A 57,671-nucleotide genomic window follows, 5' to 3' on the forward strand; every position below is an offset into this window, starting at 1 on the left:
GGGCAGGGGCGAGGGCGCGCGAGGCCTATTCGAAGAGCGTCGCGAGCTGACCGGCCTGCGGCAGGTCACGGTTGGCGATCGCCTCGCCGTTCACCGCGATCGTCGGCGTGCCGACGCCTCCGGCTCCCGGCTGCACGGGCGTGTTCTCGGTCATCTCGGCGACGTAGCCCGCGTAGTAGCCGTCGTTGACGCACGAATCGATCCCGGTCACCCCGGCGATCTCGGCGATCTCGAGAAGCTCCGCGTCGGTGAGGCCTGTCGAGCCCTCGGCCGGCTGGTTCGCGAAGAGGGCGTTCATGAAGGGAACCGCGGCGTCGGCATCCGCCACCGCGACGCAGTACATCGCGTTCGCTGCCCGCGTCGAGTACTCGGTGCCCTGGGAGTAGCGATCGAGGATCGAGATCGGGTGGATGCCGTGGGTGATGGCGCCGTCGTCGACGAGGCCCTGGATCTCTTCGCCGTAGACCTGCTCGAACTGGTTGCAGACCGGGCACATGAAGTCGATGAACGTGTCGAGTCGGTCCTCGCCGTCGCCGACGATGATCGCGCCGGTATCGGCCTCGATGTTCGACGCCTCGGGGGTCTCGGACGGCGCCGGGGTCGACCCGGTGTTGTTCAGTGAGACCACGAACACCGCGACGAGGACGAGCACCACGACGACCGCGACGCTCACCCAGATCGCGAACCAGTTGACCTTGCGTGCACCCTCAGCCATGACGGCTCCTCCTGTTGCGAACCTGCGAAACCTGTGCGGAAACCTGTCGGCGCCTAGGCGATCGGGCGCGGCGCGATGCCGAACGGCGCGAGACCGGCGGCTCCGCCATCGGCAGCCGTCAGCACCCAGATGCCGTCCTGGTGCACCGCGACGCTGTGCTCCCAGTGCGATCCCGCCGTGCCGTCGAGGGTCGAGACGGTCCAGCCGTCTTCCTCGACGAACGTCTCCTGGTCGCCGATGACGACCATCGGCTCGATGGCGAGCACGAGTCCGGGCTTGACTTCCGGTCCCGGATCCGAGACGCGGTAGTTGAACACCGACGGCGACTCGTGCATCTTGCGCCCGATGCCATGGCCGACGTACTCGCGCAGGATTCCGTAGCCGGGCTCGGCGGCATTGGCCTCGATGTAGCCCTGGATCGCGGTGCCGATCTCGCCGAGGTGCTTGGCCGTCGCGAGCGCGGCGATGCCCGCCCACAGCGACCCCTCGGTCACATCCGACAAGCGCTGGCGCGCCGACACCACATCGGGGCGCGTCGGGTCGGGCAGCACGAGCGAGAACGCGGAGTCGCCGTTCCAGCCCTGGTACTCGGCGCCGGCGTCGACCGACACGATGTCACCGGGCGCGAGCACCCGGTCGCCCGGGATGCCGTGGACGACCTGCTCGTTCACCGACGTGCAGATCGTGTGGCGGTAGCCGCGCACCATCTGGAAGTTCGACTTCGCACCGCGCCCGGTGATGACCGCGGATGCTGCGGCATCGAGCTCGGCCGTCGTCACGCCCGGGGCGATGAGCCCCCGCACCGCGTCGAGCGCGGCCGCCGTGATGAGCCCGGGCTCCACCATCGCCCGCAGCTGGGCGGGCGACTTGTAGATCGAGCGTCGCAGCGACACGGGATCAGGCCGCGGCAGAGCGGGAGAGCCCGCGCGCCTCGAGCGCCGCGATGATGCGGTGGGTGATCTCGTCGAGCGAGCCCACGCCGTCGATCTCGTCGACGATGCCGCGGGTGCGGTAGACGCCGAGGATCGGCGCCGTCTCGCGCTCGTAGATCGCGAGACGGTTGGCGATGACCGCTTCGGTGTCGTCGGTGCGGCCCTGCTCCTGCGCACGCAGCGAGATCCGCGCGATGCTCTCGTCGCGGGGGACGCTGAGCTCGATGACGGCGTCGAGGCCCTCACCGCGCCCCTCGAGGAATTCGTCGAGGTGCATGACCTGGCTGACATTGCGCGGGTAGCCGTCGAGCAGGAATCCGCCCTCGGCGTCGGCGTGCGACAGCCGATCCCGCACGACCGCGCTCGTCAGCTCGTCCGACACCAGGTCACCGGCCTCGATGATCGCCTTGACCTGCTGGCCGAGGTCGGATCCGGCGGCGACGGCGGCGCGGAAGACATCGCCCGTCGAGACGGCGGGGATGCCGAACGCCTCGGCGATGCGGATGCCCTGAGTGCCCTTGCCCGAGCCCTGGGGCCCCACGATGAGAAGGCGCACGCCATCGGTCTGACCCAGGGTCATCGAAGAAGCCCCTCGTAGTGGCGCTGCTGCAGCTGTGCGTCGATCTGCTTCACCGTCTCGAGGCCGACGCCGACGATGATGAGGATCGATGCGCCGCCGAACGGGAAGTTCTGGTTGGCACCGACCGTCGCCAGCGCGATGAGCGGCAGGAGGGCGATGAGACCGAGGTAGAGCGAGCCCGGCAGCGTGATGCGGGTGAGCACGTAGTCGAGGTACTCGGCGGTGGGACGACCGGCACGGATGCCGGGGATGAACCCGCCGTACTTCTTCATGTTGTCGGCGACCTCGACCGGGTTGAACGTGATCGCGACGTAGAAGTAGGTGAACCCGACGATGAGCAGGAAGTACACCAGCATGTAGATCGGGTGATCGCCGTTGGTGAAGTACTGCTGGATCCATGCCACCCAGCCCGCGACGCTGCCGTCTTCTGCCGGCTGCATGTTGAACTGCGCGATGAGTGCGGGGATGTACAGCAGCGACGACGCGAAGATGACGGGCACGACGCCGGCCATGTTCACCTTGATCGGGATGTAGGTGTTCGTTCCGCCGTACGTGCGGCGGCCCACCATGCGCTTGGCGTACTGCACCGGGATGCGCCGCTGAGACTGTTCGACGAACACCACGAGGGCGACGACGACGATGCCGACGGCGAGGACGAGGAGGAAGACCTCGAAGCCGCGCGCGATCCAGATCGATCCGAGGGCGGCCGGGAAGGTCGCCGCGATCGAGGTGAAGATCAGCAGCGACATGCCGTTGCCGATGCCGCGCTCGGTGACGAGCTCGGCGAACCACATGATGAGGCCGGTGCCGGCGGTCATCGTGATGATCATGAGGAGCTGCGCCCACCACACGTCGTTGGTCAGGAGCTGCTCGCACTCGGGAACACCGGTGATCCCGAAGAGCTGACCGCTGCGGGCCACCGTCACGAGCGTGGTCGACTGCAGCAGCGCCAGCGCGATCGTGAGGTAACGCGTGTACTGCGTCAGACGCGCCTGACCCGACTGGCCCTCCTTGTAGAGGGTCTCGAAGTGCGGGATGACCACACGCAGCAGCTGCACGATGATCGTCGCGGTGATGTACGGCATGACGCCGAGCGCGAAGATCGACAGCTGCAGCAGCGCACCGCCGGAGAACAGGTTCACCAGCGAGAGGAGTCCGTCAGTGGACCCGCTCTGGGCGAGACAGGACTGGACGTTCGGGAAGTTGACGAACGGCGTGGGAACGTGCGCGCCGAAGCGGTACAGCACGATGATGCCCAGGGTGAATGCGATCTTCCGACGAAGGTCGGGGGTACGGAAGACCCGCGCGATGGCGCTGAACAAGAGGATGCCTCCAGAAGGGATGCCGATGTGCCCGCGGCACACCGACCTCCAGGGTAACCCAGTGGGGGCCGGAGCAAAGCTCCGGCCCCCACTGTGCGGTACTACTTGACGGTTCCGCCCGCGGCGACGATCTTCTGCTCGGCAGAACCCGAGACCTTGTCGACCGAAACGGTGAGCTTCACCGAGATGTCGCCGGTGCCGAGCACCTTGACCTTCTCGTTCTTGCGGACGGCGCCCTTGGCGACCAGGTCGCCGACGGTGACGTCGCCGCCCTGGGGGTAGAGCTCCGAGAGCTTGTCCAGGTTCACGACCTGGTACTCGACGCGGAACGGGTTCTTGAACCCGCGCAGCTTCGGGGTGCGCATGTGCAGCGGCATCTGCCCACCCTCGAAGCCCGCCTTGACCTGGTAGCGGGCCTTCTGGCCCTTGGTGCCACGGCCGGCGGTCTTGCCCTTCGAGCCCTCACCACGACCCACACGGGTCTTGGCGGTGTTCGAGCCCGGGACCGGACGCAGGTGGTGGACCTTGAGCACTCCGGGACGCGATGCCGGGGCATCCGCCTTCGGAGCAGCCTTCGGGGCCGCCTTCTTGGCGGGGGCCTTCTTGGCGGGCGCCTTGTCGGCCTTCTCCGCAACCTCGGCCTTGTCGGCCTTGGCTGCGGCAGCCTTCGCGGGTGCCTTCTTCGCAGCAACCGGCTTGTCAGCGGCAGCCTTGGGCGCAGCCTTCTTAGCCGGGGCAGCGTTGTCGGATGCCTTCTTGGGGGCAACCGCCTTCTTAGCCTCGGCCTCGACGGCCTCGTTCTTCTCGGCCTTCTCAGCCATCAGTCGATCTCCTCAACCTTCACGAGGTGCGCGACGGTCTTGACGTAACCGCGCGTCTGCGCGTCGTCCGGACGGACGACCGAGTCGCCGATCCGCTTCAGACCGAGCGAACGCAGCGTGTCACGCTGGTTCTGCTTCTCGCTCACCTTGGACTTGACCTGGGTAACCTTCAGGCGCGCAGCCATCAGACACCTGCCTTCGCAGCGGCCGCGGCGTCAGCCTCGGCACGGACGAGACGGGCGGGCGCCACCTGGTCGAACTCGAGACCGCGACGTGCGGCGACCGCACGGGGCTCCTCGAGCTGCTTCAGGGCCGCCACCGTCGCGTGGACGATGTTGATCGTGTTCGACGAACCGAGCGACTTCGACAGGACATCGTGGATGCCGGCGCACTCGAGCACGGCGCGAACCGGACCACCGGCGATGACACCGGTACCGGCGCCTGCGGGACGCAGGAGCACCACACCGGCAGCCGCCTCACCCTGCACGGGGTGCGGGATCGTGGAGCCGGCGCGCGGAACGCGGAAGAAGTTGCGCTTGGCCTCTTCGACACCCTTCGAGATGGCGAGGGGCACTTCACGGGCCTTGCCGTAGCCGACACCGACCACGCCGTTGCCGTCTCCGACGACCACGAGTGCGGTGAAGCTGAACCGGCGACCACCCTTGACGACCTTCGAGACGCGGTTGATGGTGACGACGCGCTCCAGGAACTGGCTCTTGTCGGCATCACGCGAACCGCGGTCACGCTGGTTCTGGTTGCGCTCGCGGCCACCGCGACGCGGCTCGCGCTCGCGCTCGGCGGGCGCCTCGGTCGTGGCGGCAGCAGCCGGCTCGGTCACTTCGGTCTCCACGTTGTTGTTGTTCACTGTCTCGCTCACAGGTTCAGACCCCCTTCGCGGGCGCCGTCGGCGATCGCTGCGACACGGCCGGCGTAGCGGTTGCCACCACGGTCGAACACGGCGTCAGAGACACCGGCGGCCTTGGCACGCTCGGCGAGAAGCTCGCCGACCTTGCGGGCCTTGGCGGTCTTGTCCGCGTCCGAGGTGCGCAGGTCGGTCTCGAGCGTCGACGCCGAGGCCACGGTGTGGCCCTTGCTGTCGTCGACGAGCTGCACGAACACGTGACGCGACGAGCGCGAGACGACCAGGCGCGGACGCTCGGGCGTGCCGACGACCTTCTTGCGAAGGCGGGCGTGACGACGCGCGCGGGCGTCGGTCTTCGACTTCACAGCCATGGTTACTTACCAGCCTTTCCGGCCTTGCGCCGAACGACCTCGCCGGCGTAGCGCACACCCTTGCCCTTGTACGGCTCGGGCTTGCGGATCTTGCGGATGTTGGCAGCCGCCTCGCCGACGGCCTGCTTGTCGATGCCGCTCACGGTGAGCTTGTTGTTGCCCTCGACTGTGAAGGTGATCCCGGCGGGCGGGTCGACGAGGACGGGGTGCGAGAAGCCGAGTGCGAACTCGACCGCGCTGCCCTTCTGCGCGACGCGGTAACCCGTGCCGACGACCTCGAGGCCCTTGGTGTAGCCCTGGGTGACACCGATGATGTTGTTGTTGATGAGCGTGCGGGTGAGACCGTGGAGCGAGCGCGAGGAGCGCTCGTCGTCGGGACGGGTCACGACGACCTGGCCCTCTTCGATCTTGACCTCGATGGGGCGTGCCACGGTGAGCGCGAGCTCGCCCTTGGGGCCCTTGACCGCAACATCCTGGCCGTCGACCGTGATGGTCACGCCGGCGGGGATGTCGATCGGGAGACGTCCGATTCGCGACATGTCAGATCACCACACGTAGGCGAGGACTTCCCCACCCACGCCCTTCTGCTCAGCCTGGCGGTCGGTGAGAAGACCGGAGGAGGTGGACAGGATGGCAACGCCGAGGCCACCGAGGACGGTGGGGATCTCGGTCGACTTCGCGTAGACGCGGAGGCCGGGCTTGGACACGCGCTTGATGCCGGCGATCGACCGCTCGCGGTTCGGGCCGTACTTCAGCGTCAGCGTGAGGGTCTGGCCGACGCGGGCGTCGCTGACCTCCCATGCGGCGATGTAGCCCTCCTGCTGGAGGATCTCGGCGATGTGGGTCTTGAGCTTGGAGCTCGGCAGCGACACGGAGTCGTGGTGTGCCGAGTTCGCGTTGCGCAGACGGGTCAGCATATCTGCGACCGGGTCTGTCATCGTCATGTGTTGTTTCCTTTGTTCATTCGGTTTCGACTGCCGTTACACGACAGGCGACCTTCTATGAGAGCGGTGTTCAGTTGTGGGAGGAGAGATGCCCCGGCGCGAAGCCGGGGCAACGCCTCACGCCTGAGCGTCCTCGCCGCGGAACGGGAAGCCGAGGTGGCGCAGAAGCGCGCGGCCTTCGGCATCCGTCTTCGCCGACGTCACGACCGTGATGTCGAACCCGCGGACGCGGTCGATCTTGTCCTGATCGATCTCGTGGAACACGGACTGCTCCTGGAGACCGAACGTGTAGTTGCCGTTGCCGTCGAACTGCTTCGGCGACAGACCGCGGAAGTCGCGGATGCGGGGCAGCGCGAGGTTCACGAGACGGTCCACGAACTCCCACGCGCGGTCGCCACGGAGGGTGACGTGCGCGCCGATGGCCTGGCCCTCACGCAGCTTGAACTGCGCGATGGACTTCCGAGCCTTCGTGACGACCGGCTTCTGACCGGTGATCTTGGTGAGGTCGTCGACCGCGCCATCGATCACCTTGCTGTCGCGAGCTGCCTCGCCGACACCGGTGTTCACCACGACCTTGACCAGGCCGGGGATCTGCATGACATTCTCGTAGCCGAACTCTTCCTGCAGCTTCTGCTGGATCTCGGCCCGATACTTCTGCTTCAGGCGGGGCTGGATCTTGCCAGTCTCCGCGGCAGTGGCGGTGCTCATCAGAGGTCCTTACCTGACTTCTTCGCGTAGCGCACGCGGACGGTGCGCTTCACGCCGTCCTTCGTCTGCTCCTCGACCCGGCGGCCGACACGGGTCGGCTTCTTGGTCGAGGGGTCGACGAGGGCGACGTTGGAAATGTGGATGGAGGCTTCGAACGTCTCGATGCCACCGGTCTTGGTGCCGCGCTGGGTCTGGCCGACGCGGTTGTGCTTCGTGACGTAGTTCACGCCTTCGACGATGATGCGGTTCTGCTCGACGAGGACCTCGAGGACCTTGCCCTGCTTACCGCGGTCGCCGCCGCGCTCGGGCTTGGCGCCCGTGATGACCTGAACGAGGTCACCCTTCTTGATCTTGGCCATGAGGTCAGATCACCTCCGGTGCGAGCGAGACGATCTTCATGAACTTCTTGTCGCGAAGCTCACGACCGACCGGTCCGAAGATGCGGGTGCCGCGGGGCTCCCCGTCGTTCTTCAGGATGACGGCGGCGTTCTCGTCGAACTTGATGTACGAGCCGTCGGGACGGCGGGTCGACTTGACGGTGCGGACGACGACCGCCTTGACGACATCGCCCTTCTTGACGTTGCCACCGGGGATCGCGTCCTTGACGGTCGCCACGATGATGTCGCCGAGGCCCGCGTACCGGCGGTGCGAGCCGCCGAGCACACGGATGGTGAGCAGCTCCTTGGCGCCGGTGTTGTCGGCGACCTTGATGCGGGATTCCTGCTGAATCACTTGGCCTTCTCCAGAATCTCCACCAGACGCCAGCGCTTGGTGGCGCTGAGCGGGCGGGTCTCGTTGATCAGGACGAGATCGCCGATGCCGGCGGTGTTGCCCTCATCGTGCGCCTTGACCTTGGAGGTCCGACGGATGACCTTGCCGTAGAGGGGGTGCTTGACGCGGTCCTCGACCTCAACGACGATCGTCTTGTCCATCTTGTCGCTCACGACGTAGCCGCGACGCGACTTGCGGTAGCCACGGGCGTCGGCGTCGCGCACATCGTGCGCAGACGACTCGTGGCCGGCAGCCTGCTCGACGACCTCGGCCTTGGGGGCCGCGGCCTTCTTCGCAGGAGCCTTCTTCTCGGTGGTCTCAGCCATCACTCGGCCTCTTCCTTCGTGGCCTCGTCAGCGGCATCCGCCTTCTTGGCCTTCGTCTTCTTCGCCTTCGTCGCGGTCTCCAGCGGCGCGGGAGTGGCACGGATGCCGAGCTCGCGCTCACGGATCACGGTGTAGAGCCGCGCGATGTCGCGCTTGACCGCACGGATGCGGCCGTGGCTCTCGAGCTGGCCGGTGGCCGACTGGAAGCGCAGGTTGAACAGCTCTTCCTTGGCCTTGCGCAGCTCCTCGACGAGGCGCTGGTCTTCGAACGTGTCGAGCTCGCTCGGGGCGAGCTGCTTGGTACCGATCGCCATTATGCGTCGCCCTCCTCGCGCTTGATGATGCGTGCCTTCAGGGGCAGCTTGTGGATTGCACGGGTCAGGGCCTCGCGAGCGAGTTCCTCGTTGACGCCGGCGACCTCGAAGAGGACGCGACCCGGCTTGACGTTCGCGACCCACCACTCCGGCGAACCCTTACCGGAACCCATGCGGGTTTCGGCCGGCTTCTTGGTGAGCGGACGGTCGGGGTAGATGTTGATCCACACCTTGCCGCCACGCTTGATGTGACGGGTCATCGCGATACGAGCGGACTCGATCTGACGGTTCGTCACGTAAGCGGGCGTCAGGGCCTGGATGCCGAACTCGCCGAACGACACCTTGGTGCCGCCGGTGGCCTGGCCCGAGCGACCCGGGTGGTGCTGCTTGCGGTACTTGACCTTGCGGGGAATAAGCATCAGGCAGACGCTCCTTCTGCGACGGGGGCGTCGTTGCGGGGCGCACGGCGACGGTCGCCACCACGGTCGTCACGACCACGGGGTGCCTTCGGTGCGTTCGCCTGCTCGCGAGCCAGCTCCTTGTTGGTGAGGTCGCCCTTGTAGATCCAGACCTTCACGCCGATGCGGCCGAAGGTGGTCTTCGCCTCGTAGAAGCCGTAGTCGATGTTCGCGCGGAGCGTGTGCAGGGGCACACGGCCTTCGCGGTAGAACTCCGAGCGGCTCATCTCGGCGCCGCCGAGGCGGCCGGAGACCTGGATGCGGATGCCCTTGGCACCGGCACGCTGGGCGCCCTGCAGACCCTTGCGCATCGCGCGGCGGAAGGCCACACGTGCGGAGAGCTGCTCGGCGATGCCCTGCGCGACCAGCTGAGCGTCAGCCTCGGGGTTCTTGACCTCGAGGATGTTCAGCTGGATCTGCTTGCCGGTGAGCTTCTCGAGGTCGGCGCGGATGCGCTCGGCCTCGGCGCCGCGGCGGCCGATCACGATGCCCGGGCGGGCGGTGTGGATGTCGACGCGGACGCGGTCACGCGTGCGCTCGATCTCGATGTTGCTGACACCGGCGCGGTCGAGCGACGTGGTCAGCAGGCGACGGATCTTGATGTCCTCGGCCACGTAGTCCGCGTAACGCTGTCCGGGCTTCGTCGAGTCCGAGAACCAGCGCGACACGTGGTCGGTGGTGATGCCGAGGCGGAAGCCGTACGGGTTTACCTTCTGGCCCATTACTTGCTCGCCTTCTTGGTCTTGGCAGCCGGCGCCTTCTCGTCGACCGCGGGGGTCGAGAGCACGACGGTGATGTGGCTGGTGCGCTTCTTGATCTGGAACGCGCGGCCCTGGGCGCGGGGCTGGAAACGCTTGAGCGTCGTCCCCTCGTCCACGTACGCGTTGGCCACGTACAGGTCCTGCTCGTCCAGGAACTCGCCGTCCTTGTCAGCCTTCACGCGAGCATTCGCGATTCCGGCGGCGACGAGCTTGTAGATCGGCTCGCTCGCGCTCTGCGGCGCGAACTTGAGGATGGCCAGGGCCTCCTCAGCCTGCTTGCCCTTGATGAGGGCCACGACACGACGAGCCTTCTGAGGGGTCACGCGGATGTGTCGCACACGTGCGATGGACTCCACCATTTCTCTCTCCTCTTGCGTCCCCGCGTCAGCGGCGACGGCCCTTCTTGTCGTCCTTCTCGTGGCCGCGGAAGGTGCGGGTGGGCGCGAACTCGCCCAGCTTGTGGCCGACCATGGTCTCGGTCACGAACACAGGGATGTGCTTGCGACCGTCGTGCACGGCGATGGTGTGTCCCAGCATGGCGGGGATGATCATCGAACGGCGCGACCAGGTCTTGATGACGTTCTTCGTGCCCGCTTCGTTCTGGACGACGACCTTGCGAAGCAGGTGCTCGTCGACGAAGGGGCCCTTCTTGAGACTCCGTGGCATCTTCTTCTACTCCTACTTGCGCTTCTTGCCGGCGTTGCGACGGCGAACGATGTACTTGTCGCTTTCCTTGTTCGCGTGACGGGTGCGTCCTTCGGACTGGCCCCACGGCGAAACAGGGTGACGACCACCGGAGGTCTTGCCCTCGCCACCACCGTGCGGGTGGTCGACGGGGTTCATCGCGACACCGCGGACGGTCGGGCGGATGCCCTTCCAGCGGTTGCGACCGGCCTTGCCCCAGTTGATGTTGGACTGCTCGGCGTTGCCGACCTCGCCGATGGTGGCGCGGCAGCGCGCGTCGACGTTGCGGATCTCGCCCGAGGGGAGACGCAGCTGGGCGTAGGGGCCGTCCTTCGCCACGAGGCGAACCGACACGCCGGCCGAACGAGCCAGCTTCGCGCCGCCGCCGGGGCGGAGCTCGATCGCGTGAATCACGGTACCGGTGGGGATGTTGCGCAGCGGCAGGTTGTTGCCCGGCTTGATGTCAGCGCTCGGACCCGACTCGACGATGTCGCCCTGCGACAGCTTGTTCGGCGCGATGATGTAGCGCTTTTCGCCGTCGAAGTAGTGCAGGAGCGCGATGCGCGCGGTGCGGTTGGGGTCGTACTCGATGTGAGCGACCTTGGCGTTGACGCCGTCCTTGTCATTGCGACGGAAGTCGATGACGCGGTACTGACGCTTGTGGCCACCGCCGATGTGGCGGGTGGTGATGCGGCCCTGGTTGTTGCGACCACCGGTTTTGCTGAGCGGGCGGAGGAGCGACTTCTCGGGCGTCGATCGGGTGATCTCGGCGAAGTCGGCCACCGACGAGCCGCGGCGACCCGGGGTCGTGGGCTTGTACTTGCGAATAGCCATGTTGTTCTAGTCCTCTGTCCCGACCGTCAGCCGACTGCCGTGAAGATGTCGATGGTGCCCGACTTCAGCGTGACGATGGCGCGCTTGGTGTCCTTGCGCTTGCCGGTGCCGAAGCGGGTGCGGCGGGCCTTGCCCGGGCGGTTGAGCGTGTTGACCGCTGCAACCTTGACGCCGAAGATCTTCTCGATGGCGAGCTTGATCTCGGTCTTCGACGCGCGCGGGTCCACGAGGAACGTGTACTTGCCCTCGTCGATGAGCCCGTAGCTCTTCTCGGAGACGACCGGCTTCAGGATGATGTCGCGCGGGTCCTTGTTGACGGCGGTCATGCCGAGACCTCCTCGGTGGCGCCGGCCTTCGACGAGACGAACGCGTCGTAGGCGGCCTTGGTGAAGACGATGTCGTCCGAGACGAGCACGTCGTAGGCGTTGAGCTGGTCGGAGTACAGCACGTGGACGTACGCGAGGTTGCGCACGCTCAGGATGCTGATCTCGTCGTCACGCGTGATGACGACCAGCACGTTCTTGGTCGGGGCGAGCGCGGCGAGGACGGCCGAGGCTGCCTTCGTCGACGGAGCACCCTCGATGCCGAACGAGTCGACGATGTGCAGACGGCCACCACGAGCACGGTCGCTGAGCGAGCCCAGGAGGGCCGCCGCGATCATCTTCTTGGGGGTGCGCTGCGAGTAGTCGCGCGGCTTCGGACCGTGGACGATGCCACCGCCGGTCATGTGCGGCGCGCGGATCGAGCCCTGACGGGCGTTACCGGTGCCCTTCTGCTTGAAGGGCTTGCGGCCGGCGCCGGAGACCTCACCGCGACGCTTGGTCGAGTGCGTTCCCTGGCGAGCCGCCGCGCGCTGCGCGACGACGACCTGGTGGATGAGCGGGATGTTCGTCTTGACGTCGAAGATCGCGGCGGGCAGCTCGACAGAGCCTGCCTTCTTGCCGTCGGCCTTGAGGACGTCGAGCGCGAGAGTCGAGTCAGCCATGTGCTCAGGCCCCCTTCACTGCGTTGCGGACGTAGACGATGCGGCCACGAGCACCGGGGACGGCGCCCTTGACGAGCAGCAGACCCTTCTCGGCGTCGACGGCGTGCACCTTGAGGTTGAGGACGGTCACGCGCTCGCCACCCATACGGCCGGCCATGCGCATGCCCTTGAAGACGCGGCTCGGGGTCGACGATGCGCCGATCGAGCCGGGCTTGCGGTGGTTGCGGTGCGCACCGTGCGAAGCGGAGACACCCTTGAAGTTGTGACGCTTCATGACACCGGCGAAGCCCTTGCCCTTGCTGGTGCCGACGACGTCGACCAGCTGGCCGGCCTCGAACGTGGCGTCCACCGTGAGCTCCTGACCGAGTGCGTAGTCAGCAGCATCGGCCGTGCGGATCTCGGTGAGGTGACGACGCGGGGTCACGCCGGCGGCCTCGAAGTGGGCCGTCTGGGGCTTGTTGACCTTGCGGGGGTCGATCTGGCCGTAGGCGATCTGGACGGCCTTGTAGCCGTCCTTCTCGGGGGTGCGAACCTGGGTGACCACGTTCGGCGCGACCTCGATGACGGTGACGGGAACGAGCTTGCCGTTCTCGTCCCAGACCTGGGTCATGCCGAGCTTCGTGCCCAGCAGGCCCTTGGAAACCTTGTTGTTGATATCAGCCATGTCGACCTCAGAGCTTGATCTCGATGTTGACGTCGGCCGGGAGGTCGAGACGCATCAGCGAGTCGACGGCCTTGGGCGTCGGGTCGATGATGTCGATGAGGCGCTTGTGGGTGCGCATCTCGAAGTGCTCGCGGCTGTCCTTGTACTTGTGGGGCGACCGGATGACGCACACGACGTTCTTCTCGGTCGGAAGGGGCACGGGGCCCACGACGGTCGCGCCAGCACGGGTCACGGTGTCGACGATCTTGCGGGCCGACGAGTCGAGGCCGGCGTGATCGTACGACTTCAGGCGAATGCGGATCTTCTGTCCCGCCATTGTCTGCTCACTCTCTTTCTCGCGTCATACCGTCTCGAGCTCCTCGAGGGCATTGGACGCACGGTGGCGCTCTCGCGCCATGGCACTTCTGCACTGCTGCGCAGTGCGTTGCTGCACCGCTGTTCTGATGTCAATCCGGATTCCGCGCCGAAACGCTGTCCCCGGCATCCGTCCACCCGCTCGCGCACAGGAGCAGAGCTCCCGATTTGGAGGGGGTTTGAGATGTGTGGTTCTGCTGCCCGCGGCCTAGGACCCTGCACCGGTAACCGGCGCCGCCTATGCACTGCCCTGGCAGTGATCCGGTGCACGCCAAAAGGGGCGCCGGAATGTGGAACCTCACTAGTCTACGTGCCGCCCGGGCGTGTCGCAAACTCGGGCGTGTCGCGCGCCGGGTATCCTCGGCCGCTTCACAGCGGGAGGGATGCTGCGCAGACGCCGAAGGCGGTCGTGCGCGTGCGCACGACCGCCTTCGCTGTCATCGGAGTGGCCGGGTTATGCGGCATCCTGACGTCGTCGGTACGCCACGATCGCCAGCGCGGCCAGACCCATGAGGAGCGCGGCTCCACCGATCACCGGGATGAGCGGGCTCACGCCCCCACCGGTGACCGCCAGGGCGGGTGCGTGGTCGTTCGCGGTGTCGGTGGCCGGGTCCTCGGTGCCCGAGTCCTCGGAGCCCGGGATCTCAGAGCCCGGTTCCTCGGAGCCAGGTTCCTCGTCGCCCGGGCCGCCGATGGGCGGGTTGGCGCAGAGCGCCGTCGCCTCGGGGTACTCGACCACGGTCTCGTAGGTCGGGTTCACGTCGAAGCGAACGGTGACGCCGGCACGGGTCCACGCGAAGTTGCCTTCGGTCTCGACGTACTCGCCGTCCTCGAGCGCCCAGCCCGGCCACATCTTCGGCGCGGTCGCCGAAGCGCCGGGCCAGAGAAGCGTGCCCGACAGGGGCTGGCCGGCGACGACGTAGTCTTCGCCGTCCGGGTTGACGAACGTGATCGTGACGGGAGTGGTGCTCGACGGCGTGTAGCCCTCGGGCAGTGTCACGCCGTAGGCGAGGTACGGAACGTCGCTCACACAGGACGACACGATCTCGCCGGGGAGCAGCGGGCACTCCCCGATCTCGGACTGCGTCAGCGCGCGCGTGCGCGTCTCGAAGGTGGACGAAGACGACGGGGTCGGGGTTCCGGCCTGGTCGTAGTCGAAGACGGTCGTGACGACCTCACGGGTCTGGGTCACCTCGGTCGCGCCGCAGTCCCACTCGCCGTCTTCCCACGCGTCGTACTCGACCTTGGTGTCCGGCAGCGGGCAGTCCATCGTCTCTTCAGGCGTCATGTCGCGCGTGGCCGTCGTCGTGACATCGGACGACTCGCCCGGCATCCACGACTTGTCCTGCCACACATACGGGGTCGTCGTCGTCACCGTCGTCGTGATCACCGAGGCGCTGCCGCAGTCATAGTCGTACGAGACGATCGCGGTCTCCGCTGCGGGGGGCTGGTCAGGTCGGCACCGCTCCAGGTCCGCGGCGAGCTGGCTCAGGTCGGGAATGGTCCACTCGGTCCGCACGTCCTTCGCGAAGGGCCGGCCGTCGAGGGGAGACGCCGTCCACGTGGTGGTGCCGTCGTCGTTGAGCTTCGAGGTCCACCGGGCGTTCTCGCTCTGGGTGAGCGTTCCGGGCGCGTCGCAGTCGGGCACGGTGAAGTCGAGCGTGGGGGTGACCACCTCGGGCTCTTCGGGCACCTCGGGCAGTTCGCCCTTGCAGACGATCCAGTGCGACACCTTCGCCTGCTGCCCGCCGTTGTTGAGGGGGGACGCATACGCGACACCGGCGACGGGCTGCTCGGTCACGTAGTTCGAGGTGCCGCCCTTGACGACGAGCACGACCCAGCCGTTCCCGTGCCACGCGTCGTCGAAGGCGTTCAGCGTGACCGTGTAGCCGCCGTCGGTGATCTTGCCGTGCTCCGAGTCACCATTGTGCGAGTAGCATTCCGCGTCGAACTCCGCGTAGCGGTCCTGCCAATACTTCTCGCCGTTCGCCTCCGGCGTCGCATCCTCCAGCTGTCCTGCAATGCCGACGATATCGACCGCGGCTGCGGAGGTGGCCACAAGCGGAGCGACGACCAGCGACGCGGCCAGAGCCGCACCTGCCAGTGCTCTCCAGGTCTTCTTCATGCGCAACGAATTCACGCTCATCCTTCCCCAAGAGGTGGTGCGCGGGCGCACCGGTGATGGCGTCGTCGGACGACGCCGCGCTTCGCTCGACGAATCGAGCAGAAGAGCCCCAGTAGATGTCCACGCGCAGTTTCGGGTCGCGCACGGACCGGCGGTCTCCCGCCGTCCATGCAGGCTATCCGGTAGACAGGCGAGATCGGAAATCGACAGGCGGAACACCGAAGCCCCTCCCCCGATGACGGGTGAGGGGCTTCGGTGTTCAGGTCACAGCAGGCGGGGGAAGACGGACCTTGGGGGCAGTCCGCCCTCCCTCGCGGCTACTCCCGCACGGGAATCCCAGTGCGGCGGTGACGTGCCATCAGCGCGATGACGCCGGCCAGCAGAGCCAGCAGGCCGATCAGCAGCGGTCCGAGGACGGTGCCGGCACCGGTCGCGGGCAGCGACGAGAGCACCACGGTGGCGTCGTCGGAGTCACGACCGGGGTCATCCGGGTCGCCGAACGTGTAGTAGTCGACGACTGCCACGTTGGTGACGACACTGGATGCCGACGACGGGTTCACCGTGACGTCGAGCGTGATCGTCGGGGCGCTCGAAGTACCGAGGTCCGCCCCGGCAGGCTGCAGCGGGCCGAACAACGTGCACTCGAGGGTTCCGCCGTAGCCGCCGGACGCCTGGCCGGTGACCTGGCACGACTCCCAGTTCGGGAACACGCTGTCGTCCCCCTCGCCAGGCCACGACACGTCGGTCACCTTCAGGTCTGCCGGGATGGTGTCGGTGATGACCACACCCTCAGCGGCGGCATCGTCACTGACATTCACAGCGGCGATGTCGTAGCTGAACGACTCGCCGGGCTGCGAGCGCTCGACGCTGGCCGTCTTCTCGACCTGCACCTCGGTGTTGCGTGCGACGAAGCAGTCGGGCGTCGCCGGCGGGTAGCTCGTCGTGTAGGTGAGCTCGGGGTTGACCGAGAACACCACAGTGGACTCGCCGCGCCATGCGTAGTCGAGCTCGCTCGGGTCGAGGATCAGACCGTTGAAGACGAAGAAGCCTGCGTCCTCCGGCGCGTACTCGAGTCCGTCCGCCGGGTTGATGAAACCGCCGCCCGGAACATAGTCCGATGCCTGCAGCGGACGCCAGCCGGGGTAGTCGATCGAGATGCCCGAAGGCGTGAAGTCCGCACCCGGCCACGGGACCTGGCCCGACCAGACGGCCTCGGTCGCGTCGGCCTGCTCGAGGAACACCTCTGACGGGTCGGCCTCTTCATCGGTGTTCGGCGTCCACAGCAGCTGGATCGGGTTCTCGGGGTCTACGAGAGTTCCCGTCTTCGCGACGACCCAGCCGAGCAGCGGCGCGTCGTTGATGCAGCGCGTGTACAGCAACGCCACCATGTCACGAGTGGGCACCTCGACGGTGTCGCAGTCGTTCTCGGGGTTCTGATCGCCCGCCATGTCGACGCACGCCGTGTTGACGAGCAGATCCACGATGTCGGGGAGCGCAGGCGGCTCCTCGTCGCCGACGAGCTGCGGCAGGATCGGGTCGGTGGTCGGGTCGTTGTCGTGGTCGACGAGCACCGGGTCGGGCGAGAAGAACAGCACCGTCACGGTGACGGTGACCGAGTCGCCCGGCGCGATCGCATCGATCGTGAGGAAGACCTCGTCGTTCGAGTAGCCCGGAGCCGGACCCCAGCCGCTGTCGGGGTCGACCGTCAGCGCCGTGATCTGCAGCCGCTCGAAGAGCGAATCGTCGATCACGTCGACGTCTTCCGCCACGCGGGTGCCGTTGTTGGTCACGGTGAGGACGTAGTCGAACGTCTGACCAGGCTCGACCGATGTCTGGCCGTCGGGAAGACCAGCGGTCTTCACGATCGAGACGTCGTCGTAGTGAACCGTGGCGCAGGCGTCGTCGGTCTTGGTCTCGCCGTCGACCGTGACGTCGGCCGTGTTGATCACGCCGATCCCCGCTTCTTCGCCCTCGCAGGCGACCGGGGCGGTCTCGGTCGGAACGACCTCGAGGTTGACGGTCACGGTGTACACCGCTTCACCGTCTTCGCCTACGCCCAGGATCTCACCGTCGGCGAGCACGGCCTCGAGGTCCGGAAGCGACCACGATCCGCTCGTCGGACCCGTCCACGAAGCGGACTCGAACGCCACAGCGCCGTTGGCGTCCAAAGTGTCGACGAGGTCGTACTCGATCGGGACGAGCGCGCTGTTGTTGGTCACCGTGATGTCGTAGACGACCGTCCAGCTGCCGTCATCCTCCTGGACGGAGCTGACCGGAGTCTTCTCGAACTCGAAGCCCTGGTCGACGTGCGCATTGTTGATCGTGCAGGTGACGACCTCGCCCTTGGCGAGCCCCCGCAGGCTCGCCGAACCTGGCTCATTGTCGGTGAGCTCGATCTCCTCCCCGCTCGAGAGGCAGATCCACTCTCCGGCCGCGAACTCGTCGGAGCCCGCGAACTCGCCGATCAGCTCTTCGGTGAGGTCGATGCCGACACCGGCCTGCACCTCGGTCGCCAGGACGTTGCCGCCGTCCGCGTTGGTCACCACGGCGTCGGGCATCGTGCCGAACAGCTGCCAGTTGGCGGGCGAGACCTGGACCGGCGACGTGACCGTCTTGATGAGCGCCAGCGTGGGGAGTTCGGCCTCGTTGGTGATGACGCAGACGACCGGCTGATTCGGCATGTCGAAGGTGATCTCACGGGTGTCCGAGGTGTACGTCAGAGCCGGCGCCTCGGTCTCACCGAGGTAGAACGCGGAGTCGACGCACTCGATCGAGGACGCATAGGCATCGTCGTCTCCGGCGAGCGCCGTGACCTCCTCAAAGACCCTCACGGAGGCGCCCGAGTTGACCGGCACGGTGAGGGTGTTCAGCGAGTCGAGGAAGACGCCGACCGCGCCGTTCGAGAACGACGTCGCCGACTCTGCCGCACCGGTGATGCCGAGGTCTGCGTAGTCACCGGCTTCGCCATTGATCCACTCCTTGACCACGACCACGTTGAACGCGTTGTTGACGTTCGTGAAGGTGCACGTCGTCCCGGATGCCGGAACGGTCAGTCCGTCGGGTGCCACGGTGTTCGACGTCGTCGAAGGACCGGACCCGATGCCTGTGCAGTTCCATGACGACGCGTAGTTACCTTCGACGAGATCCCCATAGACCTCGGTGATCGAGAACGTTTCGCCGACACGGACGGTTGCGGTTGCGTCGGCCGGATCGAGCCAGTCACCCCCGATGGAAGTCGACGTGAAGCCCACCGGTACGGGATCTCCGACGATGTCGAAGCGCAGGTCCACCGAGTCATTCAGAATGCTGTCGACCCACTGCTTCTTCAGCGTGATCGTTGCCGTCTGAGCGATGTTCTTGAACCTGCACTGGACGCCGTCTTCTGATGCCGGCCATTCCGGAACGGTCACCGAAGCCGACGTCTGGTCGTTCGCAGACGGCGTCGCGCCGATGCACTGCAGCACGGTGTCGTACGAGCCCGTGTTTCCGGCGCCGAGAATCTCAGCGACGGTCACCGTGGTGCCCGGAGCCACCTGGACTGTCGAGACCGCGCCCGAGCCCGGGGCCGTGTCGACGGCGTTGTTGCCGCCGGTGACCGAGAGGGTGGCGGTGTCACCGTCGAAGGCGTTCTCCCAGGCCTTCTCCACTGTCACGGTGGCGTAGGGGATGTTCACGAATGCGACCGCGATCACCGGGTGCGGCACCGCCTGCGAAATCGTCGCCGACTTGGGCGTCGGGTCGAGCACGTACAGGGGCGGTGCGACGGTCTCGGCGACCGAGTAGGTGCCGGTCGGGAGTCCCACGACCGTGAACGCGCCCGGAGCAGTGTTCGTGTCGCGACCGGTGTAGCCGCCCTGGCCCGTGTTGTCGACCACGGTGATCACGTTGGAATCGAGGTCCCACGGAGCCGCAGCGGCAGCACCGCCGGTGGCGGTGACGCTGAAGGTCGCGCCGCCGAGCGGCTGACCGTTGCTGTCGTGCTTGGTCCAGCGGATGCTGCCGAGCGGGTCGATGAAGGTCACCGAAGCCGATGCCAGGGTGGCGACCGCGACGTTCTGCGTCGCCGGAGTCGGCAGCAGATAGCCGGCGGGCGGCACCGTCTCGGTGACGGTGTAGTTGCCCGGGATCACGTTGCCGCTGAAGACGAACGTTCCCGACGCGTCGGTCACGACGTTCGTCGAACCCGTACCGGTGGTCGGGTTCGGCGTCACCGTGAACTGGGCACCGGCGAGGTTGGCACCGTCCTCGTTCTCCTTGACGATCGTGAGGCTGCCGCACGTCGACGGCGGCTCGACGGGAGTCGGGCCGACGAAGCCCTTCAGGTTGCCGGTCGGGCCGAAGTTGTTGCCCGTGAAGCTGCGCATGTATGCGGTCGCCGCAGCGGATGCGGGGCAGCCGGGAGCGACGACGCCCTCGGTGAGCTCGGTGACGTTCATGCCGACCTCGAAGAAGCCGCCGGCCTCGATCGCCTGACCGAAGGGGTTGACGAGGTCTACCTCGCTCACCGCGCCGACGAAGCCGGTGGCGCTCGGGTCGGAGTTGCAGGTGCCCGGGTAGCTCGCCGTGTTGGCGTACACACACGCCTGCAGCAGAACGGGCGGGCTCGAGCCCTGCGTGGTGATGTAGAACACCGCGCCACCGCTGGAGCGGATCGGTCGCGGAGCGCCGTCGGGCGCGAAGTTGATACCGGCGTTGGTCACCTCGATGACGTAGCCGCCGGTGCCGCTGGTTTGCTCGCGATCCCAACCGACCCACAGGAAGTAGTCGTCGCCGACAGTGTCGGCCTTCGTGTAGTTGCGGATGAACTCGATCTTCGGCGGGGTGCCACCGCCGCGGGTCCACGTGGCGGGGTCGGAGTTGTCCTTGACCACCTGGTAGGTGCCGACGACGGCCGACGACTGGTACCCGCCCGACGTCCAGTCGGTGCCACCGCAGTCGCCGGCAGCGTAGTTGCCGTCGATCTCGAAACCGCCGACCGTGGCGCACGCGGCGAGCGCAGCGACGGCCGAGGGCGCGACACGTGCTGCGGCCAGCGGAGCGGCCTCTTCTTCGACGACAGCCTCTTCGGCGGGAGCCGCCTCCTTCTCGGGCGCAGCCTCCTTCTCAGGTGCCGCCTCCTCCTCGACCGGAGCGGCCTCCTCTTCGGGAGCAGCCTCCTCCGTGGGAGCGGACTCCTCTACGGGCGCCGCCTCCTCTTCGGTGACGGGAGCCGCAGGCTCGACCGTCTCCTCCGGCGGTGGTGTCTCCTCCGCGTAGGCGGTGCCGCCCGCGAGCATGAGGCCGATGACGAGCACCGGTGTGATGAGAGCGGCGGTCGCGCGCTTATAGGCCGTGGAACGACCGGCGCGACGCGAAGCAGACTGAGACGACGAAGACGAACGCATATAACCCCATCCGTGCCCCCGCTCAGCGAGCGAGGTCCCATGCACGGACACCCCTTACGGGAGAGAGTACCTGCGCGGTGCCCTCGCGGGGAAGAGGCTCAGAGGTTCAGGCGTCCTCCTTTCGGTGACGATTCGGCAACGATCAGCATCCGGCGGCGGTGGGGACGGACCCCGAAGGGCCGCCCCCACCCCGTCTCCTAGAGCTGCGGTCGCGCCTCACCCCGGCGCCGGCGGAGCACCACGAGCGTGGTCGCACCGGCCAGCAGGGCCAGGAATCCGAGCATCACCAGCGGCAGTGCGGGGCTGCCACCGGTCGCCGGCAGCGACGAGAGCAGCACCGTGGCGTCGTCCGAGTCGCGGCCCGGGTCATCCGGGTCGCCGAACGTGTGGTAATCCACCACGGCCACGTTGGTGATGACACTCGCTGTAGCCTGCGGGTCGACGGTCGCCTCGAGCGTGATCGTCGGCGCCGCAGTGGCACCGCCGTTGTCCGATCCCTGCGGCTGCAGGGGTCCGAACAGCACGCACTCAAGGTTGCCGCCGTAGCCGGTGGCGTCCTGGCCGGTGACGAGGCAGCTCTCCCAGTTCGGGAAGACCGCGTCATCGCCTTCGCCCGGCCACGTAATCCCCGTGATCTTGATGTCGGCCGGGATGACGTCGGTGACGACGACACCGTCGGCTGCGGCATCCGTGCTCACGTTCTCGACCTCGAGGTCGTAGGTGAACGACTCACCGGGCTCGGTCTTCTCGACGCTGGCCGTCTTCTCGATCTCCACCTCGGTGTGGCGTGCGACGAAGCAGTCGGGCGTCGCCGGCGGGTAGCTCGTCGTGAAGGTCAGCTCCGGGTTCACCGACAGGGTGACCACGGTGTCGTACCGCCACGAGTAGTCGAGCTCGCTCGGGTCGAGGATGAGTCCGTTGAAGACGAACCCTCCTGCGTCCTCCGGCGCGTACTCGAGGCCGTCCGCCGGGTTGATGAACCCGCCGCCCGGAACATAGTCCGACGCCTGCAGCGGACGCCAACCGGGGTAGTCGATCGAGATGCCCGAAGGCGTGAAGTCCGCGCCGGGCCAGGCGATCTCGTTCGACCATGTCAGGCTGCCGCTCGTATCTTCGAGAACGATCTCGGTCGGATCGGTCTCCGGAGTCACGAACTCGTTCACCGGCCGCCACGTGAAGAGGATCGGCTCGTCGGCGAGTGCAGCCGACTTGATGACCACCCAGCCCAGCAGCGGAGCGTCGTTGACGCACCGGGTGTATACCAGTGCCGCGATGTCACGCGTCTCGATGGTGACGTCGTCGCAGTTGTTGTCGGGGTTGCTGTCGACCTCGGCCGCCACGCACGCCTCGTTGAACAGCTCGTCGAGCGGCACAGGGGTCTCCGGCAGCTCGTCGTCTCCGACGACCGGCGGCAGATCCACCAGGATCGGCGGGGTCGCCGGGTCACCGTCGTGGTCCCACTCCACCGGCTCCTGCTCGAGTGCCGTGAAGGTCACGGTGAGCCGGATCTCGACGACCTCGCCGAGCGCCATCGACGCCGTGCTCACCGAGAGCACGTTGTCGGCGTCGACGAAGTCGGGCTGGTTGTCGTTCACCCAGCCGGCCGGAAGCGTGATGCCGGTCACCTCGAGCCGCTCGTTGAGCGGGTCTGTCACGACCACGTCGACCGCTTCGCGCGACCCGTGGTTGGTCACGGTCAGCACGTACTCGAACGTGTCTCCCGGCTCGATCGAGGCGTTCTCACCCTCGGGCGGGACCGGCAGGCCGGACGTCGTCTTCTCGATGCCGACGTCGTCGAACTGGACGACCTGGCAGGCGTCGTCGTCGTTCGTGTAGCCGCCCGACGTCACCGTCCCGACGTTCCAGATGACGAAGCCGAAGCCCTCGGTCTCGAGGCATTCGCTCGGCTCCTCGACCGGCGTCGACGTGACGGAGACCGTCGCGAACACCCGATAGGTGTGCGTCGCGTTCTCCGGCGTCAGCTCACCGTCGTCGACGACCGTCCACGTACCGTCCGCAGGGACCCAGGCAGCGTCCGTCGGCGCCGGCGTCTCGCCATCGGCCGCCTCGGCCTCCCAGGTTCCGTCGAGCTCGACGCCTTCCGGCAGCTCGGGCGCGTCGAGCAGATCGTAGGCGACCGTCCCCGGCAGCGGATCGAGATCCGACTCGGGGTAGGTCACGGTGACGAAGTACTCGATGTCCCACGTGCCGTCGCCGTTGTCGGTGGTCACGCCGCCGACCTTGTCGATCTCGGGGAGCACCGGCTCGGTGCAGTCCTCGGCCTCGGTCTCGACACCGCCGCTGGTGAGCAGCGCCGTGTTGAGGAAGCCGCCCGACGGGTCTTCACTGTCGGGGTAGCACCACGTCGTTCCGTCGTCCACCGCCACCTGCGTGACGGACGCCTCGACCGTCACCGTGTAGGTGTGCGTGTCGCCGGGATCGATCGTCTTGTCTGTGGCGATCACCGCGGTGCCGTCGGCCTCGAACGCGCCGTCGTCACCCTCGCCGACCCACGACGCGGACGTCGCCCAGCTGCCGGTGGCGGGCTCGATGTCGCCGCCGAACAGAAGCTCGTCCGACAGGTCGTACTCAGCCGACAGATCCTGCTCGTTGGCGTCGAGCGTGACCGTGATGTCGTACTCGATCGTCCAGTCGCCCGTCTCGGGGTCCTGGCTGCTCGAGACGACTGTCTTGTCGATGAGCGGGTACACGCGGTCCTCGACCGGGATGCAGATCTCGGCATCCTGTTCGCGGTCCCCCACGATCAGCGTCGCGGTGTTGAAGAAGCCCGAACCGGGCTCTCCGGTGCACTCCGCGTCGTTCTCGCTGTACGCGTCGGTCACCTCGACCGTCCACACCACCTTGTACTCGTGCACGGCATCGGCCGGCAGCGCAACGGCCGACGCGAAGTCGACACCGGCGGTGATCGCCTCGACGTCGCCGTCCGGGAGCAGCTGTGCCGTTCCTCCGACGATGTCGATACCCGAAGCGAACGCCGGGGTGTCGGACAGGTCGTAGAACGTGTCGAAGCCGCCCGAGGTCACCGTCACGAGGTACTCGACGTTCCAGCGCGAGGCGTCGCCCTCGACCTGCAGGGCCGAGACCGCTTCCTTCTCGATGGTCGGCAGCGCCGGCTCTTCACAGTCGTCCGCGGGGATCGTCGTGCCGTTGACGGTCACGACGGCCGTGTTGAGGAACCCGCCGGCGCCGGGGCGCTCGGCATCCTCGCACGCGAGCGTCTGGCTCTCATCCCATGCCGCGTTCGGCACGGTCGCGTGGACGACCACGGTGTACGTGTCCGTCTCGGACGGCACGAGCACCTCGTCCTCGGCGAGCGTGTCGGTCCACCCGGGGTCGGTGAAGACTCCGGGGCTCAGCGCACTCGGACCGCTCCACTCGGCATCCTCGATCACGATGTCGGCCCCGAAGTACAGGGTGTCATCGAGGTCGTAGACCGCGGCGAGCTCGCTCGAGAGGTTCGTGACGAGCACCTCGTAGGTGATCTCCCACGTGCCGCCCTCGAGCTGCCGGATGTCGGTCACGTCCTTATCGATGTCAACCAGAGGCCGCTCGATCACGATGCAGTCGAGGTCGGTGTTGCCGCCCACCCCATTGGTCACCGTGGCGGAGTTCCAGAGACCTGCACCCTCTTCCTCACTGAGGCAGTCGAGCGTCTCATCGACGACGGATGCCGCGATCATGACCGTCCGCGTCACCTCGTACGTGTGGGTCGCGCCCGCCGGCAGGACGCCGGTCGCGAGCTGCGTGTCGAGGTCGCCATCCCAGTCAGGGTTCAGCGCTCCCGAGCCGCCGCCGGTCGCGACCGGACCGCTCGCGGTCCACTCGCCGCCGGTGACGTCGGCAGGCAGCGCCTGCGGCTCGTCGGTGACGGAGTACCAGAGCTGGATGTCGTAGCTGTTGGTCACCGCGACCTCATAGGTGAGCGTCCACTCACCCGTCTCGGTGTTCTGCTTGGCATCCACCGCCGTCTTGTCGACGACCGGGATCTCGGGCGCTGCACAGCCGGAGTCGGTGTCGGTGCCGCCCGGGTAGGCGACGGTCACGACGTTGAAGAAGCCGCCGCCGTTCTCGGTGCACGCGAGGCCGCTGGCCGGCACCGGATCCACGAGGGACTCCGCCTCGACCCAGTAGGTGTACTGGTGGCTGTCGTTGCCGTCGATCGGCACGTCGGTGACGTCAGGATCGCCCAGCCAGCCCTCGTCGGTCACGTCGAAGCTCGCGTCGAAGTCCGGCGCGTCGGTGAGGCTGTACACCGTCGGCAGGGCGTTCTCGTTGGTGACCGTGACTCCGTACTCGATGTACCACGTGCCATCCGAAAGCTGCGTCACGGTGCCGTCGGCCTTGTCGACGATCACCGGAACCGGCATCACCTCGACACACGCCTCGGCGGAGTCTTCGAACACGCCGTTGGTCACGAGAGCTGTATTCCAGATGCCCTCGTCGAGGGCCGGAGCCTCGCCGCACAGGAGCACCTCGGGGTCGATGTCGGCCTCGAGCCGCGCGCCCACCGACACCGTGTAGGTGTGTGTGGCGCCCGCAGGCAGCACGCCCTCGGCGACCAGCGTGGGGTCGTCTCCGTTCCAGGCAGGGTTCAGCGTGGCCGAGCCTGCCCCATCGGGGTCGGCCATCGGACCGGTCACCGCCCAGTCGGCAGTGATCGCCATGCCGTCGGGCAGCGGATACGGCGCGTCGTGCAACTCATAGGCGAGTTGGATGCCGGGGCTCGTGTCGTTGCGGACCGTCACCGTGTACGAGATCGTCCACGATCCGCCGGCGGCGGGCGTCGGCACGGCGGCGGTCTTGGTGACCGTCGGGCCCTGCGGTTCGGCGCAGCCGTCGTCCTCGTCGGTGCCCGGGGTGCCCGGGTAGGTGACGGTCGCGATGTTGTGGAACGCGCCGCCCTCACCCTCGACGCACTCGAGCTGCGGCTCTTCGACGGTGTCGTCGAAGGAGGCGACGATGCGGTAGACGAACTGGTCGGATCCGCCGGCCTCGATCGCCGTGTTCGCCACCGGTGCCGCACCCGACCAGCCCGAGCTCACGACATCGAAGCCGTCGCCGAGGTCGGGGGTGTCGGTCAGTGTGTAGACGGTCGCGAATGCCGAATCGTTGCTGACCGTGACCGTGTAATCGATCTGCCAGTCACCGCCCTCGAGCTGGGTCACCGTGCCGTCGGTCTTGCTGACCGTCACGGGCGGGAGCACGACGGTGACGCAGCCCTCGGCATCCTCCACGATGTCGCCCGAGGTGACCGTCGCCTTGTTGAGGAAGCCGCCCTGCGCGGCACAGTCGCCGATCGGGGTCGCCGTCGTCGACGGCTTGAGCACGCCCGTCACCACGAAGGTGTAGGTCGTGTCGGCCGGGAGCTCACCGCTCCAGATCGTCGCGGTGCCCGGTGCGAAGTCCGCGTCGAGCGCCGGCGTGTCGACGCCGTTCACGACGTTCCAGGTGTTCGGGACGAGGGTCCAGCCGGCCGGAGCCGCCGGGAACGCGTCCTCGAGCTCGGCCTGGATCGCGACGTCACCGGGGTTGGTGACCGTGATCGTGTACTCGAGGTTCCACGACGCGTCACCGTTCTGCGAGGCCGGGTTCGTTCCGAGCTTCGTGATCTCGGGGAAGGCCGGGTCGTCGCACGCGTAGACCGTGGTGTCGTCGTCACCCACGGTGAGGGTGGCGGAGTTCAGGAACCCGCGGTTGGGCGAGGCCGTCGATGTGCAGGTCCAGGTGTCGGTGTCCTGCGTGCCGTCGGCGATCTCGGCGATCACCGTCACCGTGTAGGTGTGGGTGGCCGGCGGGTTGCCCTCGCCGGCGGTCGGCAGCTCGACGTCCGTTGCGAGCGTCGCGGTGCCGGCCGGGAGCACGAACGGCACATCGGTGTCGTCCGGGCCGCTCCAGCTGGCCTCGATGGGCGTGATTCCTGCACCGTAGAGCAGGGCGTCGTCGAGGTCGTAGAACAGGTCGGAGTACTCCGACGTGTTCGTGACCACGATGTCGTAGACGATCGTCCACGTGCCGTCGAGGTTGTGCATCGGCGCACCGTCGACGGTCTTGTCGACGTCGTACTCGGCCGGTATCGCCGTGTTGGTGATCTCACACGTCACGTTCGCGCCGATCGGCAGCGAGATCTGGCCGTCGTCGACGACGATGTCGCTGTCGCACGTCCAGTCGCTTGCGGTGTAGCCGCCTGCCGGGCCATCTTCGCCGAGGGTGTAGGTCGTTTCGGCCTCGACCGGCTGGGGACCGGTGGATGCCGTCACTCCGCCGTCGCCCGAGGTGAGGGTCGCGTCGACGAAGCCGCCGTCGCCGGCCGCCGACAGGGTCCAGTCGGTGGCGACCCGCGAGCCGACGCCGTCCTGGTTGTCGACGATCTTCACGAGCGTGAGGGTCGGCTTCTTCGCGATGTTGGTGAACGTGCAGGTGACGTTGGCGCCGTTGGCGACGGTCACCGTCTTGTCTGCCATCGACGTCGTGCCCGTGGAGCACTCAAGGTCGGTCCACTCGTAGTTCGCGACGCTCTGCAGCTCGTTCAGCGTGTAGACGCCCGCGGGGACCGCGATGGTCTCGTTGTGGTCGAACGCGATCGTCGCATCGGCGCCGCGCTTGGCCTCGAGCAGCTGATTCCAGTCGGCGGGCACAGCGTCACCGCCGTTGGTGTCGTCGACGACCTTGACGAGCGTCAGGTTGCCGGGCTCGTCGTCGTTGTTGAACGTGCAGGTGACGTCGTCGCCGGCCTCGAGTACGAGAGTCGGAGCTGCGACGGTCGTGTTCGGGAAGCCGACGCAGTTGAGGCTCGCGAGGGTGTAGCCGTCGATGTCGCTCTCACCGAGCGTATAGGTCACGCCTGCCTCGACCGGCTCCGCGGTGACGGGGTCGGTGCCGGTGACACCCGACAGGTCGGGGCCTTCGGGCGTCGTGGCCGTCAGGGTCCATGCGGTGGGCTGGGCTGTGCCGCCGTGATTGTTCGTGACGGTCTTGACGAGCGTGAGCTTGGGCGCGATGTCGTCGTTCACGATGCGGTACGTCGCATCGCCGAGGGCCGGGACGCTGACGTCCCAACCGGCGACGTCCTCCCACGTGTCGGGACCGATGAGCCGCTGCAGCTTCACCTGCTCGTAGCCGTCGGGGCCGGTCTCGGAGATCGTGTAGACGGTGCCCGGCCGCACGAAGAACGAGCTCGTGCCGGTGTCGGTCTCAGAGCCGACGACGTTGCCGACCGGGGGCTGCACCGGCAGATCAGGGTCGTTCACCGGGGTGCCGATGAGGGTCCAGTCGCCCGCCGCGGCGTCACCGCCGTTGTCATTGATGACGTGCTTGAGCAGCGTCAGCTCGGCGGTCTGGTTGGTGATCGTGCAGGCGACACGGGTGCCGAGCGGCACGTTCACGCCGCCGTTGATGCCGTCCGAGTATCCGCTGTTCGGCCACGGGTCGCCGTTCTCATCGACGCGGATACACGACGCCGAGCCCGTCGACAGGGGGTTCGACTGCAGGTTCGTGCGCTGGTCGACCTGGGTGTACAGCGGGCTGCCGCTCGTCTCGAACAGCTGGTAGCGAGCGTCGGCCGTAACCAGGTCCGTCGTCCCGCTGGTGCCGAAGAAGCCCGGGAGTGCGGGCGCAGGCACCGGCTGACCGGCGAGGAACTGCGCGTTCAGCACCCACGCGCCGGGAGCGGTGGGGCCGTTCGCCACATTCTTGATCAGCGTCAGCCTGCTCTCGCAGGTCACCGTGTTCGTGATCGTCGCGGTGTTGTGCTGCTCGGTGAGCGTGAGCGCATAGCCCGCCCCCAGAGCGATGTTCGCGGGGTCGCCGTTGATCTCGGTGATCGTCGCGACGTTCGAGCACATCGTGGGATCGATCAGCGACAGCGTCTCGGAGATGGTCGCGACGTTGTTCAGCGTGTACCCGGTGCGCGTGACGCCCCAGCCCTGGTTGGTGGCGCCGGCGGCGCCCGGACCCGTGAGCTGCAGTTGGGCGTTGAGTCCGCCCGGCTGCGAGCCGTTCGTGTAGGGGACGCCGTTGACGATCCAGCTCTTCGACACCGTGAGGTCGGCCTCAGGGTTCGGCGCGCGGTTGTAGATGACGCAGTTCACCGCTTCCGTGCTCGGCACGTTGAGGGTGACGCCGTTGGTCGGATTGGCCGTCGGCACGACCGCTTGGCCCGTATTCAGATTCGTGCAGACGGCGTTGCTGCCGTTGACGGGCACCAAGGTGAAGCCCGCCTGCTGCTCTTCGACGATCGTGATCGAGGCCTGCGTGGTGCCGCCCGGGAAGGTGAGCGGGAACGTGACCGAACCCGTGCCGTCGTTGGTGGTCGGCTGCGAGTTGTCAGGCGTGGTCACCCCTGCGGTGTTGATCGTGCTGTTGAACACCCAGCCCGCACCGGCGGGGACGGCACCGGTGATCGAGCCCGCAGGCGCGCTGGAAGGAACGATCGCCTTCGTCACCGTGAGCGAGCCGGCGCAGTTGCCGAGCGCGAGGTTGCGAAGTGCCGTGCCGACTGCGTCGTAGTCCTCGGTCTGATAGAAGTCGGCGTTCTGGCCGTTGGTGCCCGTATACGCGGTGGGGCCCGAGATAGCACGGAGGTTCAGCGCGTTCGTGGCCCCCGTCGCGCCCGCGCCGACGCCGAAGGCGAGCACGCGCGTGCCGTTCGCCTTGAGCGCGTTCGCGGAGAAGATGCCGTTCTCGGTCTCGCGGAAGCGGTTGTCGCTGCCCGAGCCCTGGTACGGCTGGTTGTAGGTCGTCGGGTTGCCGTCGGTGATGATCACGGCCACGTCGAACTGGTTGCCGGGCACGTTGTTCGAGGCCGCGATGCCGAGGCCGCGATCCCAGTTCGTTCCGCCGGCAGAAGTCCACGACACATACCGGTTCTTGAAGATAGTCCCCTGGCCGGGTGTCGTGACCGGCGTGAGGCTCGGGTAGTTGGTCGCTCCACCGCTGCCCGGCGTCTCCCACGAGAACGAGAACAGCGACATGCGCGACGGCGTGCCGGCCAGCGAGTCGACGAACGTGTCTGCGGCATCCTTCAGGTCGGGGAGCGCCGTGCCCACCGAACCCGAGATGTCGAGGATGAGCGCGACATCGAGGCCGCACGACGGGGTCAGCGTCGGGTTGACGCGCGACTGCTGCCAGATTCCACCCGAGACGTTGGACGCCGTGCCCGATCCGAGCATGAGGTCATCGACGTCCTGCGACGAGTAGGAGGTGTTGCCGACGAGCCCGACCTTCATGCGGAACTGGTAGGCCAGCGACGAACCGGCGCCCGCAGCTCCGCCCACGCGCAGCGTCGGGTTCATGTAGTGGGTGGACGGCACGCTGTACTGCACGACCCACGGCCGCGTGCCGTTGTTGGCACCGCCGGCCTGGGTGGCGGGAACCGTGAACACGCAGTCGCCGGTGGGTCCCGAGACGCAGCGGGCCCAGCCCGCGCCGTCGCCCGCGACGCCGTCTGCGCGCGTCGCGCTCGGAGCCGTGCCCGAGCCGTTGTCGTTGCGGAGGTGCAGCACGACGCCCTGCAGATCGGTGACTCCGGTGATGCTGGTGCGGTCGGAGCCGACCTTCACCGTGATCGTGGCCGACTGCGGCGGGGCGTAGGTGTGGGTGAAGGTACACGTGGAGGCGCGGTCGGCGTTGGCGGTGTACGCCAGGGTGGACGTGCCGCCGGTCCACGTGAGTCCATTGCCCGCGTCAGTGCACGTGACGGCTGTCGTGTAGTTCGCGGTGTTGGGGCTCTGCGAGATCGCGGAGATGACCCACGATCCGTTCGCCGCATCCACGGTCGCCGGGGCCGCGGGAAGAACGTGCCAGTCGGCACCGACGGTCGCGCGGTACTCCCAGTTGGCCGCCGTGGCAGGGCCGCCGCCCACGATGTTCACGGCGCGCGTGAATGTGAGGCAGGTGCCCGTACAGGCGGGCAGGATCGCGAGCGCGACGATGGGCGCGTCGAGCGGTGCGGCTGCCTTCGATGAGTCGCTGGAGGGCTTCTCGCCCTTCGGCGCGGACGGCGCCGGCTTGGCCGGGGTCTCTTCGGCCGGAGCCTCCTCCGCAGGCGTCTCCTCAGCGGGAGCCTCCTCAACAGGCGCTTCCTCGGCCGGAGCCTCCTCGGCCGGAGCCTCCTCAGCGGGCGTCTCCTCAGCGGGCGTCTCCTCAGCGGGCGTCTCCTCAGCCGGAGTCGTCTCCTGCGTCGTCGTCTCGTCCGCGGGAGGCGGCGTCACCACGCCTGCGACCGCGGGCGTCACGCCCGTGAAGATCAGCGCACCTGTCAGAAGCGTCGCTATCCCGCCGGCGTACCAGCGGTGACGCATCGTCAGATTGCGATCCCGATTGCGCTCTCGCCGCATCCGGCGACGTGTCCCCAAGCGCCCGAAACCGTCCATGTTCATGCTGCCACCCATGACTTCACCCGTCGATAAATCGACCACGAGGTGACCCCTGCTTAGGGGCCCCCAAGACAAAGCACCGCCGACGAGAATCTCCCCAGAACCGTCGGCATGCCACTGCCCCACTCGTGAAGCTACCGGCGACGGTGGGGTGCGTCAAGTAACGGCTCGGGAACGATCACCGGCGTGTCGTGCTGATCAGCATCCATCCGAATGGACTCCCGCGGAAACGCGGAGGCGGCCGAGAGAACCCGTCTCCCGGCCGCCGCCGCGCAATGCTTCGCGTGACCTACTCGTGGCCGACCGTCTTGTCGACGTGGTCGCGAACGCCGTCGACATGCTCGTCGATCGAGTCGGGCGCGATCTTCTTCACGAACTCGGCAGCGGCGTCGAGGACGCTGTCGCTCACGCCTTCGGCCTGCTCGCTCTTGATCGCTTCGCCGATCTGGTCCTTGTTCTGATCAAGGAAGTCCTTGCCCTGGTTGACGAGGTCTTCGATACCCATGTCCACTCCTTCGTCGGCCCCCGATGGCCCTCGGACTCGATTCTGTCGGGCGGGATACCGCGGCGGAACCCCGGGGCGCGAATCAGCGAGCGGATGCCGCAAGCCGACGCTTCTGGGCCTCGTGCTTCTCGATCACGCGGTCGTCGCGCGCCTTGACGACCGCGCGCAGGATCACGGCGATGAAGACCCCGATCGTCGCGCCGATCGAGTTGGCGATGACGTCTTCGACGGTCGAGTAGCGGTCTTCGAGCAGGTACTTCTGCGCGACCTCGATCAGGCCCGAGAGCGCCGGGCCGAGGAGGAGCGCGATCGGCCACCACCGCAGCGGGATCATGAGTCCGAACAGCAGCCCCACCGGCACGAACAGCAGCACGTTGGCGAACGACTCGATGAACGCATAGTCCACGAACGCGGGCACGCCACGCTCGTGGAGTTCGGCGATGGCGCGGTTGAGCAGGCTCTCGACGGGCTGATCGATCGGGCTCGGCCAGAACACGACGAACGCGAGGAAAGCGCCGTACCCGATCGCGAGCGCCGCGATCAGCGTGTGGCGGGGTCCACTCGTACTCGGCAGCCGGCCGTCGGTCACGGGGCCGCCGGGAACAGCTGGCTGCACGAGTCTGCGACGGTGACCGGCGTCTTCGTGACGGTCGGCGAGTAGCGCACCTCGAGCGGGCCGAGGTCACCCTCGGGCAGCGTGCTCGTGTACGACACGGTGCGCGTCTCACCCATCGGCAGCGTGATGGTGATGCTCTTGCCGTCACGGCCTGCTTCGGAGCCGGTGCGCGTCCACGAGCCGAAGTCGCCGTTCTCGGGGTCGGAGACGATCGTGCCGCCCGGCACCGCATACGAGAGCACGTCGAGGATCATGGTCGTGCGCGGGATGCCGAGCTGGTTGTTGCGCCACGCCAGCGTGTAGCCGCTGAGGTTCGAACCCGGCACCGTGCTCGTCAGCGTCGTGGTGGTCGTGACGGTGCGCGCCGCGGGATCGCACGAGACGGCGACCGCGGTCGAGAGGTAGTACTCGAGCTTGCTGTACGAGGCGTTGACGAGGTACGTGCCGACCTGCGTGGCGGCGACGTTGTCGGTTGCGAGGGCCCCATCGACGTTGAACTCGGCGCTGAGAGCCTGCTCGGCCTCGCGGGGGAACCACAGGTAGGTGCGCTGATCGTCGGCGGCGAGCTGCAGCTGCTCGAGCATCGTCATCGGATCCCAGTCGCCTGAAGACACCTTCTCGAAGACCTTGCCTGCGACGTCGGCGAAGTAGGCATCGGCCGCGAGACCATTGGTGCCGAAGCGCTCGTAGGCATCGCTCAGCAGCGCCTTCACGACGTTGTCCGCATTGAGTTCAGAGCCGTCCTCGAGCACGACCGGACCCGTGGCGCGCAGCATGTACGACAGCACGACGGGGTCGATCGAGATCACGCCGTCGATGTCGCCGCCGATGTTGGTCTGCCAGAGCGAACGGAACATCGCGGCCGAGGTCGGGAAGTCTGGGGTGCGCGTGTAGTTCTGCGCGTAGGCGTCGAAGTCACCCTCATACATCGCGAGGGTCGACTCGGGCATCTCGTAGTCGAGCCACCCGCGCACACCGGCGAGGTGGAAGTTCTCGGAGGCCTCGTCGTCGCGCATCTCGATCTTGCCGTTGTCGACCGACATGATCGCCGAAGTCGCCGCATTGCCGCCCGTCGCACGGATCTCGGCGTTGTTCTGGAAGAGGACGACGTAGGTGCGCGGCTCTTCGGAACCGGCGAGCTGCAGCAGCGTCGGCAGATACTTCTCGACCGTCTCGAGGGCCGGGCCGGCCTCGTCCATCACGTCGAGCAGCTGGCCGATCGCGTCGTCGACGATGGGCAGCAGCTCCGCGCGATCGATCTCGGCGACTCGAGACTCCGCATCGGCGAACGCCGCGTTCACCTGCGGCATGACCTCGATCGCACCACGGAACGGGTCGAGGTCCACTCCCCCACCTTCGACCGCGAGCTGGTCGAGCTGCACGGTGCTCAGCAGCTGAAGCGCCGGCGGCATCGCGTCCCGCACGAGGATGTGGGTGGCCTCGGTCGCGCTCTTGACGGCGGCGACGTTCACCCCGACGACCGGGACGGCGGATGCAGCATCCCACAGCGGACCCTGCACGATCTCGTCGGCATCCGTCGTCAGTACGAGCACCTCGTCTGCGAGAGCCTGGATCTGAGCCGTGTCGCCCGTCTTCGCGAGGGCGGGGACGGCGGTGAGCTTGTCCTTGGCTGCCAAGAGGTCGTCGCGTACCTCGAGAGCCTGGAGTGCGAACACGCCCCCCACGGCGCCGATGGCGCCGACGACGACGAACGTGCCCAGAAGCACCCACGGCCAGCGGCGTCGCCGCTGGGGCGCCGGGGCGTGATCGCCGGCGCGGCCATGGCGGAAGCGCCCGGCGAGGGGTTTGGAGGACACCTGAGGATGCTATCCGGGTCGGGCTGGGATGATGCCGAGAGACGCGCGCTCAGTGCGCGGTTTCACCCGGCACGATGACCGCGCGGATGGTGCGGAACAGGATCAGCACGTCTTGCATGAACGACCAGTTCTCGACGTAGTACAGGTCGAGGCGAATCGCGTCTTCCCACGACAGCTGCGACCGCCCGCTCACCTGCCACAGCCCGCTCATGCCAGGCTTGACGAGCAGCCGCCGATTGGCGTCGTCGTTGTACAGCGCGACTTCGGTCGCGCGCTGCGGACGGGGGCCGACCAGGCTCATCTCGCCGCGGAACACATTGAACAGCTGCGGGAACTCGTCGATCGAGTGCTTGCGGAGGAAGCGTCCGACCTTCGTGATGCGGGGATCGTTCGTCACCTTGAAGAGAGGCTGATCGGTGGTGCCCTGCACATCGAGCAGGCTCGCGAGCTGGTCGTCGGCATTGGCGACCATCGAACGGAACTTGATCATGCCGAACTCACGGCCGCTGCGCCCGATCCGCAGCTGCCGGTAGAGGACCGGCCCCGGACCGTCGATGCGGATCGCGATCGCGGCGGCGACCATGATCGGCGAGAAGAGCAGGATCATGATCGACGAGCCGATGATGTCGAAGGCGCGCTTGCCGAACCGCTTGTGCCCCTCGAGGGTCGGGAACTCGATATGGACGAGAGGCAGGCCCGCGACGGGCCGTGCATGGATTCGAGGACCCGCGACGTCGGTGAGAGCGGGAGCGACGACCCAATTGACGTCGCGGTCGGCCATCGCCCAGCCGAGGCGCCGCATGGTGGCGGGGTCGAGCTCGTCGGCACCCGCGACGATCAGGGTGTCGGCGCCTGCCGCGTCGATCGCCTGCTCGACGTCGGCGAGGCCGCCGAGCACAGGAACGTCGCCGATCGCGATCCGCGTGCCTCGCGGGGTGATGGCACCGACGATGGCGTAGCCGCTCCCATGCGTGCCGCGGATCTGCCTGATGATGTGCTCGAGTTTCGCCCGATCCCCGAGTACGACCGCCCGATAGACGAAGGCACCCGACTGCTGGCGATGCCGCAGCCATTGCCGCCAGCCCCAGCGGCCCGCGATCAGCCCGGCAAGACCGACGGGAAGCGCGATGAGGAACAGGGCGCGCGCCACTTCGATGCGCAGGAAGAACGCGATGGTGATGACGACCGCGAACACGAAGAACGTTGCGCTGACGATGCGGCGGTACTCGACGACTCCATGGCCGACGATGTGCCGGTCACGGGTGTCGAACGCGTCGAGGCACAGCAGCCACATCACCCCGATGATCGCCAACGGAACGAAGTACGGCAGGTCGGGTCCCCCGGGCCATGACAGCGTCGTGTTGAGATCCGGCAGCGCGAGAAGACCGAAGCCTGCGAGCGTGGCGATGAGGATGAGGGCGTCGGTGTAGATGAGCCGGCTGGCGTAGCGGCGCACCCACGGCGGCTCTCGACGCTGCGACGGCGTCGCAGCTGGCGTCCGAGGAGGATTCATGGAGTCAGTCAGTCGCGACCATAGATGTCACGGGTGTAGATCTTGTGGGCGACGTCGGCGAGCACGTCGGTCGATCGGTTGGCGATGATGACGTCCGCGCGCGCCTTGAACTCGTCGAGGTCTCGCACGACCTCGGAGTGGAAGAACTCGCCTTCGTCGAGGGCGGGCTCGTACACGATGACATTCACCCCCTTGGCCTTGACGCGCTTCATGATGCCCTGAATCGAGGACTGCCGGAAGTTGTCGGACCCCGATTTCATGACGAGGCGATAGACGCCCACGGTCTCGGGGTTGCGAGCGAGGATGTCGGCCGCGACGAAGTCCTTGCGGGTTCTGTTGGCATCGACGATCGCAGCGATCAGGTTCTGCGGCACTTCGGAGTAGTTCGCGAGCAGCTGCTTCGTGTCTTTGGGCAGGCAATAGCCGCCGTAGCCGAACGACGGGTTGTTGTAATGCGTACCGATGCGCGGGTCGAGGCCGACGCCCTCGATGATCTGCCGTGAATCCAGGCCGTGCACGGCGGCATAGGTGTCGAGCTCGTTGAAGTAGGCGACTCGCAGCGCGAGATAGGTGTTGGCGAACAGCTTGATCGCCTCGGCCTCGGTCGGACCGGTGTGCAGCACCGGCACGTCCGTGTCGATGGCTCCTTCGAGCAGGAGCTCCGCGAAACGCCGCCCTGCCGGCCCCCAATCACCGACGACGATGCGCGACGGATGCAGGTTGTCGTAGAGCGCCTGCCCCTCGCGGAGGAACTCGGGCGAGAAGATGATCGTCGCACCGGGGTGTTCGACCCTCATCCGGCTCGTGAAGCCCACGGGCACGGTCGACTTGATGACGATAGCGGCGTCGGGGTTCACCGCGAGCACGGCGTCGATCACCGACTCGACGGATGAGGTGTCGAAGAAGTTGCTCTCTTCGTCGTAGTTCGTGGGCGTCGCCACCACCACGAAGTCCGCGTCCTGGTAGGCCGCCGCCGCGTCGAGCGTCGCCGTGAGATCGAGATCGTGCGTGGCGAGATACTCCTCGAGTTCGGCATCGGCGATGGGCGAGATGCGCCGGGTCAGGAGATCGATCTTGTGCGGGTCGACGTCGACGGCGAACACCTCGTGGTGTTGAGCAAGGATGACGGCGTTCGACAGGCCCACGTAGCCCGTGCCGACGATGGCGATCTTCATAGGGAAAGGGTATCCCGGGCTGCCCCGGCTCCTTTCCCGGCAAGGCCGCGAGCACCGCGCCCGAATAGACTCGACGACGATGAGCTCGGCATCCCCCCTTATCTCGATCGTTCTGCCGGTCTACAACGACGAGGCGACGGTCTCAGCAGCGATCGAGAGCGCGCTCGGGCAGACGCTCCCCGACATCGAGATCATCTGCGTCGACGACGCCTCGACCGACGGAACCACCGCCGCGATCGAGCGCTTCCGCGCCCGCGACCCACGCGTGCGCCTCATCCGGCAGGAGCGCAATCTGTCGGCGTTCCAGTCACGCCGTGCCGGCATCCTGGCAGCCTCGGCCGACTACGTGCTCTTCCTCGACGGCGACGACGAACTCGTCTCGGACGCCGCTGAAAAGGTCCTCGCGCGGGCGCGGGTGGCGGACGCCGATATGGTGGGCTTCGGCGTCACGGTGGTGGAGAAGGACGGGCGCACCGGCGGCGCCTACGAGAATCGACTGCTCCCGCCGCAGCGATCTCTCCATGGAACAGACGTTCTGAGCCACCTCTTCCGCATCGGCAAGCCCGCTCAGGGGCAGCTGTGGCGGTACCTCTTCCGCACGAGCGTGCTGCGCGACGCCTACGCACTGCTGCCCGATGACCTCGTGCTCGCGCGGGTCAACGACCTTCCGCTGATGTTCCTCGCTGCCGCGCTCGCCACGAGCTACGTGTCCCTGTCGGAGAAGCTGTACCGCTACCACTTCGGGCGGGGGGGCAGCGGACACGATGTCGACAGTGTGGAGCGCGCGGAGTTCTACGCGTCGGCGATCCACTCGATCGACAGCATCCGGCCCGCGGTGGATGACCTCGCGAGCTCTCACCCCGATGCAGAGCTGCTCCTCGAGACGTACGCGTCGGCGAGGCTGTCGATCATCGGATACGTCGTTTCACAGCTGATCGAGCGCAGCGACAGCACGGTGCTCGACACGGCACTCGCCCACCTGCACACGGTGGCACCCGCGCACGACATCATCCACGCGGCCGCACGCTTCTACCCCGCGACGCTCTCGACGCTGAAGTTCCACACCGCGTGGCATGGGTTCGGCGATCGTCCGGTTCGCAGCATCCTGCTCGCTACCTCGACCGTGCGCACCGGAGGCGTATCGGCCGTTCTCGCGTCGCAGGCGCGCTACCTGCGCGAGGCCGGCTACCGCGTGACGGTCGTGGCGCGCAACGGTGGCAGCGATGTGACGGTGCTCCCCGAAGGCACGCCGTTCATCGAATTGACCGCACGCGGCCTGGTCGACCAGCTGAAGGAGTGGGCCGAGATCTGCCGCGATCAGGACGTGGACGTGGTGATCGACCACCAGGTGCTTTATATGCAGCACTGGCCCGAGTTCGCCCTCATGGCCCGCGCCGAGGGTGCGGCGACGGTCGGATGGCTGCACAACTTCTTCGCGCGCCCGATCTACGACGGCAACGAGAGGCTCTCGCTGATCGAGCGGTGCAGCAGCACGCTCGCCGAGCTGGTCGTGCTCTCACCGCTGGATGTCGCGTACTTCAAGCTGCGTGGTGTGACACATACCTCCTACCTGCCGAATCCTCCCTCGCCTCTGCTGATCGAGTCGCTGGCGCACCCTGTTCAGAAGCTTCCGCCGGCAGACCGCATCGAGCTGGTGTGGCTGGGTCGGCTGGAGCAGCGGACGAAGCAGGTTCGCGAACTGATCGAGGTCGGCGTGCAGTTGCGGAAGCTCTCGGTCGACTTCCGCCTCACCGTCATCGGACCCGACTGGGACGAGCTGACCGCCAAGAAGTTCAACGCCGAGGCGCGCCGGCGCGGAGTCGGCGACCGCGTCGTCGCCGTCGGCACCTTGCGCGGAGCGGACCTGATCGTGGCGATGGATGCCGCCGACGCCTTCGTCTCGACGAGCATCATCGAGGGCTACCAGCTGACCATCGCCGAAGCGCAGGCGCGCGGTCTGCCGGTGTTCATGTACGAGCTCCCCTGGCTCACTCTCGTGCAGGACAACGGGGGCATCGTGTCTGTGGCGCAGGGCGACGCGCGGGGGCTCGCCCGTCAGATCGCCGATGTGATCGGCGACGCGGAGCGCTATTCGACTCTGTCCCGGGCATCGGTGGCGGCGGCGGAGCGGGCGAGATCGTTCGACTTCGCGGCACTGTACCGTGGCGTGGTCGCGGGCTCGCTGCCTCCGGAGTTCTCACCCGAGCCGACGCTCGATGACGCACGGCAGCTGCTCGAGCTGATGGTCTTCTTCGCCGAGAGGGCGCAGCGTCGGGGCCGCGTCGGCTCATCGGGCGGTTCAGCGATCGGGGCGCAGCTCTGGGAGTCCGCCGCGCCGATCGGTCGGGCAGCGCTGAAGCGGCTCCCAGGCCTGCGCCCGCTCGCGCACCGCGCGAAGCGGCGGCTGGGCGGGAACTAGTCTCCGCGACAGGGACGGCTACGGGAGGAGCGCGACGAGGGCGAGCGCCGCGCCCGCACCGATGCCGATGAGGATTGCGGCGCCCGTGACGGCCAACGCGATGATCTCGCGGCGGGTGCGCTCGCGCACGGACCGGTAGAAGCTCTTCCGCCGGATGGTGGCGCGAGGACTCTCGAGCGGAGCCGTCTGTGGCGCGGAGACGGGCATCTGCGTCTTCGGGACCGCGCTTGGTCGCTCGATGCCGGCGGGCTCGACCTGGACGACGGCCGCGGCACTCTGCGCTTGGGCCTCGGCAGGCATCGACGGCTTCTTGGCTGCCGTCGACCGTTTGGGGTCTCCGGCCGACGCGGCACCGACGGCGCCGCCTCCCGGCTGCTTCGTCCACTTCACATAGTCGGCGATGACGTCCTTGGCCGGGCCGTCGGCGCGCAGTTCCCCCTTGTGGATCCACAGCACGCGCTCACACGTGTCGCGGAGCGAACTCACTGAGTGGCTCACGATCATCACGAGGCCGGCGCTGTCGCGGAGTTCGCGGATGCGCTGCTCGCTCTTCAGCTTGAACCGGCGATCACCCACCGAGAGCGCCTCATCCACGAGGAGGATCGAGTGCGCCTTCGCCGACGCGATGGCGAAGCGCAACCGTGCGCCCATTCCCGAGGAATAGGTGCGCATCGGGTGGTGGATGAATTCGTTCAACTCAGCGAAGTCGGCGATCTCATCGATCTGCGCGGATGCCTCGTCCGGGGTGAAGCCCATCGCGAGCAATCCGAGCTTGATGTTGTTCTCGCCCGAAAGCTCGGGCAGCAGCGCAGCGTTCACACCGAGCAGCACCGGGCGGTCTGCGGCCCAGATCGTTCCCTCCGATGTCGGGATGAGTCCGCTCATCGCACGGAACAGAGTGGACTTGCCCGAGCCGTTGTGGCCGATGACGCCGATCGTCTCGCCCTCCGAGGCGGTGAACGTGACGCCGCGCACAGCGGGGATCGTATTCAATCCGCGGCCACCGCGCAGAGCACGCAGGTTGAACACGCTGTCGCGCGCGCTCATGCGCTTGCCCGACGCGTACACCCGATAGGTGACGTGGGCATCGTCGACGACGATCATCGGGCGGGGGCCTCCGACAGCTGCCGCGCCCGGCAGCACCAGATCACTCACTGAGGCCATACCTCGCCTCGGCCTTCCAGAAGTAGACGACGCCGACGCAGATCGCCACGACGGTCCAGATCGGGGCAAGGATCACCGCGAGCTCGGGCACCGGATGCCCCTCGAGCATGGCGCCACGGACGAGCGCGATGAAGTCGTACGTCGGGATGCTGTGCGCGATCGTGAGGAGCACCGGATTGTCTGCGAAGACCACATCGACCTGGAAGAAGATGCTGCTGGCGTAGAACAGGATGCGGTTGATCGTGGGGATGAACTGCTGCACATCGCGCACCCACACCGACATGCGCGCGACGATGAGGGCGACGCCCAGGTTGAATACCGCCATCATCACGAGGATCGGGATGACCAGCAACCACGACCACGTGATGGGAACGCCGAACACGAGCAGCAGGATCCCGAGCAGAACGGTGATCGGGATCATCCGCATCGCCTGCTCGGCAACGACGGAGACGGGCAGCAGGATGCGTGGGAAGCCGAGGCTCTGGACGAGGCGGGCGTTGCCCGTGATCGCGCGGGATCCGCCGCCGAAGCATCCCGTGAAGAACTCGAAGACGAAGACGCCGACGATGAGGTACGGAACGAAGTCGTCGGGCTTCGCCGAACTCGACAACACGACACCGAAGATCGTGCCGTAGATCAACGCCGTGAGCAGCGGCTTGAGGACGATCCACAGCACGCCGAGCCGGTTCTGAAGCAGCCCTCCGACGAGTCGGTACCCGGCGAGCGTGAACGCGAAGCTTCGGCGGCGCCATGCTTCAGCGAGATACGCGCCGAACGGCGGGCGGCGTCCGACCTCGTACAGTCCGTCAGCCGGGGCGCGAAGGCGTGCATCCACCAAGGAACCCGCTACCTTTCTGACCGCCACATACTTCGTGGGACCGTCCCGCGAGCGCACATTCGGACCGATGATACCCGGGGCGCCTGCGTTCCGCCTGACTCGGCCGGTGGGGCGTGCCGTGGCTGTCGCTGTCAGGCGACAGCATCCATCGCGGTCCGAATGTGGGCGGTCAGATCCGCGATGTCCGCACGGGCCGCGATGATCGAAGGACCGAGGGCGGCCACGTGGGCGTCGAAACGGGTCGCGAAGTCCGGCAGTTCGTCGTATCGACCGACCAAGCCCCCGAGGCCAACGGCCGCGAGCAGGCGCGAGATCTTCTGGGGGTCGCTGCCGGAGCCGATCGGGTACGCGCCCTCGGTCGCACCCATGATCAGGCCGTGCGCACGATCGCTGACGACGGCGAGTGATCCCCGGTACACCGCTCGCACGTGTGCGTCGAGGTCGTCGTGGCGCATGCTGGGAGCCATCGAATACTCGCCCCCCAGTGCTTCAGCGAGGCGCACAGCGCGCGGCGCGTCCCGAGCGACCTGCGCCACCGTGACGATGCGGGTTGCGGTCGCCACCGCGAACGCACGCACAGCGGCGAGCCACTCATCGCCCGGCCACGCCCGGTCGAAGCGCATGGTCACAGCAAGTACAGAACGTCCCTCGGCAGGGCTCCACTCCTCGGTCGGTGTCCCCATGGAGTACGCCCAATCAGGGGCGAAGTCACCGAACCGCGCTGCATCACGTGATCCTTGGTCGCGCCACGACATGATAGATGCGCCTCTGAAAGCGGGATCGAACGCAACTGTCGACGCGGTCTCGACATTCTTCACGCCGATGCCGGCGATGATGAGAGCTCCCCCCGAGTCGAGCACGCGACTGCATTCGGCCGCGCGGCGCGGCGTCGGGAAGATCCCGGTCTGCGGGTTGATCTCGCCTGCGTTGAAAGCGTGCACAGGTCGAAGGGATGCGCTCTGCGCTCGCATCCAGGCGATGCGTGAGTCGTAGAACGTGATGTCCGGGGCCGCCGTGAACGCCAGGGAGTAGTCGGTCGTCGCCGCCCCGAGAAACACATGAACGTGACGCCCTGAGCCTCGCAGCGCCTCGAGGTATCCCACGCGGAGTGCGGAGTCGCCGAGGTTGTCGTCCTGGCCGCTGAGATGCGCGAAGACGTTCTGGCTAGTTTTCGTGTTCACCGCCCACCAGTCTATTCTTGGCGCGTGCACTCGCCGTCCGATCCTGTCTCTGAGGGCCCGACCAGCGACGCCGCCGTCACACTCAGATCGACGCCGGGCGCACACGGGTCTTTGCGAGTGCTGGTCTCGAGCAGGCAGCCGGCGCACCAGGTCGGTTATGTCGACCAGCTCGTCGGTGACGACTCTGCGGGTAAGGCGCCCGGCGGCGTGCAGTTCGAGTTCCGGGAGGCACTGCAGTCCCTCAACGGCGTGGATGTCGTTCACCTGACCGCGACGAGCGCGGTGGTCGGTGACCGTCGAGTCGCCGATGCGCAGCGCACGCGCAGGGCGCGTCGCTTCGCGAGAGCGGTCAGGCGCCGGCGGATCGCGTTGGTCAGGACTGTATACGGCGACGAGCCCTGGCTCACGAGGCCGGCCTCGCCGGCCGAGGCCGTTCTCGACCGGGCGACGGCGGCATACATCGTGATGAGCCCCACAACCGCCGCTCCGCACGGCCGCGAGGCGACGGTCATCCCGCACAGCCACCTCCGCGATCGCTTTCTGGGCTACCCGCTCTCCCCGGCAGTGCCAGGGAGGATTCTGTTCATTTCGGCCGGCGTCTTCCCCGCCGCCTACGAGGCTCCCCTGAAAGTCGTCGCGATCGCCGATCTGCCGGAGTGCACGCTGCGCCTGGTCGGCCAGATTTCGTCTGCGCTCCTCAAGTCCTTCAACCGCACGATCTCACGCCATCCGGCCACGATCTCGTTGCGAGACGAGCCGCTCTCCGACGCGGCGCGCATCGAAGAGATCACCGGTGCGGAAATCGTGGCGATCGCCTCGCCCGACAGCTATGAGTCGCACCGAACCCTGATGCTCGCGCTCTCGCTGAATCGGCCGGTACTCGTGGAGTCCACTCCAGCGACGAGGGTGCTGGCGGACGAAGTCGGCCACGACTGGGTGCGCCTCCACGAAGGGCGGTTGACTGCCGCCACCCTCGAGAACGCGATTCACGCTCTCAGGGCTGCGCCTCCCGCCGGTTGCCCGAATCTCGACGCCCGCGACCCCAATGTGATCGCCGCGAATTACGCAACCCTCTTCCGCGCCGTGAAGCGATCACGTTAGCGGCTGCGTGCGGCACCCACAAAACGGAAACAGATGTCCCAGCCCCTTGTCTCGATCATCATCCCCATCTCGAAAGAGGAAGGGCGGATCGGCGACACGTTGCGGTCATGCACGTCTCAGTCGCTTTCCCAGATCGAGATCATCTGCGTGGACAGCTCAGCCGCTGGCGACAACAAGGGTCTTGACGGGATCGCCGACAGCGATCCCCGAATCCGGTTGATCCGTCAAGCGAGTGATACGTCGGCGCCTGCTGCGCTGCGCATCGGCGTCCTGGCTGCGGAGGCCAGCCACATTCTGCTCCTCCACCCTGACGAAGTGCTGCACCCCGACGCGGCTGCCGCTGCACAGCGGAAGGCGACGGATGCCGACGCGGATCTCGTCGAGGTCGGCGCGACGATCGGCGCATCCTTCGACGCACGGGATGCCGCCTCAGGCGCGCGCGTGCGACGCTTGCGTCCTCGCCTTCAGGATGAGGACATCCTTCGCCAGCTGTTCCCCGAAGACTCGCCCCTCGATGCCGATTCGCGGCGGTACCTGTTCCGAGCGGCGCTCCTCCGCACGGTTTATGGCTCGCTTACCGATGCATCGGCATCCGACGTCGCCGACTTGATGGCTCTCGTGTTCCTCGCATGCGCGGCAGCGAAGACCTATGTTTCGCTTCCGCAGCCTCTGTATCGGCGAGCTCGCATCTCCGCATTCTCGCCGGCAACGGACGCGGTTGCGTCGATCACCGCCATAGAACCCGTGGTGTCGGAGTGGTCGCGCAGGTCGCCGAATCCCGAACCTCTCGTCGATGGATACGAGTCCGTACGTCTGGCGACGATCGCGCGCGCATTGGAGACTCTCTCCCGTCTCCCCGGTGGATTGGCCGGCGCCGAAGCCACGCAGCTGCGAAGGCAAGTGGGCGAGGTCGACGTCATCGCCGCGGCTGCCACGTTCGGCCCGTCAATGCTGAAGGCCATGGCGCAGCATGGTGACCGAATCGAACTCGGCAAGACCCCGGCTCGCAGCGTGCTCCTGACGACGAGTGTCCTGCGGACGGGCGGCGTCTCGGGAGTCCTCCGGTCGCAGGCGCAGCTGCTGCTCGACGCGGGATACCGGGTCACAATCGCCACTCACCGCCCGGGCAGCGACGAGTCGGCTGTGCCCGATGGTGCAACGCTGGTTCAGATCTCCGGTTCGACGCGGCATCGCCTGGCGCAGTGGGCGGAGCTGTGCCGGAAGAACGAGGTGGATGTCGTAATCGACCACCGCATCCTCTACTCACGAGACTGGCCCGCGCTTGCGCTCGCCGCACGCACGAGCCAGGCGGCCACGATCGGCTGGATCCACAACTTCGCGGGGCGCCCGACGTACAACGGCAATGATCTTCACTCGCTCATGCAGGGCCATCTCAACGCGCTCGCGCAGCTGATCGTGCTCTCACCTCTTGATGTCGCGTTCTGGAAGCTGCGCGGCGTCAACCACACTGCGTACCTGCCCAACCCTCCGTCACCGCTCCTGCTCGGATCAGTGGGAAGGATCGCACCCAAGTCAGCCCCGAAGGACCGCCGGCTCGAACTCATCTGGTGGGGGCGACTCGAGGAGCACACCAAGAAGGTGACCGAGCTCGTGGAGGTCGCAGCGGCGTTGAGACGCCTGCGGGTCGACTTCCGTCTGCGCATCGTCGGACCGGATTGGACCGATATGTCAGCGGCTCAGCTGTCGACGCTCGTCTCCGAGCGCGGCCTCGATGGTTTCGTGGATGTCACCGGCCCCCGTCACGGCGACGATCTGCTCGACGCGATCGACTCCTCCGACATCTTCGTCAACACGAGCATCATCGAGGGATATCCCCTTACGATGCCCGAAGCTCAGTCACGCGGCCTGCCGATCCTGATGTACGACCTCTCGTGGCTGTCGCTCGTGAAAGACAACCCCGGGATCATCGCCGTTCCACAGGGCGATGCCGCGGCTCTCGCCGCCGCGATCGCCGACCTGGCGGGCGACTCCGTGAAATACGAGACGGTGTCACGAGCATCTGTCGAGGCTGCAGAACGCGCGACCTCCTACGACTTCGCGAAGCTCTACGAACAGCTGGTTTCAGGCTCGCTGCCACCAGACCACTCCCCCGACCCGACGCTGGAGGACGGGAGGAAGATCCTCGATCTGCTGATCTTCTTCGCGGAGAAGCGCAGGCTTTCTCCTACGACGCCGGCGCGCCGGCGGCGAAAGTCCTCCGACGCCCGCGATCTCACCTTCGGTGCGCAGATCGAGAGAAGGCTCACCCGCTCCGGGCATCAAGTTCTCGGCGTCGTCCCGTGGCTTCGCCCTGCAGCGCGCCGAATCAAGCGTGCGCTGCTGCGCTTCTGACGTGGCGCGCGAACCAGTCATCGGATCAAGCACGCAGTGACGAACCGCAATCACATCGGCAGCTACGGAAGCCACACATGACCACTTCTCCTCTCGTCACGATCGTTGTCCCCGTGTTCAACGATGAACAGGTGATCGCGTCGGCCCTCGACAGTTGCCTCCGCCAGACCCTGACGGAGATCGAGGTGGTCGTCATCGACGACGGCTCGTCCGACGGCACCGCCGAAGTCGTAGAGGCTTACGTCGCGCGCGACGCACGTGTCCGCCTGATCCGCCAAGGCCGCAACGCCTCGGCCTACCAGGCCCGTCGTGCCGGCATCCTGGACGCTCGCGCCGACCATCTGCTCTTTCTCGACGGCGACGATGAGCTGAGCGAATCCGCCGCCGAGCTGGCGCTCGCGAAAGCTCGAGCGTCGGGAGCCGATCTCGTGCAATTCGGCATCGACGTCGTGCAACGTGACGGCGCGACCGGCGGCGCCTTCGAGACTCGATTGCAACCGCGCTATGAGTCGCTGACGAGCACCGAGGTGCTCCGTGGACTCTTTCCCCTCGATCAGCCCGCGCAAGGGCAGCTCTGGCGATACCTGTTCCGTACGCAACTTCTGCGCGACGCCTACGCCCTGATGCCCGCTGATCTTGTCCTGCCGCGCGTGAACGACCTGCCGATCACCTTCCTGGCTGCGGCGCTCGCAACAAGCTTCGTGTCGATTCCTGAGCGGCTGTATCGGTATCACTTCGGACGCGGTGGCAGCGGGCAGAAGGTCAACGACATCGACCAGGCCGTGTTCTATGCCGGCGCAATCAATTCGATCAACACCATCGCGCCGGCAGTGCACGAGATCGCTAGCCGAAGCGCGGACGGCGAATCCGTGCGAGCTGCTTATGAATCCGTTCGCCACGCGATCATCGCCTACACGACGCACTACCTCGCGGAGCACACCCGAGAAGACCTGCTCGATGAGACGTTCGCGCACCTCTACGCTCTCGCTCCCGCCGGCGAGATCGTGCTCGCGACGGCCAAGTTCTGGCCTCGTGCGATCGACGCGCTCGCCGCCCACGCCGGTTGCATAGAGCTGGCACGGCGCCCCGTGCGAAGTGTCCTCCTCACCACCAACGTGCTCCGAACGGGCGGCGTGTCCGGCGTGCTGCTGTCGCAGGCGCGTCTGCTCCTGGCGGCGGGCTTCCGAGTGACGATTGCCGCGCGAGAGGCTGGCAGCGACAAGACCGCTGTGCCGGCGGGGGCCGACTTCGTCGAGATCGACGATACGGATGTCGCCGCCGGACTCGCCCAGTGGGCCGATCTCTGCCGTGAGCACGCGATCGATGTCGTCATCGACCACCATTGGCTCTACTCGAGGACTTGGCCGGCATTCGCCCTCGCTGCGCGCGCCGCGGGCGCCGCCACGATCGGCTGGGCACACAACTTCGCGGGCCGCGCGATCCTGGTCGGGCGGAGCGATCTCGCGTTCCACACGCGCTACTTGGAGGCGCTCGCTCAGTTGGTCGTCCTGTCTCCGCTGGACGTCGCCTTCTGGAAGCTGCGCGGCATGTCGCGCGTCGTCTACCTCCCGAACCCGCCGTCGCCGCTGCTTCTGGACTCGGGGGCCCTGACAACCTCCAGGACCGCACCCGAGGGTCGCCGAATCGAGCTCGTGTGGTGGGGTCGTCTCGAGCAGCGGACCAAGCGGGTCGACGAACTCGTTGGAGTCGCCGCCGAGCTTCAGCGGCTTGGCGTCGACTTCCGGATGCGTATCATCGGCCCCGACTGGCACGACATGACGGCAGAGCGACTCAATCAGCTGGCCCGCGAACGGTTCGTCGCCGAACGGTTCGAAGCGGTCGGCCCGCTCCACGGGAAAGACCTCGTCGCCGCCATCGACGCGTCTGACCTGTTCGTGAACACAAGCGCGGTCGAGGGCTACCCGCTCACGATCCCCGAAGCACAGTCCCGCGGACTGCCCGTGGCAATGTACGAGATGCCCTGGCTCGCCGTCGCAGAAGGCAACGATGGGATCGTGACAGCACCGCAAGGTGACGCGGTCGGTCTTGCAGAACGCATCGCGGAGCTCTTTGTCGACCCGACCGAGTATGTTCGGTTGTCCCGAGGATCCATCGAAGCCGCCGAGCGCGAGCTCTCGCACGACTTCGCGACTCTCTACACGCAGCTGCTCGACGACCGCCTTCCCGGCATGCACTCCCCTGAGCCGACAATCGAGGACGTTCAGCGGCTGAACGACCTGATCATCCTGTTCAGCGAGCAGAATGCCGAGTCACCGGCAGATGAGTCGGCAGCTACTCGCGCCGGCACCCGTGAGGTCGGGGAGGAGACAGACTCCCGGACCTCGGCGATCGTCGACCGAGCGGCACCTGCGGCCCGTGCTGTGCTCGACTTGCTACCGTGGCTCCGTCCGGCGGCGCATAGGGTGAAGCACACACTGCTCCGTCGATGACCTGGAAGTGCGGATCTGGCGTCCGAAGAGCTTGAAGCCCAACAATTACCAACCTCAGAGCCGAAAGGCGATGCATTGACTCAGCAGCCCATCGGGGTCATGGGATGTCTCCCCACACTCCCCCCCGAGTTTCCCGTGACCATGCCCGAGAACGCGGGAAACATGATCCATGGAAACGCGCCCTTCGAGATGTTCCCCGAAGCCGTGTTCTACAAGGATCGCCGCTTCGGTCCGGGCGGCAAGAACTTCGCGAAGTACGTCAACGATGAGTGCAGCCACCTCATCGTCACGGTGGCAAACTTCTTCAAGCTCAATGACGAAGACGGCGCCCGATACTCGAGATTCCAAGGTTTCCTCGAGAAGATCGAAGCCCCGATCGTCATCTTCGGCCTCGGAGCACAGGCTCCATCACAGGAGCTCGACGGGTCACTCCCCGACGAAGCGATCGACCTCATGAAGTTCCTCGGGGACAGATCGGAGCTGGTGGGAGTCCGCGGAAGCTTCACAGCGGACATGTTCGAGCATTTCGCTGGCGTATCGAACACATTCGTCACCGGGTGCCCCTCGTTCTTCTCTCGCCCCGACGCATTCCCGCGTCTGGCCGAGGCGCTCAAGACCGATCGAGAGGGACGGGCTGCCTACAACGGCACGACCTATCACGACCCCCTCGAATCAGACATGCTCGTCCAGGCGATCCAGGAAGACAGCCATCTTGTCGAGCCAGTGAACAGATTCAGCACCGCGTACGCCAACAGCCTTCAGCGCAATGAAGAAGCGCCGCCGTTCCCCTGGTTCCTCAAGCGTCCGGTCAAGGAAGGGAAATTGACACACGCGCAGCTCGAGGACTACTTCTCTCGCCGCTTCCGCATCTTCCGTGACCCTGCGTCCTGGTACAACTTCAACTCCGAGAGCGTCGGCTTCTCCTATGGGACCCGATTCCACGCAAACATGGCTTCGCTCCTCAGCGGAGTCCCCGCCGTATGGGTCACCCATGACAGCCGGACAGAAGAACTCACCAAGGTGCTGAGAGTTCCCGCGGTTCCCAAGGAGAGCGTCAGCAGTCTCTCATCTGAGGAGATCCGCTCCATGATGGACTACAAACCGATGTTCGACGGGCTCGGTGAGCTCTTCGCAAATTTCAACGCCTACCTCGAGGCCCACAAGCTTCCGCTCGTGAGTCTTCCTGACTTCGATTCCCCGTTCACCGAGTGAAGCCTCGCGAGAGCAGGTTTCGCCTACCTGCCCGAGAGCGCCGTTTACGCGCTCTCAGTCGATTCCCCCCGACGCCCGAACGCCGTCCCTCGTCGCGGTAATCGTCTGGGACATGAGTTGTTGCGCGACTCGCATCCCACGGATCTCGGATCGAAGTGCGGCAAGGTCGGTTTCGATCCGAGTGACCCGCTGGAGGTCCTCGGCGCTGTTGCGCGCCATTTGCTCAACGAGTCGCCGAGTGCCCCGACGTTCCTTGAGATCGGCCCTCACGTCTTGACGGCGAGCCGCGAACTCGAGACGAGAGACGACTCCCGTCAGAGCAGCCAGGCCGGCGAGCACGACGATCGCTCCCTCGCTGTTCCCAACAAGCACGAGGGCTGCCACGAGTGCCAGAAGGCCGACGAACAGCGATATGGCGCCGAGATCTCGGGGTGTGAGGCGTGGCATGTGATTCCTTTCAATCCTGGCTACCCATGGGCCGCGCAAGTGATGCTAGCTGCAAGCGGGCGGTCCCCCGCGAGCTCGAACACGTTGAGGCTCGCGGGCGCACCGTCCTCACCTGGCTCTGGAGAGTTTCCTGATCTTGAGCACTTGGCTCCGCTCATATTGCAGCATCAGGAATGCGGAGTGCGCTTCCGGGCTCTGATCGGCCTCCCGGATGCGATTGCCGATCTCCTCAGGGAGCTCAAAGAAGAGACGGCGCGAGGCCGCGTACATGTGGTGGACGAGGTCGCCGATCGCGGACCCCAGTTCGGCGGGAACGGAATGAAGCGATAGTCGTCGTGTCATGTCCAGATAGGACGCGAAGTAGCCCTGCATCGATCGCTGCGTAGCGGCGGTGGTCATGATCGAACCCGGGCGTACACGCCGCGCATACATCGGCTTCTGGACGTGCGCCGCCCGCTTCGAGTTGAGGAGCAGCGCAAAAGTGAACGGGTTGTCTTCGTGCATGATCCCGGGGATGAACCGCAGTCGCGCCGCGGCCAAGAATTCGGTGCGGGTCAGGTAGAGGCACGCGCTCGGGCGATACTCTTTTGCCTCCCGCATCACGGCTATCAGTTCGGGACCGGTGACGACCTCCGAGTAGGACCGCGATCGAGCGTAGTAAGTGGCGTACGCGCTGTGCGTACTCTCGGAAACACCCGGCTCAAAGAATGATTCCGCGTCGAAGAGCAGAACGTCCAGCGAGTCACGATCAGCTCGCTCGACGAGATCGGCCAGCCCGTCGAGCTTCCAGTAGTCGTCGCTGTCGATCATGCAGGTGTAGCGCCCGCGCGCGACGTCGAGGCCTGAGTTGCGCGCTGCAGAGAGCCCGCCATTCGGCCGATTGACAACGACCACCCGGGCGTCGCTGGTTGCATACTCGTGAAGGATGCTCAAAGAGTCGTCCGTCGAACCATCGTTCACGCAGATCACCTCCAGCGAGACACCCGACTGCGCCAGGACGCTGAGCAGGCACTCGTGAAGCCAGGCCGCGGAGTTATACACAGGCACGATCACCGAGACATCGGGCCTGATCACCGCCTCGTCCGCTGGGCCGGGCGACGCTTCCGCTGTCGACCCTGCCGAGTGGGCATCACCGCTCGGGTCGGCGGCAAGGACATCCGCTGCCATCGGGACGATCATCCGGTCGAAGAGCCAGTTCTCTACCGGCTTCTCGACGATCTCAGCTACTCGGCGCTGCACGTGGGAGGCGAGGAAGGTGTCGCGCGGCGCGACCGTAAGCCCGAACCGCGGGAACAGTGTGTCACGTACAGCCGAGTATGTCGTGACGAATGCAGCCGCCGTCTTGGCGCGGGCGAGCGCGCCCAAAGACATCGTCGCGACGAGATTCTTGAATGCCCGCTGGTAGCGCCCGTCGAGGCCGGCAGCGTGAAGCGCTCCGGAGATCGCGAGGATCGCTTCGACGAACTCGAGAGGCGACTCGTGAATCGAGCCTTGTAGGCTCGCGGCGTTTCCGACCCGGTAGAGAACCAACTCCTCTGCCACGTAGCTGATTCTGCTGGACATGGCGAGCGCGACGAACGTGAAGTACGCATCGTTGGCGCGTCGCAGGTGCTGGAATCGGAGGCCTTGGCCCTCGACGAACTCTCGGCGGAACAGCTTGTTCCAGTTGGACGGATTCGTGACGTAGAAGATATGGTCCGCGATATCACCCGGAGCGAAAGGTGTGCGAGCGGGAAGATTCTGTACACGAAGGGCCCACGCTTGCGGCGCCTGCTCGCCGGTGATGTCGTCAAAGTTGCGGAAGCCTGTCAGGACGACATCTGCGTCGTCCGCCTTCGCTTTCGCGTAGAGCTTCTCGAGCATGCTCGGCGAGAACAGATCGTCAGCATCGAGGAACGCGAGGTATTCACCGCGAGCGAGATCCAGCCCCGTGTTTCTTGCTGCTCCCGCACTGGACAGGGTCGGACCAGCGACTCGAGAGAATCGGTCGTCGCGCGCAACGAACGCATCCACGATCTCCGGCGATCGGTCTGTCGAGCCGTCGTCGACGACGATCACCTCGAAATTCAAGAGCGACTGAGACGCAAGACTCTCGAGCGTTTCCTGGATGTGTCGTTCCGCGTTGTACATCGGCACGATCACCGAGACCGCCGGAATCGACCCCTTCGAGCTCGCCCCCTGGTACATCTTCATTACGTGGCCCGGCTCCGACTTCACTGTGATTCTGCCCCCATTTTTCTACGATAGCCGAGCAATTTTCAGGGTTGCTACGTCGACTAGCGAGCGCCGGTCCGGCGTATGCAGGCGGACGTCCCTAGAAGGACCGACCGCTGACTGTGCCTAGTTCTGGCTGGAGCGATTTTCGACGCCATACGGGGAGTCAACTCGTTCAAGTACTTCGATGCCGCGCGACGCAGAAGCGCGCCGCTCGAACGCGGGCCACTCCTCGGCCCAAAGCTCGAGCACCTCGCGCTCGTCGCGTCGATCCGCGTCGTCGACGACGATGAGACTGTTCTCGGCGAGCACCTGGGACAGGTGCGGCAGGGCGGGGTAGCGAGCGTGGCGACCCGTCGTTCCAGGAGGGCCGTCCACGAGGAGGATGTCGATCTGCCCCGGCAGGGACTCGAGCTCCAGGTCATACCAGAGGAAGTCGCCGCGGGGTGTGGAGACTTCGACCAGCGGGCACACGCGCACCTCTGCCCATTCCGATACCCCGTGTGCAGCGAGAACAGCGCGCGTCTTGTCTGCGTACTCCTCGAGGTGTTCGAGTGCGAGAACCTTGCCGGTTCCCTTTCGACGCATCGCCATAGCCATCCACAGGGTAGAGGTTCCACTTCCGCACTCGACCACGAATTCCGCTCCACGTCGCTCGATCGAGTCGGTGAGGAAGACCAGTCCAGCTGGGCTCATGGCCCACCCGGCGACGAGGGGCAGCGGTGCAGTCGGCGCGTAGCGCGACATCAGCTGGATGAGCGCCTGTATGTCCGTGACAAGTTCGGGCGCAAGTCGGCGCTCCAACCGCTCGACGCCCGCGACGGCAGTCCGCACGGTCGCCACGCCCTCGCGCACGGCAGAAATCTCCTTCGCCAACTGCTGGCGTGGCCCCTCTGCCTCAGCCGCCTCCGATCGCACCCCCGCCACCTCATCTGCAACAGCCTGCACGACATCCGCGAGCTCGCGGCGCGTCGTCGAAAGCTCCGTTGTGAACTCATCACGCGCGGCCGAAATGTCTGTCGCGATCTCACGGCGCGTGGCCGCGAGCTGTTTCGCAAGCTTGGTCGTCGCGGACTGAGCTTGCCGAGCAGCGTTGCTCACCGCCCTGCTGGTCGCGACCTGCTCTCGGAAAGGTGCGCGACGACTGGCAAACTGAAGCCGGGTGACGATGCCGACCAGACCGCCGAGGATGCCGAGCGCGGCAATAGCCCAGTCCGTTCTCCCCGAGAGCGCCAGCGCGACCACAGCCCCAGAAGCAATGATGTAGATCGCGACGGTCGCAAAGTCTCGAACCGTGACGCGTGACATGGAGCTCCTTTGGGGTTTGTTTCGCGGGTCGCACTGCCTGGACGTGCGAGCTCGTCCGGCCCGATCGCTTCGCAGTTTAGCCGCCGCTACGCGATCTGCCGTGAGTACCGAGCAGCGGCACGCGTGCGCGCGCAACTCGGCCCACCGGCCCGCCCTACTGCCCAAGCTCGCGCCGGAAGTACGCTGAACAGATGAGACCCGGGCCGACCGACACACTACGACGGCGCCCATAGGCGTGTTTTCACCCGTGTCCTCCGCAGAGAGGTTCGTCGCCCAGCCATTCGTCTGCGGGGCGCTGGGCAACGACGTCCACAACCTGTTCCCACGTCTCTTGGCCGCATCCCCAGCACCGGCAGCGATTCTGTACGACGCCGGGGATGTGAAGTTCGCAGCATCGGCATCCGCCGGGCTCGAGCGGTCGCGCGGCGGCTGGACCTGGGGTCGCTACGTCGCCCGAGCCACCCGCGCACGCGACGCACATCACGCCCAGAATGAGGTCGGACTCGCGGGACTCTGGCCGGATCCACAAGGTGCGACTTTGCACACTGACTGGCTCGGAACCCAGGATATTTTCACTCGGTCGATCGGGCGTACGACCTATTGGGCCAACCGTTTGACCCCGCTCGTGGAGTTCTCCACCAGTCCCGTCCATGCCGATGCTACGGCATGGCGCATGTGCATGATCCTCTCGGGCTTCTGGGCGGGGTCGACTCCCTTCGTCGAAATTACGCGGCTCGATGCCGGCCAGAGTCTGCGCCTCGAGCGCGGCGAGTTGAGGCTGACCACGGAGCTCCCGTCCTGGTTCACGAATCCGCAAGGTGCGGCGAGCGTGGACGACCTGGCTGCGGCGATCGAGGGTGCGGTCCCGCGCTCACTGCTGAACCGCTCCGACCTCACGCTCTCGGGCGGGCTCGACTCGAGGTTGATCCTGGCTGCCGGCCTGCACCGCGGAGGACCGCGCCCGCGGTCATTCTCGACTCACCACGAGTCGGGTTGGGATGGCGACACCCGTATCGCCGAGGAAGTCGCGCGAGCCGCTCGCCTCGACCACCGGCTGATCGACTATGGGCCGGACGACTGGCTGAATGCTCGGGAGAAGACGCTCGATCGGCTGGAGCACTCAACCTCGATGCACGCGTGGCTACTGCCGCTCGCACGCACGATTCACAATGGCCGCGCCGCGCGTGCACCACTGCTCGACGGCCTCGCCGGCGACGTCCTCATGAAGTATCACGACGAGGTTGCGCCCGTCGACAGGGATGAGCGGACCCGCAGGGTCTGGGCGACGCTCGGCGCCAACGGGTTCAGTGCCTCAATCGGGCTCCGCCCTGACATCAGGGATGAGTGGGAGAGTGAAGCGCAGGCGGCATGGCGTCAGCAGATGCGTCGATGGGACGATCATCCATACGCGGAGACCGTGATGCGGCTGCTTACCCGTACGCGCCGCGCGATCGCTGCTTCGCCGTTTCGGCTGTTCGCACCTGAGCGCCGCGTGCTGACGCCGTTCATCGACCCGGACGTCGTGCGGGTCGCGCTCTCGGTGCCACCGCTCGCGTCGAGCGACCGCGACCTCCGTCCGAGGGTGCTGCGAGTCCTCGATCCAGCGCTGGCGGATATCAACTCCACTGTCGACCCTGCTGTCAACCAGGGCGCATTCGTAGAACGCGGCCCATCGTCGCCGGCGGCGGTGTGGTCGATGGTTCGCGCGATCGACGCCGAACCGTCATCAGCTCGCCTGTTCAACGACGGCGCACTGGCGTCTGTCTCCGCCAGAGCTGGCGCGCGAAGCATCCCTCAGTCCGTGCGTCGCGCGGCGATGCTCGCCCATTGGACCGGTAGGTGGCGCACGAAGCTTGCCCAGCCACTGCGCTTCGACTAGGCGCCCGCAACGGTGACCCGCCCGGCGCGGACCCTGGCGGACTGTCGAGCGGATCGAGCTCGCGGCACTGGAGTCCGGGCTCCCGCCTCCGCGATGGGCTCGGCTACCGCACCTCCACGGCAGCGAGGCCGCGAACGAGGCTGGCACAAATCAGTCGAGCCAGCACTCGCGGGACAGGAAACCGGTAGGAGCGAAGCCTAGGACGATTCGTCCTCCGCTCTCCTCAATGAGCCCGTTGGCGCTCCGTCCCCGGATCGTCGGAGTCCGCGTCATACTCCCGCTCACCCCGCGACCGTCTTGGCTGCACTGGTCTTCGACACCGACGTATACCCAGACTTCGAACCCGTCACCGTCACCGTGATCTGACTGCCCTTGTCCGCCGCCACAAGGACATACGTCGAAGCAGTCGCACCCGTGATCGCCGCCCCGCCACGCCTCCACTGATACTTCAACGTCACCGTCGCCGGCGCCCACGTACCCGCGGAAGCCGTCAGCCTCAGACCCACCTTCGCCGTCCCCGAGATCGTCGGAGTCGGCGTCAACGTCAACGTCCCCGCAAGCACCGTCTTGGCTGCGCTGGTCTTGGACACCGACGTGTACCCAGACTTCGAACCCGTCACCGTCACCGTGACCTGCCGGCCCTTGTCCGCCGCCCCCAGGACATACGTCGAACCAGTCGCACCCGTGATCGCCGTCCCGTCACGCCTCCACTGATACTTCAGCGTCACCGTCGCCGGACCCCACGTACCCGCGGAAGCCGTCAACTTCAAACCAACCTTCGCCGTCCCCGAGATCGTCGGAGTCGGCGTCAACGTCAACGTCCCCGCAAGCACCGTCTTGGCTGCGCTGGTCTTCGACACCGACGTATACCCAGACTTCGAACCCGTCACCGTCACCGTGATCTGACTGCCCTTGTCCGCCGCCACAAGGACATACGTCGAAGCAGTCGCACCCGTGATCGCCGCCCCGCCACGCCTCCACTGATACTTCAACGTCACCGTCGCCGGCGCCCACGTACCCGCGGAAGCCGTCAGCCTCAGACCCACCTTCGCCGTCCCCGAGATCGTCGGAGTCGGCGTCAACGTCAACGTCCCCGCAAGCACCGTCTTGGCTGCGCTGGTCTTGGACACCGACGTGTACCCAGACTTCGAACCCGTCACCGTCACCGTGACCTGCCGGCCCTTGTCCGCCGCCCCCAGGACATACGTCGAACCAGTCGCACCCGTGATCGCCGTCCCGTCACGCCTCCACTGATACTTCAGCGTCACCGTCGCCGGACCCCACGTACCCGCGGAAGCCGTCAACTTCAAACCAACCTTCGCCGTCCCCGAGATCGTCGGAGTCGGCGTCAACGTCAACGTCCCCGCAGCGACCGTGACCGCGGCCGAGGTGGCGTCGCTGCTGCCGACTCCCTCGACCGTAGCTTTCACCAGCACCGAGATCTGCTTGCCCGCGTCTGATGCCGTGGGCGTGTATGCGGGTCCCGTCGCTCCGGTGATCACCGCACCATCGCGCAACCACTGGAACTCATACTCCGCGGGGTCGATAGACCATACGCCCGGCTGTGCCACCAGGGGCTCGCCAACACGTGCGGACTCCATTCCGACACTTGGCGGCTCAATGTTGATGATGCTGAACTCGCCTGTCGCGACGAACAGTCGGTCCGCCATGCGCGTTGCCGTCCACGCGGGCCCGGGAATGTGAGACGTGATAGCGCTGAAACCGCCGCTGACGCCCTCGACCGCGGTGATGAGCTCGACGACGTCGGAGTCCTCCGCGGTGAATGCGCCGACCGAGACGAGTTCGAGGACGCCCCCCAAGTCGATGGCGGATTGCAAGACAAGCGCGGCGGCCGCCGTCGCGATGCCATCGGCTCGCGTAATTGGCGCTCGCAGAACCGAGGAGTGGTCGAGTGTCAGCCTCTCCACACGCGTAGTGACAGTACTGCCCTCCCCGGGCACGAGTTCGAAGGTGCCGCGGTTGATGACATCACCCCACCGGCCCGACGCAGAACTGAGCGTGCCCTCGTTCACAACCGGAACATCAATCCACACCAGCGCGGCGTCGTCATCCCGATCGTCGACCACGCTGAGGATCCCGCCCGCCTTGTTCACGAACTGATTCGTGCCCGAACCGTTGAGCAACGCAGCTTGATACCAGCCATCCTCGAC

Annotated in this window: 45 protein-coding genes (1 of these 45 running past the window's edge); 6 read left to right on the forward strand and 39 right to left on the reverse strand. The window is 66.7% G+C overall.

Going from position 1 to position 57,671, the window contains the following annotated elements; translation table 11 throughout:
* Positions 1-25: 25 nt before the first annotated feature.
* From FFS15_RS13820 to FFS15_RS13975, 32 genes are all read right to left on the reverse strand, one after another.
* Complete coding sequence (locus FFS15_RS13820) at positions 26-715, reverse strand: thioredoxin domain-containing protein (RefSeq protein WP_137845632.1); 690 nt, start codon at positions 713-715, stop codon at positions 26-28.
* 53 nt (positions 716-768) lie between these two features.
* Positions 769-1,608, reverse strand: a complete 840-nt coding sequence (gene map, locus FFS15_RS13825; RefSeq protein ID WP_137845633.1) for a type I methionyl aminopeptidase — start codon at positions 1,606-1,608, stop codon at positions 769-771.
* Between the two features lie 4 nt (positions 1,609-1,612).
* Complete coding sequence (locus FFS15_RS13830; RefSeq protein ID WP_137845634.1) at positions 1,613-2,227, reverse strand: adenylate kinase; 615 nt, start codon at positions 2,225-2,227, stop codon at positions 1,613-1,615.
* Positions 2,224-3,549: a preprotein translocase subunit SecY gene (gene secY / locus FFS15_RS13835; RefSeq protein WP_137845635.1), complete on the reverse strand. Its 1,326-nt coding sequence runs from the start codon at positions 3,547-3,549 to the stop codon at positions 2,224-2,226. Before secY ends, FFS15_RS13830 begins: the two co-directional genes overlap by 4 nt.
* A 101-nt stretch (positions 3,550-3,650) precedes the next feature.
* Positions 3,651-4,370: a 50S ribosomal protein L15 gene (gene rplO, locus FFS15_RS18765; protein ID WP_137845636.1), complete on the reverse strand. Its 720-nt coding sequence runs from the start codon at positions 4,368-4,370 to the stop codon at positions 3,651-3,653.
* A complete protein-coding gene (gene rpmD / locus FFS15_RS13845) occupies positions 4,370-4,555 on the reverse strand; it encodes a 50S ribosomal protein L30 (RefSeq protein WP_023954062.1) in 186 nt (61 codons plus the stop codon). Before rpmD ends, rplO begins: the two co-directional genes overlap by 1 nt.
* The gene (gene rpsE / locus FFS15_RS13850; protein ID WP_283205756.1) at positions 4,555-5,220 is read right to left on the reverse strand and encodes a 30S ribosomal protein S5; all 666 of its coding nucleotides are present in this window, start codon (positions 5,218-5,220) and stop codon (positions 4,555-4,557) included. Before rpsE ends, rpmD begins: the two co-directional genes overlap by 1 nt.
* Positions 5,221-5,243: 23 nt before the next feature.
* A complete protein-coding gene (rplR, locus tag FFS15_RS13855) occupies positions 5,244-5,603 on the reverse strand; it encodes a 50S ribosomal protein L18 (protein WP_137845637.1) in 360 nt (119 codons plus the stop codon).
* 2 nt (positions 5,604-5,605) lie between these two features.
* Positions 5,606-6,142, reverse strand: coding sequence for a 50S ribosomal protein L6 (gene rplF / locus FFS15_RS13860; RefSeq protein WP_137845638.1), 537 nt, complete (start codon positions 6,140-6,142; stop codon positions 5,606-5,608).
* Between the two features lie 6 nt (positions 6,143-6,148).
* Positions 6,149-6,547, reverse strand: a complete 399-nt coding sequence (gene rpsH, locus FFS15_RS13865) for a 30S ribosomal protein S8 (RefSeq protein ID WP_137845639.1) — start codon at positions 6,545-6,547, stop codon at positions 6,149-6,151.
* 117 nt (positions 6,548-6,664) lie between these two features.
* Entirely contained in the window at positions 6,665-7,255 is a 591-nt protein-coding gene (gene rplE / locus FFS15_RS13870; protein WP_137845640.1) for a 50S ribosomal protein L5, read from the reverse strand.
* Positions 7,255-7,614, reverse strand: a complete 360-nt coding sequence (gene rplX, locus FFS15_RS13875; protein WP_137845641.1) for a 50S ribosomal protein L24 — start codon at positions 7,612-7,614, stop codon at positions 7,255-7,257. The genes rplE and rplX overlap by 1 nt, the downstream gene beginning before the upstream one ends.
* A gap of 4 nt (positions 7,615-7,618) precedes the next feature.
* The gene (rplN, locus tag FFS15_RS13880) at positions 7,619-7,987 is read right to left on the reverse strand and encodes a 50S ribosomal protein L14 (protein ID WP_137845642.1); all 369 of its coding nucleotides are present in this window, start codon (positions 7,985-7,987) and stop codon (positions 7,619-7,621) included.
* Positions 7,984-8,352 carry a 30S ribosomal protein S17 gene (gene rpsQ / locus FFS15_RS18960; protein WP_137845643.1) on the reverse strand — a complete coding sequence of 123 codons (369 nt, stop codon included), beginning with the start codon at positions 8,350-8,352 and terminating at the stop codon, positions 7,984-7,986. The genes rplN and rpsQ overlap by 4 nt, the downstream gene beginning before the upstream one ends.
* Positions 8,352-8,666: a 50S ribosomal protein L29 gene (gene rpmC / locus FFS15_RS18965; RefSeq protein WP_137845644.1), complete on the reverse strand. Its 315-nt coding sequence runs from the start codon at positions 8,664-8,666 to the stop codon at positions 8,352-8,354. The genes rpsQ and rpmC overlap by 1 nt, the downstream gene beginning before the upstream one ends.
* On the reverse strand, positions 8,666-9,085 hold the full coding sequence (gene rplP / locus FFS15_RS13895; protein WP_018171451.1) for a 50S ribosomal protein L16: 420 nt from the start codon (positions 9,083-9,085) through the stop codon (positions 8,666-8,668). The genes rpmC and rplP overlap by 1 nt, the downstream gene beginning before the upstream one ends.
* Positions 9,085-9,846 carry a 30S ribosomal protein S3 gene (rpsC, locus tag FFS15_RS13900; protein WP_137845645.1) on the reverse strand — a complete coding sequence of 254 codons (762 nt, stop codon included), beginning with the start codon at positions 9,844-9,846 and terminating at the stop codon, positions 9,085-9,087. The genes rplP and rpsC overlap by 1 nt, the downstream gene beginning before the upstream one ends.
* On the reverse strand, positions 9,846-10,244 hold the full coding sequence (gene rplV, locus FFS15_RS13905; protein ID WP_137845646.1) for a 50S ribosomal protein L22: 399 nt from the start codon (positions 10,242-10,244) through the stop codon (positions 9,846-9,848). The genes rpsC and rplV overlap by 1 nt, the downstream gene beginning before the upstream one ends.
* Before the next feature lie 25 nt (positions 10,245-10,269).
* Complete coding sequence (rpsS, locus tag FFS15_RS13910) at positions 10,270-10,551, reverse strand: 30S ribosomal protein S19 (RefSeq protein WP_120229702.1); 282 nt, start codon at positions 10,549-10,551, stop codon at positions 10,270-10,272.
* Positions 10,552-10,563: 12 nt separating this feature from the next.
* Complete coding sequence (gene rplB, locus FFS15_RS13915) at positions 10,564-11,403, reverse strand: 50S ribosomal protein L2 (protein WP_137845647.1); 840 nt, start codon at positions 11,401-11,403, stop codon at positions 10,564-10,566.
* Between the two features lie 26 nt (positions 11,404-11,429).
* On the reverse strand, positions 11,430-11,729 hold the full coding sequence (gene rplW / locus FFS15_RS13920) for a 50S ribosomal protein L23 (protein WP_137845648.1): 300 nt from the start codon (positions 11,727-11,729) through the stop codon (positions 11,430-11,432).
* Complete coding sequence (rplD, locus tag FFS15_RS13925) at positions 11,726-12,388, reverse strand: 50S ribosomal protein L4 (protein ID WP_137845649.1); 663 nt, start codon at positions 12,386-12,388, stop codon at positions 11,726-11,728. The genes rplW and rplD overlap by 4 nt, the downstream gene beginning before the upstream one ends.
* Positions 12,389-12,392: 4 nt before the next feature.
* Positions 12,393-13,052, reverse strand: a complete 660-nt coding sequence (rplC, locus tag FFS15_RS13930; RefSeq protein WP_137845650.1) for a 50S ribosomal protein L3 — start codon at positions 13,050-13,052, stop codon at positions 12,393-12,395.
* Between the two features lie 7 nt (positions 13,053-13,059).
* Complete coding sequence (gene rpsJ, locus FFS15_RS13935) at positions 13,060-13,368, reverse strand: 30S ribosomal protein S10 (RefSeq protein ID WP_013584016.1); 309 nt, start codon at positions 13,366-13,368, stop codon at positions 13,060-13,062.
* 492 nt (positions 13,369-13,860) lie between these two features.
* Positions 13,861-15,546 (reverse strand): hypothetical protein, encoded by a 1,686-nt coding sequence (locus FFS15_RS13940; RefSeq protein ID WP_137845651.1) that lies wholly within the window; start codon positions 15,544-15,546, stop codon positions 13,861-13,863.
* Positions 15,547-15,848: 302 nt separating this feature from the next.
* Entirely contained in the window at positions 15,849-20,825 is a 4,977-nt protein-coding gene (locus FFS15_RS13945) for a SpaA isopeptide-forming pilin-related protein (protein ID WP_137845652.1), read from the reverse strand.
* A 287-nt stretch (positions 20,826-21,112) separates the two neighbouring features.
* Positions 21,113-31,312, reverse strand: a complete 10,200-nt coding sequence (locus FFS15_RS13950) for an LPXTG cell wall anchor domain-containing protein (protein WP_137845653.1) — start codon at positions 31,310-31,312, stop codon at positions 21,113-21,115.
* Positions 31,313-31,598: 286 nt separating this feature from the next.
* Complete coding sequence (locus FFS15_RS13955) at positions 31,599-31,814, reverse strand: hypothetical protein (RefSeq protein ID WP_137845654.1); 216 nt, start codon at positions 31,812-31,814, stop codon at positions 31,599-31,601.
* Positions 31,815-31,896: 82 nt separating this feature from the next.
* Positions 31,897-32,403: a VanZ family protein gene (locus tag FFS15_RS13960; protein ID WP_171013204.1), complete on the reverse strand. Its 507-nt coding sequence runs from the start codon at positions 32,401-32,403 to the stop codon at positions 31,897-31,899.
* Positions 32,400-34,247, reverse strand: a complete 1,848-nt coding sequence (locus tag FFS15_RS13965; protein WP_137845656.1) for a DUF4012 domain-containing protein — start codon at positions 34,245-34,247, stop codon at positions 32,400-32,402. Before FFS15_RS13965 ends, FFS15_RS13960 begins: the two co-directional genes overlap by 4 nt.
* Positions 34,248-34,296: 49 nt before the next feature.
* Positions 34,297-35,760 carry a sugar transferase gene (locus tag FFS15_RS13970; protein ID WP_137845657.1) on the reverse strand — a complete coding sequence of 488 codons (1,464 nt, stop codon included), beginning with the start codon at positions 35,758-35,760 and terminating at the stop codon, positions 34,297-34,299.
* 8 nt (positions 35,761-35,768) lie between these two features.
* Positions 35,769-36,935: a nucleotide sugar dehydrogenase gene (locus FFS15_RS13975; RefSeq protein ID WP_137845658.1), complete on the reverse strand. Its 1,167-nt coding sequence runs from the start codon at positions 36,933-36,935 to the stop codon at positions 35,769-35,771.
* Positions 36,936-37,014: 79 nt separating this feature from the next.
* On the opposite strand from FFS15_RS13975, the gene FFS15_RS13980 reads away from it, so the two are divergent.
* Positions 37,015-39,354 carry a glycosyltransferase gene (locus FFS15_RS13980; RefSeq protein WP_137845659.1) on the forward strand — a complete coding sequence of 780 codons (2,340 nt, stop codon included), beginning with the start codon at positions 37,015-37,017 and terminating at the stop codon, positions 39,352-39,354.
* A gap of 18 nt (positions 39,355-39,372) precedes the next feature.
* Here FFS15_RS13980 and FFS15_RS13985 read toward each other — a convergent pair whose 3' ends face one another.
* The 3 genes from FFS15_RS13985 to FFS15_RS13995 all read right to left on the reverse strand — a co-directional run bounded on the left by FFS15_RS13985 (position 39,373) and on the right by FFS15_RS13995 (position 42,537).
* Positions 39,373-40,518, reverse strand: coding sequence for an ABC transporter ATP-binding protein (locus FFS15_RS13985; RefSeq protein ID WP_137845660.1), 1,146 nt, complete (start codon positions 40,516-40,518; stop codon positions 39,373-39,375).
* Positions 40,502-41,353 carry an ABC transporter permease gene (locus FFS15_RS13990; protein ID WP_171013205.1) on the reverse strand — a complete coding sequence of 284 codons (852 nt, stop codon included), beginning with the start codon at positions 41,351-41,353 and terminating at the stop codon, positions 40,502-40,504. The genes FFS15_RS13985 and FFS15_RS13990 overlap by 17 nt, the downstream gene beginning before the upstream one ends.
* A gap of 134 nt (positions 41,354-41,487) precedes the next feature.
* Positions 41,488-42,537, reverse strand: a complete 1,050-nt coding sequence (locus FFS15_RS13995; protein WP_137845662.1) for a polysaccharide pyruvyl transferase family protein — start codon at positions 42,535-42,537, stop codon at positions 41,488-41,490.
* Positions 42,538-42,654: 117 nt separating this feature from the next.
* Here FFS15_RS13995 and FFS15_RS14000 point away from each other — a divergent pair, with 117 nt between their 5' ends.
* The 4 genes from FFS15_RS14000 (at position 42,655) to FFS15_RS14015 (ending at position 49,652) form a co-directional block, all read left to right on the forward strand.
* Positions 42,655-43,638, forward strand: a complete 984-nt coding sequence (locus tag FFS15_RS14000; protein ID WP_137845663.1) for a hypothetical protein — start codon at positions 42,655-42,657, stop codon at positions 43,636-43,638.
* A 33-nt stretch (positions 43,639-43,671) separates the two neighbouring features.
* Complete coding sequence (locus FFS15_RS14005) at positions 43,672-45,990, forward strand: glycosyltransferase (RefSeq protein WP_137845664.1); 2,319 nt, start codon at positions 43,672-43,674, stop codon at positions 45,988-45,990.
* Between the two features lie 77 nt (positions 45,991-46,067).
* Positions 46,068-48,440, forward strand: coding sequence for a glycosyltransferase (locus tag FFS15_RS14010; protein WP_137845665.1), 2,373 nt, complete (start codon positions 46,068-46,070; stop codon positions 48,438-48,440).
* 162 nt (positions 48,441-48,602) lie between these two features.
* Positions 48,603-49,652, forward strand: a complete 1,050-nt coding sequence (locus FFS15_RS14015) for a polysaccharide pyruvyl transferase family protein (RefSeq protein WP_171013206.1) — start codon at positions 48,603-48,605, stop codon at positions 49,650-49,652.
* Between the two features lie 54 nt (positions 49,653-49,706).
* On the opposite strand, the gene FFS15_RS14020 is transcribed toward FFS15_RS14015, so the two are convergent.
* The 3 genes from FFS15_RS14020 to FFS15_RS14030 form a co-directional block, all read right to left on the reverse strand.
* On the reverse strand, positions 49,707-50,099 hold the full coding sequence (locus tag FFS15_RS14020) for a hypothetical protein (RefSeq protein ID WP_137845667.1): 393 nt from the start codon (positions 50,097-50,099) through the stop codon (positions 49,707-49,709).
* Between the two features lie 108 nt (positions 50,100-50,207).
* Entirely contained in the window at positions 50,208-52,292 is a 2,085-nt protein-coding gene (locus FFS15_RS14025) for a glycosyltransferase (RefSeq protein ID WP_137845668.1), read from the reverse strand.
* A 147-nt stretch (positions 52,293-52,439) separates the two neighbouring features.
* Complete coding sequence (locus FFS15_RS14030) at positions 52,440-53,621, reverse strand: class I SAM-dependent methyltransferase (RefSeq protein WP_171013207.1); 1,182 nt, start codon at positions 53,619-53,621, stop codon at positions 52,440-52,442.
* Between the two features lie 538 nt (positions 53,622-54,159).
* Here FFS15_RS14030 and FFS15_RS14035 point away from each other — a divergent pair.
* A complete protein-coding gene (locus tag FFS15_RS14035) occupies positions 54,160-55,500 on the forward strand; it encodes an asparagine synthase C-terminal domain-containing protein (protein WP_137845670.1) in 1,341 nt (446 codons plus the stop codon).
* A 281-nt stretch (positions 55,501-55,781) separates the two neighbouring features.
* Here FFS15_RS14035 and FFS15_RS14040 read toward each other — a convergent pair whose 3' ends face one another.
* Positions 55,782-57,671, reverse strand: partial view of a fibronectin type III domain-containing protein gene (locus FFS15_RS14040; protein ID WP_212743168.1) — the end only. It continues 4,074 nt past the right edge of the window; 1,890 of the gene's 5,964 nt are visible here — the last part of the coding sequence; its start codon lies off the right edge, out of view — the gene reads right to left on this strand; the stop codon is at positions 55,782-55,784.

Origin of the sequence: Microbacterium sp. 2FI (genome assembly GCF_005502885.1) — a bacterium.
Classification (GTDB): Bacteria; Actinomycetota; Actinomycetes; order Actinomycetales; family Microbacteriaceae; genus Microbacterium.

Excerpts from the sequence above, each read along its gene's own strand:
- FFS15_RS13820 (WP_137845632.1), bottom strand. The coding sequence starts at position 715 with ATGGCTGAGGGTGCACGCAAGGTCAACTGGTTCGCGATCTGGGTGAGC.
- FFS15_RS13830 (WP_137845634.1), bottom strand. The coding sequence starts at position 2,227 with ATGACCCTGGGTCAGACCGATGGCGTGCGCCTTCTCATCGTGGGGCCC.
- rplO (WP_137845636.1), bottom strand. The coding sequence starts at position 4,370 with ATGGCTGAGAAGGCCGAGAAGAACGAGGCCGTCGAGGCCGAGGCTAAG.
- rpmD (WP_023954062.1), bottom strand. The coding sequence starts at position 4,555 with ATGGCTGCGCGCCTGAAGGTTACCCAGGTCAAGTCCAAGGTGAGCGAG.
- rplR (WP_137845637.1), bottom strand. The coding sequence starts at position 5,603 with ATGGCTGTGAAGTCGAAGACCGACGCCCGCGCGCGTCGTCACGCCCGC.
- rplF (WP_137845638.1), bottom strand. The coding sequence starts at position 6,142 with ATGTCGCGAATCGGACGTCTCCCGATCGACATCCCCGCCGGCGTGACC.
- rpsH (WP_137845639.1), bottom strand. The coding sequence starts at position 6,547 with ATGACGATGACAGACCCGGTCGCAGATATGCTGACCCGTCTGCGCAAC.
- rplE (WP_137845640.1), bottom strand. The coding sequence starts at position 7,255 with ATGAGCACCGCCACTGCCGCGGAGACTGGCAAGATCCAGCCCCGCCTG.
- rplX (WP_137845641.1), bottom strand. The coding sequence starts at position 7,614 with ATGGCCAAGATCAAGAAGGGTGACCTCGTTCAGGTCATCACGGGCGCC.
- rpsQ (WP_137845643.1), bottom strand. The coding sequence starts at position 8,352 with ATGGCTGAGACCACCGAGAAGAAGGCTCCTGCGAAGAAGGCCGCGGCC.
- rpmC (WP_137845644.1), bottom strand. The coding sequence starts at position 8,666 with ATGGCGATCGGTACCAAGCAGCTCGCCCCGAGCGAGCTCGACACGTTC.
- rplP (WP_018171451.1), bottom strand. The coding sequence starts at position 9,085 with ATGCTTATTCCCCGCAAGGTCAAGTACCGCAAGCAGCACCACCCGGGT.
- rpsC (WP_137845645.1), bottom strand. The coding sequence starts at position 9,846 with ATGGGCCAGAAGGTAAACCCGTACGGCTTCCGCCTCGGCATCACCACC.
- rplV (WP_137845646.1), bottom strand. The coding sequence starts at position 10,244 with ATGGTGGAGTCCATCGCACGTGTGCGACACATCCGCGTGACCCCTCAG.
- rpsS (WP_120229702.1), bottom strand. The coding sequence starts at position 10,551 with ATGCCACGGAGTCTCAAGAAGGGCCCCTTCGTCGACGAGCACCTGCTT.
- rplB (WP_137845647.1), bottom strand. The coding sequence starts at position 11,403 with ATGGCTATTCGCAAGTACAAGCCCACGACCCCGGGTCGCCGCGGCTCG.
- rplW (WP_137845648.1), bottom strand. The coding sequence starts at position 11,729 with ATGACCGCCGTCAACAAGGACCCGCGCGACATCATCCTGAAGCCGGTC.
- rplD (WP_137845649.1), bottom strand. The coding sequence starts at position 12,388 with ATGGCTGACTCGACTCTCGCGCTCGACGTCCTCAAGGCCGACGGCAAG.
- rplC (WP_137845650.1), bottom strand. The coding sequence starts at position 13,052 with ATGGCTGATATCAACAACAAGGTTTCCAAGGGCCTGCTGGGCACGAAG.
- rpsJ (WP_013584016.1), bottom strand. The coding sequence starts at position 13,368 with ATGGCGGGACAGAAGATCCGCATTCGCCTGAAGTCGTACGATCACGCC.
- FFS15_RS13950 (WP_137845653.1), bottom strand. The coding sequence starts at position 31,312 with ATGAACATGGACGGTTTCGGGCGCTTGGGGACACGTCGCCGGATGCGG.
- FFS15_RS13955 (WP_137845654.1), bottom strand. The coding sequence starts at position 31,814 with ATGGGTATCGAAGACCTCGTCAACCAGGGCAAGGACTTCCTTGATCAG.
- FFS15_RS13970 (WP_137845657.1), bottom strand. The coding sequence starts at position 35,760 with ATGAATCCTCCTCGGACGCCAGCTGCGACGCCGTCGCAGCGTCGAGAG.
- FFS15_RS13975 (WP_137845658.1), bottom strand. The coding sequence starts at position 36,935 with ATGAAGATCGCCATCGTCGGCACGGGCTACGTGGGCCTGTCGAACGCC.
- FFS15_RS13980 (WP_137845659.1), top strand. The coding sequence starts at position 37,015 with ATGAGCTCGGCATCCCCCCTTATCTCGATCGTTCTGCCGGTCTACAAC.
- FFS15_RS13985 (WP_137845660.1), bottom strand. The coding sequence starts at position 40,518 with ATGGCCTCAGTGAGTGATCTGGTGCTGCCGGGCGCGGCAGCTGTCGGA.
- FFS15_RS14005 (WP_137845664.1), top strand. The coding sequence starts at position 43,672 with ATGTCCCAGCCCCTTGTCTCGATCATCATCCCCATCTCGAAAGAGGAA.
- FFS15_RS14010 (WP_137845665.1), top strand. The coding sequence starts at position 46,068 with ATGACCACTTCTCCTCTCGTCACGATCGTTGTCCCCGTGTTCAACGAT.
- FFS15_RS14015 (WP_171013206.1), top strand. The coding sequence starts at position 48,603 with ATGATCCATGGAAACGCGCCCTTCGAGATGTTCCCCGAAGCCGTGTTC.
- FFS15_RS14020 (WP_137845667.1), bottom strand. The coding sequence starts at position 50,099 with ATGCCACGCCTCACACCCCGAGATCTCGGCGCCATATCGCTGTTCGTC.
- FFS15_RS14025 (WP_137845668.1), bottom strand. The coding sequence starts at position 52,292 with ATGAAGATGTACCAGGGGGCGAGCTCGAAGGGGTCGATTCCGGCGGTC.
- FFS15_RS14030 (WP_171013207.1), bottom strand. The coding sequence starts at position 53,621 with ATGTCACGCGTCACGGTTCGAGACTTTGCGACCGTCGCGATCTACATC.